The organism is Rhodoferax sp. MLSD5-FHT05B10 (genome assembly GCF_058793415.1).
Genome location: NZ_JBXAFT010000007.1, coordinates 180008 through 225968, shown reverse-complemented (window position 1 = coordinate 225968; position 45961 = coordinate 180008). Strand labels below are relative to the sequence as shown.

39 protein-coding genes and 1 riboswitch (1 of these 40 only partly in view) are annotated in these 45961 nt (G+C 63.9%); of the genes, 14 read left to right on the top strand and 25 right to left on the bottom strand.

Annotation, left to right across the window (positions count from 1 at the left end; all coding sequences use genetic code 11):
* The coding region (locus AC1Q5W_RS13310; protein WP_492704204.1) for a carbonic anhydrase at positions 1–875 on the top strand (875 nt) is incomplete at its 5' end.
* 10 nt (positions 876–885) lie between these two features.
* On the opposite strand, the gene AC1Q5W_RS13305 is transcribed toward AC1Q5W_RS13310, so the two are convergent.
* Positions 886–1446: a CcdC protein domain-containing protein gene (locus tag AC1Q5W_RS13305; RefSeq protein WP_492645088.1), complete on the bottom strand. Its 561-nt coding sequence runs from the start codon at positions 1444–1446 to the stop codon at positions 886–888.
* A gap of 33 nt (positions 1447–1479) precedes the next feature.
* The gene (gene ruvA / locus AC1Q5W_RS13300; RefSeq protein ID WP_492645087.1) at positions 1480–2052 is read right to left on the bottom strand and encodes a Holliday junction branch migration protein RuvA; all 573 of its coding nucleotides are present in this window, start codon (positions 2050–2052) and stop codon (positions 1480–1482) included.
* A 74-nt stretch (positions 2053–2126) separates the two neighbouring features.
* Here ruvA and AC1Q5W_RS13295 point away from each other — a divergent pair, with 74 nt between their 5' ends.
* Both AC1Q5W_RS13295 and ybeY read left to right on the top strand, forming a co-directional pair.
* On the top strand, positions 2127–3140 hold the full coding sequence (locus AC1Q5W_RS13295) for a PhoH family protein (RefSeq protein WP_492645086.1): 1014 nt from the start codon (positions 2127–2129) through the stop codon (positions 3138–3140).
* Positions 3140–3586, top strand: a complete 447-nt coding sequence (gene ybeY, locus AC1Q5W_RS13290; protein ID WP_492645085.1) for an rRNA maturation RNase YbeY — start codon at positions 3140–3142, stop codon at positions 3584–3586. Before AC1Q5W_RS13295 ends, ybeY begins: the two co-directional genes overlap by 1 nt.
* A 54-nt stretch (positions 3587–3640) precedes the next feature.
* Here ybeY and dtd read toward each other — a convergent pair whose 3' ends face one another.
* A complete protein-coding gene (dtd, locus tag AC1Q5W_RS13285; RefSeq protein ID WP_492645084.1) occupies positions 3641–4105 on the bottom strand; it encodes a D-aminoacyl-tRNA deacylase in 465 nt (154 codons plus the stop codon).
* Between the two features lie 4 nt (positions 4106–4109).
* Positions 4110–5354, bottom strand: coding sequence for a tyrosine--tRNA ligase (gene tyrS / locus AC1Q5W_RS13280; RefSeq protein ID WP_492645083.1), 1245 nt, complete (start codon positions 5352–5354; stop codon positions 4110–4112).
* A gap of 156 nt (positions 5355–5510) precedes the next feature.
* Here tyrS and AC1Q5W_RS13275 point away from each other — a divergent pair, with 156 nt between their 5' ends.
* Together AC1Q5W_RS13275 and AC1Q5W_RS13270 are read left to right on the top strand one after the other, a co-directional pair.
* Positions 5511–6896: a peptidoglycan DD-metalloendopeptidase family protein gene (locus tag AC1Q5W_RS13275; protein WP_492645082.1), complete on the top strand. Its 1386-nt coding sequence runs from the start codon at positions 5511–5513 to the stop codon at positions 6894–6896.
* 22 nt (positions 6897–6918) lie between these two features.
* The gene (locus tag AC1Q5W_RS13270) at positions 6919–8031 is read left to right on the top strand and encodes an anhydro-N-acetylmuramic acid kinase (RefSeq protein WP_492645081.1); all 1113 of its coding nucleotides are present in this window, start codon (positions 6919–6921) and stop codon (positions 8029–8031) included.
* Between the two features lie 21 nt (positions 8032–8052).
* Here the strand turns inward: AC1Q5W_RS13270 and erpA are convergent, their stop codons facing one another.
* The 6 genes from erpA to AC1Q5W_RS13240 all read right to left on the bottom strand — a co-directional run bounded on the left by erpA (position 8053) and on the right by AC1Q5W_RS13240 (position 12350).
* Complete coding sequence (erpA, locus tag AC1Q5W_RS13265) at positions 8053–8418, bottom strand: iron-sulfur cluster insertion protein ErpA (RefSeq protein WP_492645080.1); 366 nt, start codon at positions 8416–8418, stop codon at positions 8053–8055.
* A 60-nt stretch (positions 8419–8478) separates the two neighbouring features.
* Entirely contained in the window at positions 8479–8877 is a 399-nt protein-coding gene (locus AC1Q5W_RS13260; RefSeq protein ID WP_492645079.1) for a bactofilin family protein, read from the bottom strand.
* Positions 8878–8896: 19 nt separating this feature from the next.
* The gene (locus AC1Q5W_RS13255) at positions 8897–9625 is read right to left on the bottom strand and encodes a DUF6776 family protein (RefSeq protein WP_492645078.1); all 729 of its coding nucleotides are present in this window, start codon (positions 9623–9625) and stop codon (positions 8897–8899) included.
* A 70-nt stretch (positions 9626–9695) separates the two neighbouring features.
* Positions 9696–10088 carry a 30S ribosomal protein S9 gene (rpsI, locus tag AC1Q5W_RS13250; protein ID WP_492645077.1) on the bottom strand — a complete coding sequence of 131 codons (393 nt, stop codon included), beginning with the start codon at positions 10086–10088 and terminating at the stop codon, positions 9696–9698.
* Between the two features lie 11 nt (positions 10089–10099).
* The gene (gene rplM, locus AC1Q5W_RS13245) at positions 10100–10528 is read right to left on the bottom strand and encodes a 50S ribosomal protein L13 (RefSeq protein WP_492645076.1); all 429 of its coding nucleotides are present in this window, start codon (positions 10526–10528) and stop codon (positions 10100–10102) included.
* A gap of 175 nt (positions 10529–10703) precedes the next feature.
* Positions 10704–12350 (bottom strand): serine/threonine protein kinase, encoded by a 1647-nt coding sequence (locus AC1Q5W_RS13240; RefSeq protein WP_492645075.1) that lies wholly within the window; start codon positions 12348–12350, stop codon positions 10704–10706.
* 110 nt (positions 12351–12460) lie between these two features.
* Between AC1Q5W_RS13240 and AC1Q5W_RS13235 the strand changes: the two genes are divergently transcribed.
* Together AC1Q5W_RS13235 and AC1Q5W_RS13230 are read left to right on the top strand one after the other, a co-directional pair.
* On the top strand, positions 12461–13357 hold the full coding sequence (locus AC1Q5W_RS13235; RefSeq protein WP_492645074.1) for a 23S rRNA (adenine(2030)-N(6))-methyltransferase RlmJ: 897 nt from the start codon (positions 12461–12463) through the stop codon (positions 13355–13357).
* 14 nt (positions 13358–13371) lie between these two features.
* Positions 13372–15303, top strand: coding sequence for a YhgE/Pip domain-containing protein (locus tag AC1Q5W_RS13230; protein WP_492645073.1), 1932 nt, complete (start codon positions 13372–13374; stop codon positions 15301–15303).
* On the opposite strand, the gene metF is transcribed toward AC1Q5W_RS13230, so the two are convergent.
* Genes metF through ahcY form a run of 3 tightly spaced genes read right to left on the bottom strand, consistent with a single transcriptional unit; the run spans position 15300 to position 18421 of the window.
* A complete protein-coding gene (metF, locus tag AC1Q5W_RS13225) occupies positions 15300–16145 on the bottom strand; it encodes a methylenetetrahydrofolate reductase [NAD(P)H] (protein ID WP_492645072.1) in 846 nt (281 codons plus the stop codon). The two genes, AC1Q5W_RS13230 and metF, sit on opposite strands and share 4 nt — an antisense overlap.
* Positions 16142–16951: a TlyA family RNA methyltransferase gene (locus AC1Q5W_RS13220; protein ID WP_492645071.1), complete on the bottom strand. Its 810-nt coding sequence runs from the start codon at positions 16949–16951 to the stop codon at positions 16142–16144. The genes metF and AC1Q5W_RS13220 overlap by 4 nt, the downstream gene beginning before the upstream one ends.
* A 12-nt stretch (positions 16952–16963) precedes the next feature.
* Positions 16964–18421, bottom strand: coding sequence for an adenosylhomocysteinase (gene ahcY, locus AC1Q5W_RS13215; RefSeq protein WP_492645070.1), 1458 nt, complete (start codon positions 18419–18421; stop codon positions 16964–16966).
* A 72-nt stretch (positions 18422–18493) separates the two neighbouring features.
* A riboswitch (S-adenosyl-L-homocysteine riboswitch) is annotated at positions 18494–18587 on the bottom strand.
* Positions 18588–18707: 120 nt separating this feature from the next.
* Between ahcY and AC1Q5W_RS13210 the strand changes: the two genes are divergently transcribed.
* The 4 genes from AC1Q5W_RS13210 to AC1Q5W_RS13195 all read left to right on the top strand — a co-directional run bounded on the left by AC1Q5W_RS13210 (position 18708) and on the right by AC1Q5W_RS13195 (position 24040).
* Entirely contained in the window at positions 18708–19481 is a 774-nt protein-coding gene (locus AC1Q5W_RS13210; RefSeq protein ID WP_492645069.1) for an SDR family oxidoreductase, read from the top strand.
* Between the two features lie 164 nt (positions 19482–19645).
* Positions 19646–21058 (top strand): bacteriohemerythrin, encoded by a 1413-nt coding sequence (locus tag AC1Q5W_RS13205; RefSeq protein ID WP_492645068.1) that lies wholly within the window; start codon positions 19646–19648, stop codon positions 21056–21058.
* Between the two features lie 92 nt (positions 21059–21150).
* Positions 21151–22782, top strand: a complete 1632-nt coding sequence (locus AC1Q5W_RS13200) for a peptide chain release factor 3 (RefSeq protein ID WP_492645067.1) — start codon at positions 21151–21153, stop codon at positions 22780–22782.
* 28 nt (positions 22783–22810) lie between these two features.
* Positions 22811–24040 (top strand): MFS transporter, encoded by a 1230-nt coding sequence (locus tag AC1Q5W_RS13195; protein ID WP_492645066.1) that lies wholly within the window; start codon positions 22811–22813, stop codon positions 24038–24040.
* On the opposite strand, the gene AC1Q5W_RS13190 is transcribed toward AC1Q5W_RS13195, so the two are convergent.
* Positions 24014–25840 carry a glycoside hydrolase family 15 protein gene (locus tag AC1Q5W_RS13190; protein WP_492645065.1) on the bottom strand — a complete coding sequence of 609 codons (1827 nt, stop codon included), beginning with the start codon at positions 25838–25840 and terminating at the stop codon, positions 24014–24016. The genes AC1Q5W_RS13195 and AC1Q5W_RS13190 overlap by 27 nt on opposite strands.
* Positions 25841–25985: 145 nt before the next feature.
* Here AC1Q5W_RS13190 and AC1Q5W_RS13185 point away from each other — a divergent pair, with 145 nt between their 5' ends.
* Both AC1Q5W_RS13185 and otsB read left to right on the top strand, forming a co-directional pair.
* Entirely contained in the window at positions 25986–28223 is a 2238-nt protein-coding gene (locus AC1Q5W_RS13185; RefSeq protein ID WP_492645064.1) for an alpha,alpha-trehalose-phosphate synthase (UDP-forming), read from the top strand.
* Positions 28220–28975, top strand: coding sequence for a trehalose-phosphatase (otsB, locus tag AC1Q5W_RS13180; RefSeq protein ID WP_492645063.1), 756 nt, complete (start codon positions 28220–28222; stop codon positions 28973–28975). Before AC1Q5W_RS13185 ends, otsB begins: the two co-directional genes overlap by 4 nt.
* A gap of 80 nt (positions 28976–29055) precedes the next feature.
* Here the strand turns inward: otsB and xylA are convergent, their stop codons facing one another.
* The 11 genes from xylA to AC1Q5W_RS13125 form a co-directional block, all read right to left on the bottom strand.
* Positions 29056–30369: a xylose isomerase gene (gene xylA, locus AC1Q5W_RS13175; RefSeq protein ID WP_492645062.1), complete on the bottom strand. Its 1314-nt coding sequence runs from the start codon at positions 30367–30369 to the stop codon at positions 29056–29058.
* A gap of 35 nt (positions 30370–30404) precedes the next feature.
* Complete coding sequence (gene xylB, locus AC1Q5W_RS13170) at positions 30405–31859, bottom strand: xylulokinase (RefSeq protein WP_492645061.1); 1455 nt, start codon at positions 31857–31859, stop codon at positions 30405–30407.
* A gap of 4 nt (positions 31860–31863) precedes the next feature.
* Positions 31864–33000, bottom strand: a complete 1137-nt coding sequence (locus AC1Q5W_RS13165) for an ROK family transcriptional regulator (RefSeq protein ID WP_492645060.1) — start codon at positions 32998–33000, stop codon at positions 31864–31866.
* 25 nt (positions 33001–33025) lie between these two features.
* Positions 33026–33799, bottom strand: a complete 774-nt coding sequence (locus tag AC1Q5W_RS13160) for an ATP-binding cassette domain-containing protein (RefSeq protein WP_492645059.1) — start codon at positions 33797–33799, stop codon at positions 33026–33028.
* Positions 33796–34932, bottom strand: a complete 1137-nt coding sequence (locus tag AC1Q5W_RS13155) for a sugar ABC transporter permease (protein WP_492646162.1) — start codon at positions 34930–34932, stop codon at positions 33796–33798. Before AC1Q5W_RS13155 ends, AC1Q5W_RS13160 begins: the two co-directional genes overlap by 4 nt.
* A 141-nt stretch (positions 34933–35073) precedes the next feature.
* Positions 35074–36093 (bottom strand): D-xylose ABC transporter substrate-binding protein, encoded by a 1020-nt coding sequence (xylF, locus tag AC1Q5W_RS13150; RefSeq protein ID WP_492645058.1) that lies wholly within the window; start codon positions 36091–36093, stop codon positions 35074–35076.
* A 333-nt stretch (positions 36094–36426) separates the two neighbouring features.
* Positions 36427–36765 carry a nucleotide pyrophosphohydrolase gene (locus AC1Q5W_RS13145; protein WP_492645057.1) on the bottom strand — a complete coding sequence of 113 codons (339 nt, stop codon included), beginning with the start codon at positions 36763–36765 and terminating at the stop codon, positions 36427–36429.
* Between the two features lie 8 nt (positions 36766–36773).
* Complete coding sequence (gene uvrA / locus AC1Q5W_RS13140) at positions 36774–42836, bottom strand: excinuclease ABC subunit UvrA (RefSeq protein WP_492645056.1); 6063 nt, start codon at positions 42834–42836, stop codon at positions 36774–36776.
* Between the two features lie 47 nt (positions 42837–42883).
* On the bottom strand, positions 42884–43360 hold the full coding sequence (locus AC1Q5W_RS13135) for a hypothetical protein (protein ID WP_492645055.1): 477 nt from the start codon (positions 43358–43360) through the stop codon (positions 42884–42886).
* 81 nt (positions 43361–43441) lie between these two features.
* Positions 43442–43609 (bottom strand): hypothetical protein, encoded by a 168-nt coding sequence (locus AC1Q5W_RS13130; protein WP_492645054.1) that lies wholly within the window; start codon positions 43607–43609, stop codon positions 43442–43444.
* A 67-nt stretch (positions 43610–43676) separates the two neighbouring features.
* Positions 43677–45332 (bottom strand): MFS transporter, encoded by a 1656-nt coding sequence (locus AC1Q5W_RS13125; protein ID WP_492645053.1) that lies wholly within the window; start codon positions 45330–45332, stop codon positions 43677–43679.
* Between the two features lie 342 nt (positions 45333–45674).
* On the opposite strand from AC1Q5W_RS13125, the gene AC1Q5W_RS13120 reads away from it, so the two are divergent.
* On the top strand, positions 45675–45961 hold the 5' portion of the coding sequence (locus tag AC1Q5W_RS13120; protein ID WP_492645052.1) for a DUF485 domain-containing protein. It continues 22 nt past the right edge of the window; only the first 287 of its 309 coding nucleotides appear in the window; the start codon lies at positions 45675–45677; its stop codon lies off the right edge, out of view.

Below are 45961 nucleotides of genomic sequence, written 5' to 3'. Positions count from 1 at the left end.
ACGAGGGCAAGCCCGGGGCCACGGCACCCAGCGCCGAAGCGCCCAGCCCGCGCCCGACCGCCAGTGGCGCCACGCGGCAGAGCGCCCAGTACCTGCGCGCCCGTGCGGCGGCGCTGGGCGAGCATCCTGCGGCGCCCGCGGAAGCCGAAGAGGTCGTCATCACTGCGGCACCGGGTAGCGCCCACACCGGTGAAGCGCACTGGAGCTACGAAGGCGCAGAGGGACCCCAGGTCTGGGCCCGGCTCAACCCGGCGTTCAAGCTGTGCGCCTACGGCTTGCGCCAGTCGCCCATTGCCATTGAGGACAGCGCCAGCCTGCAGGGCCCTGCCGAAGCGCTGCAGTTTGGCTACACGCCCAGCACCGGCACCGTGGTGAACAACGGCCATACCATTCAGGTCGACGTGCAGGGGGACAACACCCTGCAAGTGCGCGGCTCCAGCTACCAGCTGCGGCAGTTCCACTTCCACGCCCCGGCAGAAGAAGTGGTCAACGGCCGGCGTGCGGACATGGTCGTCCACCTGGTGCACCAGAACGCCGAGGGCCAGCTGGCCGTGGTGGCGGTGCAGCTGGTAGCCGGCGAACCCAACACACTGGTGGACACGGTCTGGACCTACATGCCGCTGGACACCGGCGACCGCGTGCGCATACCGGCGGGCCTGCTGAACCTGAGCGAGCTGCTGCCGACCGACCAGCGCTACTACCAGTACATGGGCTCGCTGACCACGCCACCCTGCACGGAAGGCGTGCTGTGGATGGTGCTCAAGCAGCCCATGACCGTCAGCCCGGCACAGTTACGACTCTTCACGCAGCTCTACGCCAACAACGCCCGTCCGGTGCAGCCGGTCAACGGGCGCCCCGTGCGTGACGCGCAATAGGAATCCACCGCTAGCGCTCGGCCCGCTCCCCGGGCGCGGCAAGGGCCTCGCGTGCACGCTTGGCGCGCAGAACGCGGGCCCGCCACCGGACCAGGCCCAAGGCGTAAGCGATGTAATAGCCCGCCAGAACGCCAAAGACAACCAGCGTCAGGGGGCTGCGTACAAAACCGCTCCACTCCCAGGTTGGCGCGGCCGCCAGCACGTAAACCTCCACCAGCCGGTACAGGATGCGCCCCACGAACAGCAGCGACAGCGCAATTCCAAGGTGCGCGTTGGGCGTATAGAACAGGCCCTGTCGGGTAGGTTCAAACTGCGTCCGGTGCAGGCCGTACCGCGCCAGCACCGCCCCCGCCAGCAGGCCCCCGGCCAGCCACGCCAGCAGCACCGGTTGGGTCCGGGCGGCCAGCGCATACAGCCCCACCAGCAACGGGAACAGCACCAGGGTGATCCAGGGGCGGATGCGGGACAGCCGCTGGCGCCCCACCATCCGGCGAAACCGCGCCTGCACGCGCCACACCAGCAGGGGCAGCAAAACCATCAGGGTGACGGTGGATAACGAGGGTGCGGGCATGGCTCAGGCCTTCACGCAAACGGGTGGTGCGCCTTATTTGGCCAGGGCGCGCAGGGCCAGCTTGATGCCGTCGCTCACCCCCACGTCGGCCGGCAGGGCCTTGAGCGCGGCAGCGGCTTCCTTGTCGCTGTAACCCAGCGCCAGCAGGGCCTGCAGGATGTCGGCCTGGGCGTCGTTGGCCACGGCCGCCGACGGCCCGATGTCGGCCCCCAGCTTGCCCTTGAGCTCCAGCAACAAGCGTTCGGCCGTCTTCTTGCCAATACCCGGCACCTTGACCAGCCGCCCGGCTTCCTGCAGCGTGACGGCCTGCGCCAGCTCCCCCACGCTCATGCCCGAGAGCACCGACAGGGCCGTGCGCGGCCCCACACCCGAGATCTTGATGAGTTCGCGAAAGGCGTCCCGCTCCCCCGCCGTAGCAAAGCCGTACAGAATCTGCGCGTCCTCGCGCACCACGAAATGGGTGAGCAGCGACACTTTCTCGCCGCTGGCCGGCAGGTTGTAGAAAGTGCTCATGGGCACCTGCACCTCGTAGCCCACGCCGCCACAGTCCACGATGATCTGGGGGGGATTTTTGTCGCTCAAAGTGCCTGTGAGTTTGCCGATCATCGTGTGCCCTGGGTTAATTGCCGTTTGTTGCCTATCATTGGGGGCCGTATGGCCTGCCCACTGGAATTATCAGCTTGATCCTCCGACACCTTTTTTCTCCGCTCAACAACACCCGCCTGTCGCACCTGTGCGGCCCCACCGACGAGCATTTGCGCACCATTGAGGCCGCACTGGAGGTGCGCATTGCCCACCGGCACGAGCAGTTCAAGGTGGAAGGCCCCAAGGCCCGGGCCCAGCGCGGCATGGACATGCTGCAAGCCCTGTACGAGATGGCGGCCAAGCCCATCAGCCCGGCCACGGTGCAGCTCATGCTCGCGGGGGACGGATCGGCCGACGACAGCGGGGGCCCCAGCCTGGCCACACGCCGCGCCGACCTGAAACCGCGCAGCAAGAACCAGGCACGCTACCTGGACAACATCGCCGAGCACGACATCACCTTCGGCATCGGCCCGGCCGGCACCGGCAAGACCTACCTGGCGGTGGCCGCCGCCGTGGACGCTCTGCAGCGTAGCGCGGTGCAGCGCATCATCCTGACCCGCCCGGCGGTGGAGGCCGGCGAACGCCTGGGCTTTCTGCCCGGCGACCTGAACCAGAAGGTGGACCCCTACCTGCGCCCGCTGTACGACGCGCTCTACGACCTGATGGGCTTCGACCAGGTGCACAAGGCCTTCGAGCGCCAGCAACTCGAAATCGCCCCACTGGGTTTCATGCGCGGGCGCACATTGAACAACGCCTTTGTCATCCTGGACGAAGCGCAGAACACCACGCCCGAGCAGATGAAGATGTTCCTCACTCGCATCGGCTTTGGCGCCAAGGCGGTGATCACCGGCGACCTGACCCAGATCGACCTGCCCAAGGCCCAGCTCAGTGGGCTGGTGGATGCCGAGCGCGTGCTGCGCCGGGTGAGCGGCATTGCCATCACCCACCTCACCAGCGCCGACATCGTGCGCCACCCGCTGGTGGCGCGCGTGGTGGACGCCTATGACGCCGCCCGCGTCAGCGACCTGCCCGCCATCGCCATCCCCGAAACGGAGCCCGAGCTGCCCCGCGTCAACCTGCCCAAAACCCGCACACCCAAGGCCCGCTGATGCTGCCAGAACTCACCCTCTCCCTGCAATTCGGCAAATTCAAGGACGCTGAAAAACACCGCGCCGCACTGCCGCGCCACAAGGTGGCGCGCTGGATTCGCCACACGCTGGAAGTCGATGGCGAAATCACGGTGCGCATCGTGGACGCCGAAGAAGGCCAGACGCTGAACCGCGACTACCGCCAGAAGGACTACGCCACCAACGTGCTGACCTTCGATTACACCCAGGAGCCTGTGATCACCGCCGACCTGGTACTGTGCGCCCCCGTGGTGGCCAAGGAAGCCAAGGAACAGAAGAAAACGCTGGAAGAGCACTACGCCCACCTGATCGTGCACGGCGCGCTGCACGCGCAAGGCTGGGACCACGACCTGGACGAAGATGCCCAGGTGATGGAGCTGCGCGAGACCGAGATCATGGCGCGCCTGGGATACAAAAATCCCTATTAAAATTGCCAGCAGGCCTTATGCGACCTGCGCAAACAGCTCCTGTATTGATAGCAATCAGGCCGTCGGCGCCACCCGCATCGGGATCGTCACCGGGCCGTCATTGACCAGCTCCACCTGCATGTCAGCCGCAAACACGCCGGTCTGCACCACGGGGTGCGCCGCACGCGCCCGGGCCACGCAGTAGTCGTACAGACGCCGGCCTTCGTCAGGTGCCGCGGCGTTCTTGAAGCTGGGGCGGTTGCCGCCGGTGGTGTCGGCCGCCAGGGTGAATTGGCTGACGATGAGCAGGCCGCCCGGCGTGCCCTGGCCATCCAGGTCCTGCACGCTGAGGTTCATCTTGCCCTGGGCGTCACTGAAGATGCGCAGCTTGAGCAGCTTGGCCAGCAGCTTGTCGGCCTGCGCTTCGGTGTCGCCCTGTTCGGCGCACAACAGCACCAAGAGGCCCTGCCCGATCTCGCCCACGGTCTGGCCGTCGACAACGACCCGGGCCCGGCGCACCCGCTGCAGCAGCGCCTGCATGGGCTCAGGCCAGGGTCACGCGGGCGAACTTGCGCTTGCCCACCTGCAGCACATAGGTGCCGGCGCCCAGCTTGAGGCCCTTGTCGCTGACCACGCTGCTGTCCACGCGCACACCGCCACCGTCGATCAGGCGGTTGCCCTCGCCGCTGGAGGCGGCCAGTCCGGCCGACTTCAGCAGAGCCCCGATGCCCACCGCCGCGCCGCCCTCGCCCAGCGGCAGGCTCAACTCGGCAATCTCGTCGGGCACACCGCCCTTGCTGCGGTTGATGAAGTCCTGCTCGGCCGCATCGGCTGCGGCGGCGGAATGGAACCGCGCCGTGATTTCCTTGGCCAGCGCCACCTTGGCGTCCTTGGGGTTGCGCCCGCCCTCCACCTCAGCCTTCAGCGCGGCAATGCCGGCCTCAGACTGGAAACTCAGCAGCGTGTACCACTTCCACATCAGCACGTCGGAAATGCTCAGCACCTTGGCAAACATGGTGTTGGCATCCTCGGAGATGCCGATGTAGTTGTTCTTGCTCTTGGACATCTTCTCCACGCCGTCCAGACCTTCGAGCAGGGGCATGGTCAGGATGCACTGCGGCTCCTGGCCGTATTCCACCTGCAACTGGCGCCCCACCAGCAGGTTGAACTTCTGGTCGGTGCCGCCCAGCTCCAGGTCGCTGTGCAGCGCCACGCTGTCGTAGCCCTGCATCAGGGGGTAGAGAAATTCGTGCACGCTGATGCTTTGCCCGGCCTTGAACCGGTCGTGGAAATCGTTGCGCTCCATCATCCGGGCCACGGTGTAGCGGCTGGCCAGCTGGATCATGCCGCGCGCACCCAGCGGGTCGCACCACTCGCTGTTGTAGCGGATTTCGGTCTTGGCGGGGTCCAGTACCAGGCTGGCCTGCTTGTAATAGGTCTTGGCGTTGGCCTCGATCTGCTCCCGGTTGAGCGGCGGCCGGGTGCTGTTGCGCCCCGAGGGGTCGCCGATCATGGTGGTGAAGTCGCCGATCAGGAAGATCACCGTATGCCCCAGATCCTGCAGCTGGCGCATCTTGTTGAGCACCACGGTGTGTCCGATGTGGATGTCCGGCGCCGTGGGGTCCAGCCCCAGCTTGATGCGCAAGGGCTTGCCAGTGGCCTCGGATCGGGCCAGTTTTTTGATCCATTCGTCCTGCGGAATGAGTTCATCGCAGCCGCGCAGGGACACGGCCAGCGCTTCACGAACACGATCTGTTACAACAAACGGAGAGCTTGAGGCTTGATTCATAAGGGTTTTTCTCGATGCCGGGGTGCAGGAGGCAGTTATACTGCCTGACCTCTTCTGCGACGTTTGGAAGCCAGCGGCTGAATTTTAGTCGGCCCCGATCGCAGTCCGGGGCCTTGCGCCTTCAGGCGCCGCCCCACCCCCAACGGAGCCCCTATTTTGAAACACGAACTGATGCAGGCCGCCGACGCACTTGTTGCCTCCGCCGCCCAGCTCGTCAAGCGCTACCCCCGCCACCTGATTGCTGTCTCCACCGCCCTGCTGCTGGGTGGCACGGGCGCCACGTTTGCCGTGGCTTCCCTGGCCCCCGATGCGTCCGACCTGCCCGTGCACGCCGTGGTGGAAAACGTCGACCCCCTGCCGCTGCAGCCCCAGAACGATGCCCTGCAGACCCAGGCCATGCGGCTGTACCGCTCGGATGTGACCCGCTCCACCGACACGGCCGACACCCTGCTCAAGCGCCTGGGGGTGTTTGATGCCCAGGCCGCCGCGTTTCTCCGCTCCGACGCCAACGTGCAGCGCGCGCTGCTGGGCCGTGGCGGGCGCAACGTCACCGCAGAAGCCAGCGAAACCCACGGCCTGCTGACCCTCAGCGCCCGCTGGAGCCCGGAAGACGACGGCATGTTCAAGCGCCTGACCGTGGAGAAGACCGCCCAGGGATTCGTTTCGCGCGTGGAAACGTTGCCCATGACGGTTTCGTCCCGTCTGGCCAGCGGCATCATCACGTCCTCGCTGTTTGCCGCAACGGACGATGCCCGCATTCCGGACGCCATTGCCATCCAGCTGGCCGAAATTTTCTCGGGTGACATCGATTTCCGCCGCTCCCTGCGCAAGGGTGACCGTTTTTCCGTGGTGTACGAGACCCTGGAAGGCGACGGTGAACCCTTGCGTGCCGGACGGGTCCTGAGCGCCGAGTTCGTCAACGCCGGCAAGGCCCACCAGGCCATGTGGTTCCAGGAGCCCGCAACCAGCGTGGCATCCGGCGCCACCCACTCCCTCACCAAGGGCAGCTACTACAACTTGGACGGGCAAAGCCTGCGCCGCGCCTACCTGAGCTCGCCGGTGGAGTTCTCCCGCGTCAGCAGCGGTTTCGCCATGCGCTTTCACCCCATCCTGAAACAGTGGCGCGCCCACCTGGGAACCGATTTCGCCGCCACCACCGGCACCCCGGCACGCACCGTCGGCGATGGCGTGGTGGAATTTGCCGGCGTGCAGAATGGCTATGGCAACGTGGTGTTCATCAAGCACCGCAACAACCATGAAACGGTGTACGCCCACCTGAGCAAGATCAACGTGAAACGGGGCCAGAACGTCAGCCAGGGCCAGACCATCGGGCTGGTGGGCTCCTCCGGCTGGGCCACCGGCCCCCACCTGCACTTTGAGTTCCGGGTGGACGGCAAGCAGCAAGACCCCATGGTCATCGCCCGCCAGAGCGAGTCGGTGCCGGTCTCCGCCTCCGCCAAGCCCCTGTTTAACAAGGCCGCAGCACTGGTGCGCGAACAACTGGTCGCCGCCGCGCAGATGCTGCCAGGCAACGCGCAGTAATCCGCGCCCGCCGGGCCTCCCCATGACCGATTTGTACATCGGCCTCATGTCCGGCACGTCGCTGGACGGCGTGGATGCGGTGCTGGCCGATTTCTCCAGCCAATACCCAACGGTACTGGGCCATTGCAGCGCCCCCTTGCCAGCCGACCTCAAGGCTGAACTGCTGGCCCTGAACACCCCCACCACCAACGAGTTGCACCGCGCGGCCCTGGCCGCCAATGGCCTGGCGCGGGTCTATGCCGAGCAGGTTCGCCAGCTGCTGCTGCAATGCGGCGTGGCGGCCTCTGCGGTACGCGCCGTGGGCGCCCACGGGCAAACGGTGCGCCACCGGCCCCAGGAGTTTGACGGCACCGGCTACACCCTGCAGCTCAACAACCCGGCCCTGCTGGCCGAACAGTGCGGCATTGACGTGGTGGCCGACTTCCGCAGCCGCGACGTCGCCGCAGGCGGTCAGGGAGCCCCCCTGGTGCCCCCGTTCCACCAGGCCTTCTTCGGGCGCACCGACCAGATCCGGGCCGTGCTCAACGTGGGTGGCATTTCCAACATCACGATCCTGGACCCCCACGCAGGCCCGCTGGCCGGTTTCGACTGCGGCCCGGGCAACGCGCTGATGGACGCCTGGTGCCTGGCCCATACCGGCCAGCCATTTGATTCCGAAGGCCGCTGGGCGGCGCAGGGACAGGTCCATGGAGCATTGCTCAACCGCCTGCTGCAGGAACCCTTCTTTGCCAAGCCGCCGCCCAAGAGCACTGGCCGGGACCTGTTCAACATGCCCTGGCTGACCGAGAAACGGGCGGGGCTGGAAGATGTGCCGCCCCAGGACGTGCAGGCCACCCTGACGGAATTGACCGCGCTGACCTGCGCCCGCAGCCTGCTGCAGGCCAGCCCGGCCTGCACCGAACTCATTGTCTGTGGTGGTGGTGCCCTGAACCGGCACCTGATGAGCCGCTTGCAGGCGGCGGTGCCGGCATGCCCGGTGGTGTCGTCCGCCACGGCTGGCCTGCCGCCCCTGCAGGTCGAGGCCACGGCCTTTGCCTGGCTGGCACGCCAGGCCATCGCGCGCCAAGCCGCCAGCGTCCCAAGCGTCACGGGCGCCCGAGGCGCCCGTGTTCTTGGTGCAATCTACCCTGCGTAAGGCCGCAGGGCCCACGCACGGTCAGGTCGAGAACGACGACCCGCAACCGCAGGTGCTGGACGCACCGGGGTTCTTGATGACGAACTGCGCACCCTGCAGGTCTTCCTTGTAGTCAATCTCCGCGCCGACCAGGTACTGGAAGCTCATGGCGTCGATCAGCAAGGACACGCCGTTCTTGGTCATCGTGGTGTCGTCGTCGTTGGTGATTTCATCAAACGTGAATCCGTACTGGAAACCGGAGCAGCCCCCGCCCTGCACGAACACGCGCAACTTGAGATCCGGGTTGCCCTCTTCCGCGATCAGGTCCGCCACCTTGGCCGCCGCACTGTCGGTAAACAGGATCGGATCGGGCATTTCGGTAGGGACATTTTCAGCTACGGCACTCATGGATGACTCCAACAAATCAATAAGGAAAACAATACTACAGCAATTCGCTCGGGAATTCTGTTACTGGTTATTTGCCGCCAGTTTCAGTGTGGGCTTTTCCTCTTCCACATCCAGAATGGGCAGCAACCGACCTGTTATGAGGGCGCCCTGGTGCATTTCAATGGCGGCATACTGCACATCGCCCTCAATGCGCGCCTTGGGCTGCAACTCCAGCATCCGGCGGGCATGGACCGGCCCCGTGATGCTGCCGTTGATGATGATGTGGTCCGCAACGACTTCCCCCACAATGCTGGCCGTTTCCGAGATCACCAGCAGGCTGGGAGCGTCGTACGCAGCCTGAATGTTCCCTCCCACGTTGCCGTCAACCCGTAGGCCATCGGTAAAGGCAATGTTTCCGGTAATCTGGCTGCCGTCGGCAATCAGGCTGCGGATGGGGGGCTGCTTTTTCTTGTTGAACATCATGAACCTCGTCGAGTTATTACAACTTGATGGATTGGGTGGTTTTCACAACCGAACCATCCAACACCTTGGCGGAAACACCCTTCACCACCGCCTGGGCGGGTAATTCAAATACCCCCTCCACGCGGCCATACTGCTTGACTTTGAGGGTCAGTGCGCCCTCAGGTAGCGTTGCTGCCCAGGGTTTGCCGTTGACGGTACCCGAAAACGACAACTCCAGCCGCCCATTGAACTCCGGCGCGTTCTTATTGGACTGGATCACCAGCACCTGCCATTTTACCTGGGTGCCGTTCTGCAGTTCGGCCTGAAGACCGCGGATGGCGATGCCCCCGCCACCGACGGCCGGGATCAGTTTCTCGAAAAATCCGAGGTCATCCCGCAGGGAGCGGTTGTCGGCCTCCAGCTGCTTGGCCTGCGCCAACAGCCGCTCGTGCGAAGCGCGCTCGGCCGTCACCAGGGTGTCCGCGGTATTGGCAACGGACTGCGCCTTGTCCCGCTCGTCCTTCACGCTGGCCAGTTCGGCCTGCGCTGCCGCCAGCTCGACGTGCAAACGGGTCAGCTCCTCCCGGGAGCCCTTCTCCAGCCCGGCAATGTTCTTGCCAAACTCGAAGGCCCACAAGCCGATGGCGGAGCAAAACCCCAGCACAACGGCCAGGATGATCCAGCGGAAAGGCCAGGGCAAGGCGCTGCGCACGGCCATGCGCGGAGCGCTAATGGTGAGGCGGCGGCGTAACAGCCGGAAACGCATGAATTGCTCCTCCAATAAAAAAACCGCCCAAGCATAGCCGGGGCGGTCTTGATTCGGTGTACGAACCCGATTAGCGCTTGGAGAACTGCTTGCGGCGACGGGCGCCGTGGAAGCCGACCTTCTTGCGCTCGACTTCGCGCGCATCACGCGTCACAAAGCCGGCTTTGCTCAACTCGGACTTGAGTGTCGCATCGTAATCGATCAGGGCACGGGTGATGCCGTGGCGCACGGCACCAGCCTGACCCGACTCGCCGCCACCGGCCACATTGACCATGATGTCAAAGGTTTCGGCGTGGTTGGTCAGCACCAGGGGCTGCTTGCAGATCATGATCGAGGTTTCGCGGCCGAAGAACTTCTGGATGTCCTTGCCGTTCACCACGATTTGGCCGGAGCCTTTTTTCAGAAACACACGGGCGACGCTGGATTTGCGACGGCCGGTGCCATTGTTCCATTCACCAATCATCAGATAGCTCCTTAGATTTCCAACACTTTGGGTTGCTGGGCAGTGTGCGGGTGCTCGGCACCACCGTACACCTTGAGCTTCTTGATCATGGCGTAGCCCAGGGGACCCTTGGGCAGCATGCCCTTGACGGCCTTTTCCAAGGCGCGGCCAGGATGCTTGGATTGCATGTCGCGGAAGTTCGTGGCTGTGATACCGCCGGGATAACCGGAGTGGCGGTAGTACACCTTGTCCAGGGACTTGGCCCCTGTGACGCGCAGCTGGGCTGCGTTGATGATGACGATGAAGTCACCGGTATCGACGTGAGGCGTGTAAATGGCCTTGTGTTTGCCGCGCAAACGGAGAGCAACTTCGCTGGCTACTCGTCCGAGGACCTTGTCGGTCGCGTCAATCACAAACCACTCGTGCACGACCTCAGCGGGTTTTGCGCTGAAAGTTGTCATGAGTTTTCTCTTGAAAAGAAGGTTTGCTGGGCTCTTTTCCACGGTCGGCGTTCCTCTGATGGGAATCTCTTAGGTGGGGAAATAAACTCCGCCGCGGAGCCACAAAATCGCTGCGGAGCCTGCCATTATACAAAACCCGGTGCTTTTTGGCCACCCCCGCGGTTTTGCCGCCCGTTCACTTGGTGAGGTTGTCCCAGCGCTGGCGGTCTTCCACGCACACCGGCCGGTTCGCCAGCTCGGGTTTCTGGCATTCGCGGTGAACACAGAGGCTGCGGGTCAGCAGGTTGCTGTCCGCGCACAACTCCGCTCCATCCGGGTGCACCGGCTGCTTCACCGCTGGCGCCGGCCGGTCCGGCCTGGCGGGGGCCGCTGCCAGCTTGTGTTCCCCTTTTTCCGGCACGGCGTGCCCGGGTTCCCGGGACACCGGCGCAGGCGGCCGGGGCGTGGTGGCCACGGGAGCCGGCACGGGCTCGGGCGCGGCCGGTGGGGGCGCCTCTACCGGCGAAGGCGCCGGTAAAAGCCCCTGCGCAGGGATCTCCACGGGCGACGCCGCGGCTTTTTGGGTCCATTGCCACCCCATGTACCCTACGGTCGTCAGCACCAGTGCCGCAACCAGCCAGCCCCAGCCCCCCACGGAAGCCCGGGGGGCCTGGCGCCGGTCCGGGCCGGCCACCACGGGCTCCGGTGCGCGCATCCCGGGAACCCGCTGCGGCGGCAGTGTCACCGCGGTATGCGCTTGCGTGCGGGGGTCGGGCCGCGTTTTCTCGGCCGACGATGCGTGGAGCTGGGTCGGTGCATACGCCTGCGCCTGCGCCACCTCCACCAGTTCGACGGCATGGCCCAGCTGCAGGCGCCAATCAAACTGGTTCAGGTCCTCGGGGGCGTGCAGCTGCAGCTCGTCGGCAAAGGCCTTCACACTTTGCGGCCGCTTGGATGGCTGGATGACCAGCGCATGGTCCATGGCCTGCACGAACTCGGGCGAATACGACTGGCCAAAATGCGTTTCCACCGTCTGGGTGATGCGGGCAAAGGACGGCATGCGGTCACGCAGGACGCGGAACGTTGCCGGAAGCGGGGGCTCATTGCACAGGCAGCCGTGCACGACGGCCGCCACCGCATACAGGTCCGTCCACGGACCTTCCCGCAGATCCTCTGCATCGGCATACTGCTCGATCGGTGCGTAATTGACCTTCAAAATCGCCGTGTGCTTGTGGGTGCTGTCCACGATGGCACGCCGGGCAGCCCCCAGGTCCAGCAGCACCGGCGGGCCGACGTCCTGCAGGAAGATGTTGTCGGGTGAAACATCGCGGTGCAGCGTCCCGTTGCCATGCAGCACCTTGAGCGCTTCCAGCACCGACCACAGCACCGTGCGCAACCAGGATTCGGGCGGCGGACTGCTCATGCGGCTGCGCGCCTGCTTGAGCGTGATGCCGCTGTACAGCGGCATGGCCATGTACGCCGTGCTGTTGGCCTCCCAGAAACGGTAGACCTTGACCAGCGAGGGGTGGTCGAATTGCGCCAGCAAGCGCGCCTCGGCAATGAAAGACGCCAGACCAGTCTGGAACGGCTGGGCATCGGAGGTGGAACGCGCGGATACCTGCAGCCCTGGGGCGCGTGCCACCAAAGCCGACGGCATGTACTCCTTGATGGCCACGGCGCGCTGCAGCGAATGGTCGTAGCCGCGGTACACCATGCCAAAACCGCCTACCCCCAGCAAACCCTGGAGTTCGAATTCACCCAGCATGGTGCCGGCTGGCAATGCATCCATATGGCCCAGCGGCACCTCGGTGGGTGCGCCGGCCCCGCTAGCGGGATCACTCATGTTTTTTATCGTCTTTTTGGCGACGGCCAACACCGCCACACACCATCCAACGCGCCCGGCGCTTCTTCGGGCTGCCTGCGCTGCAGGGCCCTGTGCCGGTATCATAGGGCATGTTCAGTTACCGCCACGCATTCCACGCCGGCAACCACGCCGACGTGCTCAAACACACCGTCCTGCTGGCTGTCCTGCGACATTTGACGCAAAAAGACACCGCCCTGACGGTCTTCGACACCCATGCCGGCGCCGGCCTGTACCGGCTCGACGGCGACTACGCCCAGACCAGCGCGGAAGCGGCCGAGGGCTTTCTCAAACTGGTGGCCAGCGACCTGCCCAAGCCGGTGGCTCCGGCCCTGCAGGACTACCTCGATCTGGTGGCCAGCTTCAACAGCAAGGGCAGCCACAAGGTCTACCCCGGCTCACCCTTCATCATCCACCGGGTGCTGCAGGCGCGCGACCGCGACAAGCTCAAGCTGTTCGAGATCCACCCCACCGACGTCAAGACCCTGACCGCCAACATTGCCCAGCTGGAAGCCGGACGGCAGGTGGCCATCCTGCGCGAAGACGGCTTTGAAGGCATCAAGAAGTTCCTGCCCCCCCCTTCACGGCGGGCCCTGGTGTTCTGCGACCCCAGCTACGAAATGAAGCAGGACTACGGCCGCGTGGCCGACATGGTGGGCGACGCCCTGCACCGTTTTGCCACCGGAACCTACACCGTCTGGTACCCCATCATCCCCCGCCCAGAGGCCCATGACCTGCCCAAAAAGCTGAAGACGCTGGCCAACAAGGCGGGCAAAAGCTGGCTGGGCGCCACGCTGACCGTCAAGTCCAGCAAGCTGTTGCAGGACAGCGAGGGAGAAGTTATTCGCCCTGGCCTGCCCGCCAGCGGCATGTTCATCATCAATCCACCGCACACTCTCAAGGCGGCCCTGCAGCTGGCGCTGCCGCAGATGGTGACGCTACTCAAACAAGACCAAAACGCCGCATTCACACTGGAATCAGGCGGCTGAAGCGGGAGATCGCCATGGTTTTTCTTCGTGATGCGCTAGCCATCTTCCGGATGGAAATGACGCTGTTTCAGCGCTTTCCCAAGTTGCGCATCTCCGCCATCGGCGTCACCGTCATTCCCGCGCTGTACGCCCTGATTTACCTGGCGAGCGTGCAGGACCCCAGCGCGCGCACCGGCGAACTCAAGGCCGCCATCGTCAACCTGGACCAGGGCCTGAACTACCGCGACCAGCCCGTCAACCTGGGGGGCGCCGTCGTCGCCTCGCTCAAGGCCAAGCCCACCTTCGGCTTTGTCGACTACGCCGTGGAGGAAGAGGCCAAGCTGGCCGTGCGGCAGGGCCACCTGGCCTTCGCCCTGATCATTCCCAAGGACTTCAGCGCCAATGCCGTGCCCGGCAACGAGGCCGCTGGCGGCCGCCTGGTCATGTACATCTCGGAAGGCAACAACTACAACGGCGCCAACCTGGCCAAACGGTTTGCGTCCGAGCTGGGCCACCAGGTCAACATCAACCTCAATGAACAGCGCTGGTCGCTGGTGCTGAGCACCGCCGCCGGCTCACTGGACAAGCTGACCCAGTTGCGCCGGGGCGTGGAGGCCCTGACGGACGGCGCCCACCGGCTCGATGACAGCCTGACCCAAGCCGAAACCGGTGCCAAGACCCTGGCAACGGGCGCAGACAGCCTCGGCAAGGGCGTGGGGCAGCTGACCGACGGCGTCAAGCAACTCGGCGCCGGCCTGCACACCATGGACCAGCAGCGCCCTGCGGCGCAGGACTTGGCGGCATTGAAAACCGGCGGTGCTGACCTGGTCTCCGGGCATGCCGCACTGGCCCATGGGCTGCAGGACCTGCAAGCCGGCGCACAGAAACTGGCCGAGGGTGGCACCAAGCTGCACGACGAAACCAAGGACATTCCGATTGTGGGCGGGCGCATCTCCGAGGGCGCCGCCCAGTTGGCCACAGGCGCTTCCCAGTTGGGAGGCGGCTTGCAGACGGCACGCACCGGCCAGGCACAGCTGGCCGATGGCACGCAAAAGCTGGTCGCAGGCGTCGGCAAACTGGCCGACGGCATGACCGCGCTGGGTGATGGCATCCATACCGCCGCCAGCAAGGTGCCGCCCGATGCCAAACTGGACGAACTGAGCCAGGGCGGACATCGGGTGGCAGGCGGCGCCCAGGAATTGCGCAACGGGCTCAGCCAGATCAAGGCCGGCTCCCGCGAACTGAGCGGCGGCCTGGATTTGCTCAACCGGTCCCTGCCCGCCGACAGCCAGGCGCCCGAGGGCAGCGCGCGCGGCCTGGCCGATTCGGTCGAGCCGGCGCTGGAGATCGTGGCGCCGGTGCCCAACAACGGCGCCGGCTTTGCCCCCAATTTCCTGGCCACATCCCTGTGGATGGGCGCGGTCATGACGGCTTTTCTGTTTCACCTGCGCAGCCTGCCCAGCGCGGCCGCTTCAGCCTCCCGGCCGGCCCGCCTGCTGGGCAAGCTGGGCATCCTGGGGGGCATCGTGACCGCACAGTCCATGGTCATCCTGCTGATGACGCTGTTCGCCCTGAACCTGCACATTGCCAGCCTGGCGCCGTACATCCTGACGCTGGTACTGACTTCGCTGTCCTTCCTGATGATCATCGTGGCCCTGACGCGCGCCTTTGGCGACGCCGGCAAGGCGGCGTCCCTCATCCTGCTGATCTTGCAGCTGTCATCCGCCGGCGGCGTGCTCCCGGTGGAGCTCAGCGGCGGCATTTACCAGGCCCTGAGCCCGTGGCTACCGTTCACCTGGGTGATCAAGGCCCTGCGCGCCAGCATGTTCGGCGCCTTTGACGGCAGTTGGTTCACTTCCTGGCTGGCGATCGGGCTGGCCGGCACGCTGGCCTGGCTGGTGGCCTGCTTTGTCGGCAACTGGAAACTGGTCAGCGCGGAAGAGCACCGACCGGCCATCGATATCTAGGCCGTCAGCCCCAGGCGTTCACACAGAGCCAGCGTCGCGGCGCTCTGGTTCATGGTGTAGAAATGCAGGGCCGGTGCGCCACCGGCACGCAGCTGCTCGCACAGGCGGGTCACCACGTCCAGGCCAAACGCCTTGATGGAGGCGGTGTCGTCGCCAAAACTTTGCAGACGCAGGCGGATCCAGCGCGGAATCTCGGCGCCGCTGGCGTCCGAAAAGCGCATGAGCTGGGTGGAACTCGTGATGGGCATGATGCCCGGCACCACGGGCACGTTCAGGCCCAGCGCGGCCACCTCGTCCACAAAGCGGAAGTAGGCATCGGCGTTGTAGAAATACTGGGTGATGGCGGAGTTGGCCCCCGCGCGCACCTTGGTGGCAAAGGCCTGCAGGTCGCTGACCGGCGACTTGGCCTGGGGATGGACCTCGGGGTAGGCCGCGACTTCGATATGGAACGCATCGCCGGTCTCGGCGCGGATGAACGCCACCAGGTCGCTGGCGTAATGGAACTCGCCGCCGGCGCCATAGCCGCTGGGCAGGTCCCCGCGCAAGGCCACCAGACGCTTAACACCCATGGCCTGCAGGGTGGCCAGTTGCGCGCGCACCGTGGCCTGGGTGGCGCCAATGCAGGAGAAGTGCGAGGCGGCACTCACGCCCTCGCCCAGGATTTCGCGCACCGTGGCGAATGTTCCCTCCTGGGTGGAGCCGCCAGCCCCGAAGGTGACCGAGCAGAACTCGGGCTGCAGCGCGTACAACTGCTGGCGCGCCGCGCGCAGCTTGTCCGCCCCTTCCGGGGTCTTGGGCGGGAAAAACTCCAGGCTGACAGGAATGCGGGGCGTTGGTTTCATGGTTTTTGGGCGCAAATGAAAAATTCGTGGTTGCCGTCGCCACCGGCAATGGGCGAGTCGAACCACGCGGTCACGGTCAGATCCAGCGCGGCGCAGGCCTCGCGCAGGCGCTGCTCCACAATGGGGTACATGGCCGCATCCTTGACGATGCCGCCCTTGCCCACCTGGCCGGGCTGCAACTCGAACTGGGGTTTGACCAGCATCAGCAGCGTGCCCCCAGATTTCAGGAACGGCACGACAGCCGGCAGCACCAGGGTCTGCGAGATGAAGGACAAATCGCCCACCACCACGTCAAACGCGGGCTCAAACGGTTCTGCCTCCTTGTTTTCGGGGTCAAACAGGCCGCCAGCCCCCGTGTAATTTGCGCAGGCCGCTATCAAATCATTAGCATCCAGCGCGCGGGCATTGACGCCTTCCACGCACAGCACCCGCCCGTCCTCGCGGATGCTGGGGTGCAGCTGGGCACTGCCCACATCCACCCCCACCACCAGGCGCGCACCGTGCTGCAACAGGCAGTCGGTAAAACCGCCTGTCGATTGCCCCACGTCCAGGCAGGCCAGCCCGTCCACCGACAGGCCCACCTGCTTCAGGGCCGCCTCCAGCTTCAGCCCACCGCGTGAGACGTAGCGGGCTTCGGAGTCGTCCAGCAGCTGCAGAGGGGCGTCGTCCGGAACCTCGTCGCCATTCTTGGCTACGGTCTTCCATTCGTCGCCCTTCTTCCACTGCACGCCGTCGGCAATCAGGCGCTGGGCCTGCGAGCGGGTGCTCGCCAGGCCCCGCTGCACCAGCAGTTGGTCAATGCGCATGCTGTTGCGGGCTCAGTAGCGGTAGGTTTCTTTTTTGTACGGACCGTTCTTGCTGACGCCGATGTAGGCGGCCTGCTCGTCGGTCAGTTCGGACAGCATGGCGCCGACCTTCTTCAGGTGCAGGCGCGCCACCTTCTCGTCCAGGTGCTTGGGCAGCACGTACACCTTGCCGTTCTTGTATTCCTTGGGCTTGGTGAACAGCTCGATCTGCGCAATGGTCTGGTTGGCAAAGCTCGACGACATGACGAAGCTGGGGTGGCCGGTGCCGCAGCCCAGATTCACCAGACGGCCCTTGGCCAGCAGGATGATGCGCTTCTCGGGCTTGCCGTTCTTGCCCTTGGTGGCGGGGAAGATGACATGGTCCACCTGGGGCTTGATCTCTTCCCACTGCAGCTTCTCCAGCGAAGCGACATCGATTTCGTTGTCGAAGTGGCCGATGTTGCTGACGATGGCCTGGTCCTTCATGGCTGCCATGTGCTTGTAGGTGATGACGTTCTTGTTGCCGGTGCAGGTCACAAAAATGTCGGCCTTGTCGGCGGCGTATTCCATGGTCACGACCTTGTAGCCTTCCATGGCGGCCTGCAGGGCGTTGATGGGGTCGATCTCGGTCACCCACACCTGGGCGGACAGGGCGCGCAGCGCCTGGGCCGAGCCCTTGCCCACGTCGCCGTAGCCGGCCACCACGGCCACCTTGCCTGCGATCATGACATCGGTGGCGCGCTTGATGGCATCCACCAGCGATTCACGGCAGCCGTACAGGTTGTCGAACTTGCTCTTGGTCACCGAGTCGTTGACGTTGATGGCGCGGAACGCCAGCGTGCCCTTGGCAGCCATTTCTTCCAGACGCATCACGCCGGTGGTGGTTTCCTCGGTCACGCCGATGATGTTCTTCAGGCGGCGGCTGTACCAAGTGGGGTCCAGCTTGAGCTTGGCCTTGATGGCCTTGAACAGGCAGATCTCCTCTTCGCTGCCGGGCTTGGCCAGCACCTTGATGTCCTTCTCGGCGCGGGCGCCCAGGTGCATCAGCAGCGTGGCATCGCCGCCGTCGTCCAGGATCATGTTGGGGCCTTCGGCCGCCGTGCCCTTCTTGCCGCCGAATTCAAAGATGCGGTGGGTGTAGTCCCAGTAGTCTTCCAGCGTCTCGCCCTTGTAGGCAAACACCGGCGTGCCCTTGGCCACCAGAGCGGCAGCAGCGTGGTCCTGCGTGGAGAAAATGTTGCACGACGCCCAGCGCACTTCGGCGCCCAGGGCCTGCAGGGTTTCGACCAGCACGCCGGTCTGGATGGTCATGTGCAGCGAGCCGGTGATGCGCGCGCCCTTCAGAGGCTGGCTCTTGGCGAACTCTTCGCGGATGGCCATCAGGCCGGGCATTTCGGTCTCGGCAATGGTGAGTTCCTTGCGGCCCCAGGGCGCCAGGCTCAGGTCGGCAATTTTGTAGTCTTCGGTCTTGGCAGGTTTGATCACGCTCATGGCTGGCTCCAGAAAAATGGGTAAGCCACCGTGCTGCGGGAGTAACCAGGGAAAGGGCTCACCACACAGAACAGTGGGTGAGCGTCGTTGAGTGGCAGGGACGAACCTGCCGTTGGCGTTTCCGAGCCTCGTCCACTGCGCGTGAACTGCAACGCTCCTCGGAATGCACGGATTATACGGAGCAACGCCCCCGCCCCCCACTGCCTGTGCCCGGGTGTCGCCTCGGTGGCTGACCGGGACAGGCCCGGCCGCCACACTGGCGGCTTCCCCAACAGGAGCATTCTTCATGGACATTCGAAACAAAGTCGCCATCGTCACCGGGGGCGCCAGTGGCATTGGCCGCAGCATTGCCCGGCGCTTCGCCGCCGAGGGCGCCCGCGCCGTGGTCGTGGCCGACATCAATCTGGCGCGCGCCCAGGAAGTGGCCGACGAATTTGGCGGCCTGGCCGTGCGTTGCGACGTGAGCCAGGAGGCCGACATCCAGGCCTTGGTGGCCACAACCCGCCAGCACTTTGGCCAGGTGGACGCCTATATCTCCAACGCCGGCATTCTGGGCCGCATGGGCGGCCTGGACCTGGACGACGCCCTGTGGAATGCGATGTGGAACATCCACGGCATGGCCCACGTCTGGGCGGCGCGCGCCGTGGTGCCCGAGATGGTGGCGCGCGGCGACGGTTTCTTCCTGGTGACCGCATCGGCCGCCGGATTGCTGACCATTGTCGAATCCGCCCCCTACGCCGTGACCAAGCACGCCGCCGTGGCCTTTGCCGAATGGCTGCGCATTGCCTACGGCCGCCAGGGCGTGCAGGTGGCCTGCCTGTGCCCGCAATCGGTGCAGACCGACATGGTGGGCGACAGCGATGGCGGCTCGGCCGCGGTCAACGGCATTCTGGCCCCCGAGGTAGTGGCGCAGGAGGTGGTGACGGTCATGGACAACGGGAAATTCCTGGTGCTGCCCCACCCCGAGGTGGCGCAGTATTTCCGCAACAAGGGGCAGGACTACGAGCGCTGGATCGGTGGCATGCAGAAGATGTACGCCCGCCACGCCGAAGGCGGATAGCGCGAGGGGGGGGGGATATCCCAGATTTGATCTGGGTCAACACGCGGTGAGAATCCGGAATTTGCGGGTGTACCCACATTAGGATCACCCCACTTCGGCCATCCAGCGACCTGCTAGTGGGTATTGCCCGGCCGTCAAACGACGACGCAACGCAGTCTTTCGCCATGGCCCAAGTCACCCTGCAGTCCCGAGACGACCCCATCAACCACGCCCTGGACGCCATGGACCAGGGCTTCCTGTGGCTGGACCCCGACCTGCGGGTGCGCCAGCACAACCGCGCCTACCGCCGCCTGCTGGACCTGGAACAGGCCGACCAGTTCATTGGCCAGCCCTACAGCGCGCTGCTGCAGTATTTCCTGGAGCGTGGCGAGTTTGCCGACATGGGCGTGCGCGAAGACTTCGTCGCCCGCCGGCTGCGGGCCATGCAGGCCAGCGAGCCATACCGCCTGGAGCGTGCCCGGCCCAATGGCATGCTGCTGCGCGTGGCCGCCGTGCCGCTGGCGGCGGGAGGCTATGTCTTCACCTACCTGGACATCACCCGCGAGAGCCGCGCCCTGGAAGAGGTGCAGCGCACCGCCAAGGCCGCGGTGGTGGCCATGGCCAACTTCGCCGAGCACCGCGACACCGATACCGGTGTACACGTCCTGCGGGTGGCCCGCCTCGTGGGCCAGATTGCCCGCCAGCTGCATGCCAACGGGCATTTCCCCGACACCGTGGACGAGGCATTCATCGAGCAGGTGCGCATCGCCAGCATCCTGCACGACGTGGGCAAGATCTCCGCGCCCGACCGCATCCTGCTCAAGCCCGGACCGCTGACCGACGACGAACGCAAAACCATGATGCTGCACCCCACCAAGGGGGCCCAGTTGCTGCGTCAGGCCCACCTGATGATGGGCGAGAGCGCCTACCTGCGCATGGGCGCCGACATCGCCCAGACCCACCACGAGTGGTTCGACGGCAGCGGCTACCCCGCAGGCCTGGCCGGTGACGCCATTCCCCTGGCCGGACGCATCTGCGCCATTGCCGACGTGTTCGACGCCCTCACCTCCCGGCGCCCCTACAAGGCCCCCTGGAGCACCGAGCGCGCCGTGGCGCAGATCGCGCAGCAACGGGGCACGCAGTTCGATCCGTCCGTGACGGACGCCTTCGTCGCCGTCATCCGCAACCGCGAGGCAGTGTCCGTGGTGCAGTGGACCGACGCCATGAGCGTGGGCGACCAGCACATCGACGAGCAGCACATGATCCTGATGGACACCATCAACCAGCTCGCCACGGCCGAAAGCCAGAACGACCGCCCGGTGGTGGCCATGATCATCGACGAGCTGGTGAGCTACGCGTCCTTCCATTTCGACTACGAAGAACAGCTGATAGCCGACGCGGGCTACCCCGACCTGGCCAAGCACCAGCGCATCCACCAGGGCTTCAGCAAATGGATCGCCGAAGTACGGGACGACTTCATCCACCGCCGCCGCACCCAGGTGGGCGCGCGCATCCTGCACTTCCTGCGCGACTGGCTGCGCAACCACATCCTCGATGAGGACCAAGCGTACCGCCCGTACCTGGGCCCGCAGAAGTAGGCGGCCCGCCCGCCTCCGGTAAAATCGGCCGCTTCCGGGCACACGCCCGCGGGGGTGCACGCGCACTCTTTGCCCCACCTTCTGGAATCCCTGTGTCTTTCCTTGCCGAAACCCGCCGCCGCCGCACGTTTGCCATCATTTCCCACCCCGACGCGGGCAAGACCACGCTGACAGAGAAGCTGCTGCTGTTCTCGGGCGCCATCCAGATTGCCGGCTCAGTGAAAGCGCGCAAGGCGTCCCGCCACGCCACCTCCGACTGGATGGAAATCGAGAAGCAGCGTGGCATCTCGGTGGCCTCCAGCGTGATGCAGATGGTCTACCGCGACCACGTCATCAACCTGCTCGACACCCCCGGCCACAAGGACTTCAGCGAGGACACCTACCGCGTGCTCACCGCCGTGGACTCGGCCCTGATGGTGATCGACGCCGCCAACGGTGTGGAGGCACAGACCCGCCGCCTGATCGAGGTCTGCCGCCAGCGCGATACCCCCATCATCACCTTCGTTAACAAGATGGACCGCGAGGTGCGCGAGCCACTGGACATCCTCGACGAGATCGAGCGCGAGCTGGGCATGCCCTGCGTGCCCATGACCTGGCCAGTGGGCCAGGGCAAGCTGTTTGGCGGCATCGTCAACCTGCGCACGCAGGCCATGACCGTGTTCGAGTCGGGCAGCGAGCGCCGCCCGCAGGACTTTGACACCGTGCCCCTGTCCGATGCCGCCACACTGGCGCAGCGCTTCGGCCACGAGTGGACCACCGCCATGGAAAGCATGGAACTGGCCACCGGCGCCTCCCCGGCGTGGGACATTGAGGCCTTCCTGGCCGGCAAGCAGACGCCCGTGTTCTTTGGCTCCGGCGTGAACAATTTTGGCGTGATGGAAGTGCTCGACGCCCTGGTTGACCTCGCCCCCAGCCCACGCAGCCGCACCAGCACCACCCTGGTCAACCGCCAGCCGGTGGTGAAGGAAGTGCAGCCCGAAGACGACGCCTTCAGCGGCGTGGTCTTCAAGGTACAGGCCAACATGGACGCCAACCACCGCGACCGCATCGCCTTCGTGCGCATGGCCAGCGGCAAGTACACGCCGGGCATGAAGCTCAAGGTCATGCGCACCGGCAAGGAACTGCGCCCCACCAGCGTGGTGACCTTCATGAGCCAGCGCCGCGAGGCGGTGGAAGAGGCTTACGCCGGCGACATCGTGGGCTTTACCACCCACGGCGGCGTGCAGCTGGGCGACACCATCACCGACGGTTCGGTCAACCTGCTCTACACCGGCCTGCCCTTCTTCGCCCCGGAAATGTTCATGACCGTGGTGCTGAAGAACCCGCTGCGTACCAAGCAGCTGCAGCAGGGCCTGGCCCAGCTGGGCGAGGAAGGCGCCATCCAGGTGTTCCGCCCCGAGATGGGCGGCAACATGCTGCTGGGCGCCGTGGGCCAGCTGCAGTTTGAAGTGGTGCAGCACCGCCTGAAGGCCGAGTACGACGCCGACATCCGCCTGGAAAGCTGCCAGTACACCGGCGCGCGCTGGATCACCGCCGACACGCCGGCCGAGCTGAAAACTTTTTGCGACGCCTACCCCATGCGCATGGCACGCGACGCGGCAGACACCCTGGCCTACCTGTGCACCAGCCCGTACGACGTGCGCCTGGCGCAGGAACGCTTCCCCAAGATCCATTTCCACCCGCTGCGCGAACATGCCGGTTTGGCCCTGCAGACCGCAGGTTGATTGCGCAGAGCGCTACTAAAACCGTAGCATGACCGTGCCCGTCGAGTCCTCCTCTTCCGCGCCAGTTCCCGGCGCGCGGCTGGGCCTGGCCAGCATTTTCGGCTCCACCTTCCTGGAGCTGGTGAGCCACTTCATGCTCATGCCGCTGCTCCTGCTGCGCATGAAGGGGGCTGACGTGTCCAGCACGGTGGCCGGGCTGTTTGCCTCCACCGGCTGGCTGGGCATTTTCCTGATGACGCCGTTCGCCTCGGCCGTGGCCCACAAGCTGGGCCGCCGCCCGGCGCTGTGGATGGCCGGTGGCGTGCTCACCCTGTCGGCGGTGCTGTTCGCCACCTCGGACCAGCTGTGGGTCTGGTTTGCGCTGAACCTGGCCTCCGGCCTGGCCATGGCCCTGCGCTGGGTGCTGGCCGAGGCCCTCATCGCCGAATTTTCTCCCCCCGGCCAGCGCGGGCGCTACGTGGGCTTCTTCCAGACGCTGGTCAGCGCCACCTTCATCGTCGGCCCCGCGGCCCTGGTATGGGTGGGCGCGGACAACCCGCGCACGCTGGCCATTGTGGTGGCGTTCTCGGTGCTGGGCTTGCTGTGGACCGCCTTCATTCCCCCTGTGCCCGATGCGGCAGACACCGCCACGGCCCGCGTCGGCGTGCACGGCCTGTGGCTGGCGCTGCGCGCCCACCCCATCATCATGCTGGCAGGCTTTGTGGGCGGCTTCTTTGAAACCGGCGTCACCTCCATCCTGCCGCTGTACGGGCTGGCGCTGGGCCTGGGCGCTGCCAGCGCGGCCCTGCTGGTGTCAGTGAGCGGTCTGGGCGGCGTGGCCCTGATGATGCCCGCCGGGCTGGTGGCCGACCGCTTCCAGGACCAGGCGCAAGGCCGGCGCACGCTGATGGTGGGGTTTGCCGGCATCACGCTGGTGGCCAGCTGCGTCATGCCTTTCGTCGCTGCCATCACCTGGCTGTCGTGGCCCATCGTGTTCCTCTGGGGCGGTGCCGGCGGCAGCCTGTACACCCTGTGCATGATCGACATCGGCGCGCGTGAGAAAGGCATCACGCTGGTCAACAGCACCGCCGTGCTGGTGCTGACCTACACGCTAGGCGGGTTGGTGGCGTCCGCCGCCTCCGGCGCGCTGATCGACTGGTCGCCCACGCGGGGCTTCCCGGCCGTGCTGGTCAGCGTGGCGCTGGTGGGGCTGGTGACCTTGCTGGTTGCGCAGCGAAGACCCGCACAGCCATCAGACAAAGCTCTCCCACGGTTCTGAAAGGCGGACAGCTCCGTTGATCAGGCCCACCATGGAGTAGGTCTGCGGAAAGTTTCCCCAGGCCTCCCCCGTCGCCGGCAAGGTGTCTTCGGACAAGAGCCCCACCGGATTGCGGCAGGCCAGCAACTGCCCAAAGATGTCCCGGGCCTCCTGTTCACGCCCCATCCGCGACAGGGCGTCAATACGCCAGAACGAACACACGTTGAACGCGGTTTCCGGCCGGCCAAAATCGTCTGCAGCCTCATAGCGGCGCATGAAGGGCCCATCACACAGGGCCAGCTCCAACGCCTTCAGGGTGCTGACGAAGCGTGGGTCGCGCGCGTCGATAAAACCCACTTCACACATGAGCAGCACACTGGCATCCAGACTGGAACCACCAAAGCTTTCCACGAAAGCCTGCCGTTTATCGCTCCACGCCTGCTGCAATATCTTGTCGCGGATGTGCTGCGCGCGCTCGACCCAGTGCGCAGCCCGCGGCGCCAGACCCAGCACCCTGGCAATTTTCCCTAACCGGTCGCAAGCGGCCCAGCACATCAGCGATGACGAGGTGTGTACCCGTGAACGCGTGCGCAACTCCCACATGCCGGCGTCCGGCTGGTCGTGCAGACGCCAGGCTTGCTCACCGGCGCGCTCCAGTTGCGCAAAGGCCCGCGACATGGCGGGACGAAACAGGCGCTGGTCGTGAAAGGATTGGGCCGCACCCAGCACGATGTTGCCGTACACGTCATGCTGGAAATGCTCGAACGCCTGGTTGCCCACACGCACTGGGCCCATGCCCCGGTAGCCACTGATGGCCTGGATCTCCTGCTCCACCAGATGGTGTTCCAGTCCAATGCCATACAGGGGTTGGACATGGCCGTCATCACTGCTGCTGACGATATTCTGCAGCCACTGGAGGTAGCTCTCCATGGTGCCCACCTCCGACAAACTGTTGAGGGCCCGCACCACAAAAAAGGCATCGCGCAACCAGCAATAACGGTAGTCCCAGTTGCGCCCGCTGTCTGCGGCCTCCGGAATGCTGGTGGTCATAGCCGCCACAATCGCACCGGTTTCCTCGAACTGGCACAGCTTGAGGGTGATGGCCGAGCGGATCACCACATCCTGCCATTCGTAAGGCAGCGCCAGCCGCCGGGTCCACCCGCGCCAATAAAAAGCCGTATGTTCCTCAAACTCGCGCGCCGTATCTTCAATCGAACCAACCAGGGTTTCGTCCGGTCCCAGCAACAGGCTCACGGGAGCGGTCAACAGGAACCAGCGCTCATCCACCACATAGGTCGGCGGAACGGAGGTATTGAGCCGCACGGTCTGCTCGGGCAGCACGTAACGCAGGTGATGGCTGCCACGGGTAATGACCGGCTCGGCAGCGCCCCACTCGCCCTTGGGGCGTACGATGAAGCGCACGCGCGGGTGACCTTGCAGCGGCCGAACCCTGCGCACCAGCTGCGCCGGGCGAAACATGCGGTCATGGTGCAGGAAGCGCGGCGCAAAATCCGTCACCTCGACCACATCGCCTTTGTCCCCGATCAGACGGGTGCGCAATATGGCCGTGCCCGCGTCGTACGACTGCTCGGTACGCACCAAGCCCTCCAGCTCAACCCCCATGAAACCTTCGCGCGCTGCATCCGGCGCACCGCACAACAGCGATTGGAATACCGGCGTACTATCGAAACGGGGGCTGCAGTACCAAACGATGCGGGCCATGTGATCGATCAAGGCGCTGATGGCGCAGTTGCCCACCACGGCCAGACTCAGTGTGGCCCCTCCACGGGAGGGCGTGGTAACCGTATCTTCACTTTGCATGGGAAGCCTTAAAATACATTTGTAGCAATATATTAAACGCGTTCGATTTGGACCTGAGAAACAAAGCGTTCATTGCCACTTTACACACAAGTGCATTCAAGTCACGTTCGTGGTATTTACCTAACAGGAGAATTTCAGCGACATGATGAAAACTTTCAGACTACAACTGCGCTTTCTCGCCCCCCTGATCGTGACGCTGGTGGCAACCGCTTATCTGGCGCTCCCCTTGGTCGATGGCTTGACCTTGCGCTGGTTTTCCCGGGATTTGAACCTGCGCGGCAATCTGGTAACCAATGCCCTGTCCGACTCCATCGCAGAAGCGCTGAAAAATGACAGCGTCAAGCGCCTGCAAACCGTCTTCAATCGCTCGGTTCTGGATGAACGTCTGGTGGGCATCGGGCTGTGCTCCGACACGGGCACCTTGCTACTGAAAACCTCTGGCTTTCCCGCGTCACTGACCTGCGCCAAGGCGCTGGAATATTCACAAAATACCGACTCGGTTCTGCACCTGGACAGCGGCACGGTCCAGGTGGGACTGCACGCGGTCAACGGTGAGGCCGGACGTGTGGCCGACCTGATCGTTCTACATGACCTGAGCTTCATTGAACGGCGCAGCCAGGATACGCGCAAATACCTCATCCTGCTGATTGCCGCACTGGGCATCACCATCGCATTCATCACCATGGTGGTGGCCCAATTGAGTTGGCGTGGCTGGGTTTCGGGAGCCCGAGCACTGTTGCGCGGCGAAGGTTTGATCAAGCCGATGGGCGCGCCGGCGCCCGAACTGGCGTCGTTTGCCGCCGACTTGCGTACCCGCTTGCGCGACCTGGACGACGAATACCGGCGTGCCGCCGGACCCGACGCCGAATGGAGCCCCGAGCGACTGCGCTCCCTGCTGCGCACGCAACTGCGCGGCGACCAACTGATCGTGGTATCCAACCGCGAGCCCTACATCCACGACCACATCGATGGCAAGATAACCGTCAAACGCCCAGCCAGCGGGCTCATCACTGCAGTGGAACCCGTCATGCGCGCCTGCTCGGGAACCTGGATTGCCCATGGCAGCGGCAGTGCCGACCGTGACGCAGTCGACTCGAAAGACCGCGTACGGGTCCCTCCAGGCAAAGATGACTACACCCTGCGCCGCATCTGGATGAGCAAGGAGGAGGAAGACGGCTACTACTACGGCTTTGCCAATGAGGGGCTGTGGCCGCTTTGCCATGTGGCGCATGTGCGCCCGGTTTTCCGCGAGTCGGATTGGCAGCACTACCGCACGATCAACCAGCGCTTTGCCGACGCGGTTGTGGCGGAGGCTCTCAGCGACGACCCGGTGATTCTGGTGCAGGACTACCACTTTGCCCTGCTCCCGGCCATGGTCCGCCAGAAACTGCCCAACGCAACCATCCTCACCTTCTGGCACATCCCGTGGCCCAACCCGGAATCTTTCGGCATTTGTCCCTGGCGGAGCGAAATCCTCGAAGGTCTCCTGGGCAGCACCATTCTGGGTTTCCACACCAAATACCACTGCAAGAACTTCATGGAAACGGCGGACCGGAACCTGGAAGCCCGCATCGAGCACGAGCACTCCACCATCACCTACCGGGGTGAGGAAACGTTCATCGAGAGTTACCCCATCTCCATTGCCTGGCCCAGCCCAGCCGAGACCCAGGGCTGGCCCACCGTCGAAGAGTGCCGTCGTGAGGTTTTTGCCGCCCACGGTCTGGCGCCCGACCACCGTCTGGCTGTGGGGGTGGACCGCTTTGACTACACCAAGGGGATCATCGAACGTCTGCATGCGGTCGAACGCATGCTGGAAAAATACCCGCAGTGGGTGGGGCGGTTTACCTTTATCCAGGTAGCGGCCCCCTCGCGAAGCGCCCTGGACGAATACCGTTTCTTCCAGGAACGGGTGCAGCACCTCACCGAGCGCATCAACACCCGCTTTGGGACGCCCGGCTACCAGCCGGTGCACCTGCTGGCCCAGCACCACGAGTCCGAAGCCCTGACCGTGCTCTACCGGGCGGCGGACGTCTGCCTGGTCACCAGCCTGCATGACGGCATGAATCTGGTGTGCAAGGAATTTGTTGCGGCACGCGATGACATGCAAGGCGTCCTCATTCTGAGCCGATTTGCCGGCGCGGCACGCGAGTTGCAGGAGGCGCTGATTGTCAACCCGTACCACGTGGAAGAAACAGCAGATGCACTGTTCCGCGCCATCACCATGCCCACCGCAGAGCAGCGCGAACGCATGGCCAGCCTGCGCATGACGGTGCGCGAATTCAACGTCTTCCGCTGGGCGGGACGCATGCTCGCCGACGCTGGCCGCTGGCGGCTGCGCAAGCGCATCGAGGCACGTGTCATCAGCCACCAATCCATCCCGTGAAGCATTTGTTTTCCAACGAAGGCCAGCGTGCGCTGGCCGCCGTACTGGCCCGCAGGCCCCTGCTGGCGTTCGACTTCGATGGCACGCTGGCACCCATCGTGGCGCGCCCGGACGACGCCCGGGTGTCTGCTGCCGTGTCGCATCGACTCTCCCAGTTGGCGCACTGGCGACCCGTGGCCATTGTCACAGGCCGCAAGGTGGCTGATGTGGCACCGCGTCTGGGGTTTGACCCCGCCTACATCGTGGGCAGCCATGGCGCAGAAGACCCCGAACTGGCCCCCTCGGTCGCCCATGAAGCCGCAATGGCTTCAGCGCGAACGTACATTGCCGCACATGCTGCGGCGCTGGAGGACGCTGGCGTCACGATCGAAGACAAGGGGAACTCGATGGCCCTGCACTACCGCCTGGCGCGCGATCGCGAAAAAGCCCAGCAATGCATTGCCTCCACGATTGCCCACATGGGCCCCGGCCTGCACACCTTTGGCGGCAAGTTCGTCGTCAACCTGGTGGCGGAACACGCCCCCAACAAGGGCGATGCCGTGCAACGCCTGGTCGCCCGTTCACAATCCGGTGCGGCGCTGTTCGTGGGGGATGACGTCAACGACGAAGCGGTCTTTGAGATTGCTCCAGACCACTGGCTCACCGTACGCATCGGGAGGGATACCCCCGGGTCGCACGCCCAATTCTTTCTGGATTCCCATGCAGAAATGGCCCACATGCTGCAGCTGCTGATCGACTTGCGCCCCAGCTAGTCCCAGCGCAGGGCAATGCTCTTCATGGGTGCCTTCAATGCATGGCAAATCTAAAATTTCACACCCGACCAGTACCTACATCACAGGTACCGGTTAAGCAAATTTTCCAGCAATTCTTGTTGACCCGAGCGAGGAGAGATGTCCACGTTGGCTTGCAATACGCGCTCTGCGACCACCTCCAGACTGCTCTGCCCTTTCAATGCTTGCTGCGCCCACGCGGCATTCCACCCGGCGTAGCGTTGCTCCACTTTTTGTTCCAGCGCACCGTCCGTCAACATTTTTTCGGCTACCAACAAGGCGCGGGCCGACACATCCATTCCGCCGATGTGGCCATGGAACAAGTCTTCAGGGTCGATGGACTGGCGACGCACCTTGGCGTCGAAGTTCAGCCCGCCGGTGGTAAAGCCCCCGCTCTTGAGGATCAGGTACAGCGCCAGCGCGGTTTCGGGAATATTGTTGGGGAACTGGTCGGTGTCCCAACCGCATTGCATATCGCCACGGTTCATGTCGATGGAGCCGAAGATACCCAGGTCTAAGGCGGTAGAAATCTCGTGCTCAAAGCTGTGCCCCGACAACGTTGCGTGATTGGCTTCGATGTTGACCTTGATCTCCTTGTCCAGACCGTAGCGGGTCAGAAAACCGTACACCGTGGCAGTATCAAAATCATATTGGTGTTTGGAAGGCTCACGCGGTTTGGGTTCGATCAGGATGGTGCCCTTAAAGCCGATCTTGTGCTTGTACTCCACCACCATATTCAGGAAGCGGCCCATCTGGTCCAACTCCTGGCCTATGCGCGTGTTGAGCAGGGTCTCGTAACCCTCCCGGCCACCCCACAACACGTAGTTCTCTCCCCCAAGCTTGAGCGTGGCATCCATAGCCTCCTTCACTTGCAGGGCGCCCATCGCAAAGATTTCAGGGTTGGGGTTGGTCGCTGCGCCCGACATATAGCGACGGTGGCTAAACAGGTTGGCCGTACCCCACAGCAGCTTCATGCCGGTCTCGGCCTGCTTGGCGGCCAGCACATCCACCATCTCGCGCAGGTTGTTTACGCTGTCGCGGTGGGTAGCACCTTCCGGGGCCACATCACGGTCATGAAAGCAGTAATAAGGGGCGCCGAGTTTGGCAAAAAACTCGAACGCCGCGTCCGCCTTGGACCGGGCTCCGGCCATGGGATCGGCCATGGTCTGCCAGGGCCGCTGAAACGTGTCGCCGCCAAACGGGTCCAGTCCGTTCCAACAGAAGCTGTGCCAATAGCACACGGCGAATCGCAGGTGGTCTTCCATGCGTTTCCCCAGCACCACGCGGTCTTTGTCATACCACTTGAAGGCCAGTGGATTGGAAGATGCTGGCCCCTCAAAGGCCACGGGAGAGATCTTGGAAAAGTAGGAGCTCATGATTGTTATCCGTTGGTGATGAAAAAACCGTGCAATCAAGCCCCGGAGGGCGCATACAAGGCACGAAACTGGGCGTAGCGCGCAGCAAGTAACGCTTGCTCGCTGGCATCGGGCTGGTAGCTGGCGTCTACCTCCGGTACTTGGCACACGGCACCGACCGGCGCACCAGTGGCCAACCAGGCCAGGCGCGCCGCTCCAAGGGCGCCGCCCACGGCGTAACTGCCATGGGTAACGATTTCAATATTCAATGCGGATGCGAGTTGCTGCGCCCAGAGCGCGCTGCGCGCACCACCCCCCACCAATGACAGACGGGGCACGTTGCTGCCCGCAGCGTTCAACGCGGCCAGCCCGTCTTGCAGGCCAAATGTCACCCCTTCGATAACGGCGTATCCCAACCGGGCGGCATCCGTATCAAAACTCAAACCATGAAAACTACCGCGCACGTGCGCATCGTTGTGCGGGGTGCGTTCTCCACTCAGGTACGGCAAGAACAAGGGCGCTGTGGCACGCTCAGTTAGCGAAAGTGCAGTCGCTTTCCCGGCCACCACACCCGGGTTTTCCGCGCCCAGCAGTTCCGTTACCCATTGCAAGGCACTAGCCGCCGAGAGCATCACGCTCATCTGGTGCCAACGCTGTGGCAAGGCGTGGCAAAACGCATGCGTGGCACTGGCCGCATTGGGCTGGTAGCTGGGTGTAACAACAAACAGCACACCACTGGTGCCCAGCGACAGTAACCCCTGACCGCTCTCCGTGGCCCCCATGCCGATGGCACTGGCTGCGTTGTCACCCGCCCCACCGGCCACCACAATACCCGGAAGCAGGCCCAAGTCGTGCGCTACCTCGGCTTTCAGATAGCCCCCTGGCGCGCTACCTTCTACCAGGTGCGGCATATGGGCCTGGGTGAGACCGGTCAACGCCAGTGACGCATCTGACCACGCACGCTTTTGCACATCTAGCCACAAGGTACCGCTGGCGTCAGACATGTCGGTCACGTACTCACCGGTGAGCATCAAGCGCACGTAGTCTTTGGGCAGCAGTACCTTGGCTACTTGCGAAAAAATGGCGGGTTCGTGCCCGGACACCCAGCGCAGTTTGGGCGCAGTAAGACCCGGCATGACCAGGCTACCGGCCAAGTCACTCAGGCTGGGCATCTCGGCCATCATCTCCGCGCACTCCGCCACACTGCGCGTGTCATTCCACAAGATGGCCGGACGCAGCACCCGGTCTCGCGCATCCAGAAGAACGGCACCGTGCATCTGGCCGGAAAGACCCATGCCACGCACTGCCGCGTACTCCTTTGGGAAACTTGCACGCAACTGCGCCAGGGCCGACTGGGTTGCACTCCACCAGTCTTGCGGCGCCTGTTCGCTGTAGCCCGGGCCCGGGCGTGAAACGGTCAGCGCGGTGCCTGCCGTTGCAAGCACATGGTGCTGATCGTTAAGCAAAAGCGCCTTGACCTCGGAGGTGCCGATATCGATACCGATGAACATGGAATTAGATGGTTATTGTGTTGGTCGCGGCTGTACGGGAATGCATGGGCCGTAACTCGTGGTGCAGCACCAGCGCAGCGGCCCCCACGGCCGAGGCCAGCAGGCCGTAACGCGCAGCGCGCACGGCTGGTGCAGGCATTCCGGCGCTGGTTGCATAGGCCTGCAACGTGTTCTGCGCCACCTGCACGATGGCGGGGTAACGATGACACGAAGGCCCCCCCACCACCAGCATGCTGGGGTTGAACGTAGTCCACAGGTTTTGCAGCACTACTCCCAAATAGTGCCCTCCTTGCCCAGGGTCGGCCAGCTTGTCCAACACGCGTGTCCCAAAAAATGTTTCGGCGCACCCCTTGCGTCCGCATGAACACAAAGGCCCGTCAATCTGCAGAATGCTGTGGCCAATTTCACCGGCCATGCCCTGCGCCCCGGTGAACAACCGGTCATTGAGCACAATGCCGGCCCCCACCCCCACGCCACACGAGACGAAGATGAGAGAGTTATTGGCATCGCTCTCAGAAAACTCGTATTCGCTGAGCGCAGCGGTGTCTGCTTCGTTTTGCACATGCACCGGCACTTCCGGCACCCCCGCCTTAGCCAGAGCCCGGGTAATCTGCGGTACAAAATCTACATTGCGCCAACCCAGATTGGGCGCAAAGCGCAGCATGCCGGTAGCCTCATCAAAGGCCCCTGGCAGGCTAATACCCACCCCACACAGCTGCATGCCGCGCTGAATCAGCGTTGCGTGGCTGCCCGCTACCAGACCAGCCGCTTGTTTGCACACCTCTGCCGGTTTGGTGCCGCTCAGCGGCACTTCGAGAGAATTCAGCACCTCGCCCAACAACGAGACGCACACCACCCGCAGGGTCTCCACGGCCACTTCGACGCCAATCAGCCCACGGACGCGGCCATCAATTTGCAGCGGTGTCGAGGGACGCCCCAGACCCGGTGCTGCAGTGACATCGGTTTCGGTCAGCCAACCTTCGTCCAACAATTCGCGCACCAGCAGACTGACCGTGGATTTGGTCAAGCCACTGATTTGCGCCAACTGCGCCCGGGACAGGCTCGGCTGGCTGCGGAGCAGACGTACCAGCACACTGCGGTTAATGCGTTTGACAAGTTGTTGATCGCCGGTAGTTTTCATGGTGTTGCTGGTTATGCGCTAGGCCTCAAAGAGAGAGGGTTTGCGCTATATCGTGAGGCTGTTTTCCTGCGATGATCATGCCAAGAACGTCATCTTCCACAACGTCTGTTGTGCGGTAGGTTCCCACCAATTTTCCGTTCTTCATTACCGCCAGACGGTCACTGAGACCAAACACATCGGGCATGTCGTGGGTGATCAGGAAAATACCCACGCCATCTGCCTTGAGCTGGCGGACCAGACTACCCACCATGGCGGTTTCTTCGGGGCCCAGGGCCGCCGTGGGTTCGTCCATGATCAATATCTTGGCGTTGAAATAGATGGCACGCGAAATGGCTACCACCTGGCGCTGTCCGCCCGAGAGGCGGCGCACCGGTGTGCGCACATTTTTGAAATTTTTGTTCAACCGGTGGAAAACCTTGCGGGCGTGCGCATCCATACGATGGTCGTCCAGCGTTCTCCAGCGGGTCAGCAGCTCGCGCCCCAAGAACAGGTTGGCTACCGCGTCCAGGTTGTCGGCAAGCGCCAGCGTCTGGTAAATCGATTCAATGCCGCAGCGCTGCGCATCCACAGGCGTGCGAATGTGCGCCTTCTCCCCACTGATAACGATCTCGCCGTTATCAAGTGGATAAGCCCCGGCCAGCATTTTCATGAGCGTAGACTTGCCCGCTCCGTTGTGACCCAGCAGCGCAACCACCTCGCCGGGGTACAGATTGATGCTCACATCATCCACCGCCTGTACGCCGCCAAACGCCTTGCCGATGTGGCGCATTTCCACCAAGGGGGTTGGGGTCTGGCTCATACGGTGTCTCCTGTCATGCGGCGGTAAACCACATCAAACACCACGGCTGCGATAAGTACCTGGCCGATGATGACGTAGCGCACGCCAATTGAGACATCGAGCAGCAACATGCCGCTATCAATGGATTGCATGATGAGCGCCCCCAGCACCGAGCCAAAAATCGATCCACTGCCACCGGCCAGAGCGGTTCCGCCGATCACGGCGGCTGCAATCACATACAGCTCCATGCCGCTGCCCAGCGAGTTGGTGCCGGCATTCAGGCGCGCAATGGAAACGATGGCGGCGATGGTGATGAGCACCCCCATAAGCGCGAACAACATCAGCGTAACGCGTCGCACCGGAATACCCACCAGTGCGGCCGCCTCGGGGTTGCCGCCCATGGCAAACACATACCGGCCAAAGCGTGTGCGGCGCACGATAAACGACAAGATCAATGTCACTGCGGCCCAGATCAGCACTGGAATCGGAATACCCTGTGGGCCATCCTTGCCGGGTATCTCATAGCCATTCATGGCCGCCACAAAACCCACCACGATTAGTGCGGGAACCAGGACCAACGCCATATCCAGCCACAAGGGGCTATTTGGGACTTCGTACGCAGTACGGGCCTGGCGCTTGATACACATTTGTACGAACAAGGCCAGAATGAACACCGCCGCCAGCGCCCAACTGGCTTGTACGCCGATTGCGCCGTCATAGCCACCGCCCAGGCGTTGGAAAAACTCATCGCTAACCGGCTGTGTCTTGCCATCTGCCACCAGAAAGGCCGCGCCGCGAAAGGACATTAATCCACCCAGTGTGACAACGAAGGAAGGCACACCCAGTACAGCAGTCAGTGCCCCCTGGTACAGCGACACGACGATTGCCACGGCCATTCCAGCCAGGCTCGCCGGCACCCAATGCCACCCAGCGGTATACATCAGGGTGGCAATCAACACACCGACAAAACCCATAACCGAGCCCACCGACAGATCAATGTGACGCGCCACGATGACCAGTACCACGACGGTGGCAATCACGCCGACAACGGCTGTCTGCTGTGCAATGTTGTAAAGGTTCTCGGGGGACAAAAACAGTCCGCCGGACATGACGTTGAACACGATGGCAATCGTTGCCAGCACCGTGCCCATCATCACCAGACGCCAGTCGATGGCGGCCTGCTTGAGCGAGTTCAAAACGGGATTCACATGCGTTCTCCGCAAGACATCAAAAAACTGCGGGCTGAGCCCAGCCCGCAGTTGGAGGGCATTACGCTCTCGCAAGGAAATAACGCACTATTTGCAGGCGGCGGGGCCCTTGGCAACATCTACGCCCTTGCACAGGTCGTCCTTCGTGATCCAGCCCGCCTTCACTACCAAATCCAGATTTTTAGCCGTTATGGCAACAGGCTTGAGAAACTGGGCTTGCAAGGCAATCTTTTTCTCACCACCGTTCCAAGTTTTGGCAGCATCCACCTTGTGCCCTTTGGCCAACACCACGGCGGCGGCGGCGGCATCACGGCCCAGGTCACGCGCGTCTTTCCAGACCGACACGGTCTGGCTGCCCAAAGCCACGCGGTTCAGCGCAGCGTGGTCACCATCCTGTCCTGATACGGGTATGCCCTTGATACCTTTTGCATTCAATGCAGCGACCACACCGCCAGCGGTGCCATCGTTGGAGGCCACCACTGCGTCAACCTTGCCGCCGGTCTTGGTGAGGATTTGCTCCATGTTCTTCTGTGCCACTTCCGGCTTCCAGCCTTCGGTGTACTCCTCGCCCACAATCTTGATGTCGCCCTTCTTGACGGCTGCAGCAATGATTTCTTGCTGGCCACCGCGCAGGAAGTCGGCGTTGGGGTCGGTTGGCGAGCCTTTAATCATCACGTAGTTGCCCTTGGGCTTGACTGCAAAGATGGCTCGGGCTTGCATGCGCCCCACTTCCACGTTGTCAAACGTGATGTAGTACACGCCAGGCGCTTCGATCAAACGGTCATAGGCCACCACGGGAATTTTTTGCTGCTTGGCCTTGTTGACGGCAGGCAGAATCGCATCCTTGTCCATGGCCAGAATGATCAGCGCTTTTGCACCCTTGGCGATCAGGCTATCAATGTCTGCCAGCTGTTTCTCGGGGGAACCCGCAGCATCGGCACTGATGTACGTTGCGCCGTCCTTGGCCAATTGGGCCTTGATGGCGGTTTCATCGGTCTTCCAGCGCTCTTCCTGGAAATTGGACCAGCTCACACCCACAACTTGGGCGAATGCACCAGCGGCGGCCAAGCTCAGGGCCAGGGCTGTTAGGGATGTCTTCAGTTTCATCTATGTCTCCAGTAAGTTGGCCCGTGACAGGCCATTGGTTTTGGAAAGACTCATCCGAGCCATCGTGCTGCGTTAAATGCAACACGATGCATTTAGTACGAACGATGAACTAATTATGTAAACGCTGAAAATTAAACCCATAGGGACAAACCCGATATAGTTTAATAATCAAACTAATGTCGCGTGGGCGGGTCCACACCGCAAAAGAGAACGTCATTTCTACTGTGTCCCAGTAGGGCCGCAATCGTTTGGATGACGTTGTTTTTTGCGATTAAACCAGTTGAAAGCTACGTATTCATTGCGCAGCCAGCTACTTTTTTTATAGCAAATACATCACAACTCGGGGTGCTTCCTGGCGTTGCCGCGTGCGGTGGCCACCGGGTATTTTTTGCGGTTGACCTCCACCTTGTCCCGTGCGGCGGCCAGCAGGTCGATATCCAGCTGGTCGCACAGCTGCAGCAGGTAAAGGAACACGTCCGCCGCCTCGGCGGCTACCTCTTGCGTCTTCTCTTGGCCAAGGGCGCGGCTCTGCGCTTCGGTGAGCCACTGGAAGTGCTCCAGCAACTCGGCCGCCTCCACCGACAGCGCGCAGGCCAGGTTCTTGGGGGAGTGGAACTGCGCCCAGTCGCGCTCGGCGGCAAAGGCGCGCAGGGCTTCGGTGAGCGCTTGCATTTCCTGGCTCATCGCGACAGCACCGCCTGCAATGCCTTGCCGGTGTGGGTGCCCAGCCGCACCACTGCCTCCGGTGTGTCCGCGGCCACGACCTGGCCGCCGGCGTTGCCGCCGTCCGGCCCCAGGTCGATGACCCAGTCGGCCTCGGCGATCACATCCAGGTCGTGCTCGATGACGACCACGCTGTGCCCGCCGTTCACCAGGCGGTGCAGCACTTGGATGAGTTTTTCTACATCGCTCATGTGCAGGCCCACGGTGGGCTCGTCCAGCACGTACAGCGTGTGCGGGGCCTTCTGGCCGCGCTTGCCAATGTCGTCGCGCACCTTGGACAGCTCCGTCACCAGCTTGATGCGCTGCGCCTCGCCGCCGCTGAGCGTGGGCGAGGGCTGGCCCAGCGTCAGATACCCCAGCCCCACGTCTTTCAGCAGCTGCAGCGGGTGGGCAATGGAGGGCATGGCGGCGAAGAATTCCACCGCCTCGTCCACCTCCATCTGCAGCACGTCGCCAATGTTCTTGCCGCGCCAGGTGACGGCCTGGGTCTCGGGATTGAAGCGCGCGCCCTTGCAGGTTTCGCACAGCACCTTCACGTCCGGCAAAAAGCTCATCCCGATGGTGCGAATGCCCTGCCCCTCGCAGCCGGGGCAGCGGCCCTCACCGGTGTTGAAGCTGAAGCGGTTGGCAGCGTAGCCCCGGGCCTTGGCTTCCAGCGTGTCGGCAAAGAGCTTGCGGATGGTGTCCCAGAAGCCGATGTAGGTGGCCGGGCAACTGCGGGGCGTCTTGCCGATGGGGGTCTGGTCCACTTCCAGCACGCGGTCCACGGTCTCGAAGCCGGTCACGCCCGCGCAGCCGGTCCAGGGGATGGACTCCCCGGCGTCGAGCGCATCCCGCCCCGCCTTGGTGCTGCGTTTCTGCACGGCGGCCTGCACGTTGGTCAGCAGCACATCGCGCGCCAGGGTGGACTTGCCGGAGCCGGAGACCCCGGTGATGGCGACCAGCCGCTTGAGCGGAACATGGGCCGTGACGGCTTGCAGGTTGTGCAGGTTGGCGCCCTGCACCGTGATCCATTGCAGTGGCGCGCTGGCGTCCACCACACCGCGGCTGGCGTACTCCGCATTGGCCGCCGCGCTGGCCGCTGCATTGGCAGCCGCCACCTCCGCGGCCTTGGCGGCTTTGCCCCGTGGCTTCTTGCCCGCTGCCCCCCCCACGGCCGACGCCGGCACGCCAAGTGCCGATTTGGCGGCCGCGGCGCGCGCCACCGATTCCGCATACGACACCACCGACCGCCGCGGCATCAACGGATGCTGCATCGCATGCAGCAGATACCGCCCGGTCTGGGAGTCTGCGGCGTTCTGCACATCGGCCACCGAACCCTCTGCCACCAGCCGCCCGCCGCGTTTGCCCGCGCTGGGACCGATGTCGATGATGTGGTCCGCATGGCGGATGGTGTCCTCGTCGTGCTCCACCACCACCAGGGTGTTGCCCTTGTCACTCAACGATCGCAAGGCGCCCAGCAGGATTGCGTTGTCCCGCGCATGCAGGCCGATGGTGGGCTCGTCCAGCACGTAGCACACGCCCTGGAGGTTGCTGCCCAGTTGCGCGGCCAAGCGGATGCGCTGCGCCTCACCGCCGCTGAGCGTGGGTGCGCCCCGGTCCAGCGTGAGGTAGCCCAGACCCACCTGCTCCAGAAACTCCAGCCGGCTCCTGATTTCCGGCACCAGGTCGCGGGCGATGTCGGCCTCGCGGGCGCTCATGCCGCCCGCCACCTGCAGCGTCTGCACCCACTGGCGCACATCGCTCACGCTCAGGCGCGCTATGTCGGCAATGCCGACACCGGCAAACTGCACGGCCCGCGCTGTAGCGTTCAGCCGCGTGCCCTGGCAGGTGGGGCAGGTGGCATCGTGGAGGTCCTCAATGTCCACCTCGGCGAAGGTCTGCTCGCGGCCCTTGTTGTCGTCGTCCTTCACGGAGTCGTCAAACACCTTGCGCTGCTCTTTGGTCAGGGCCACGCCGGTACCCACGCAATCGGGGCACCAACCGTGCTTGCTGTTGTAGCTGAAGAGGCGCGGGTCCAGCTCCACGTAGGAGGTGGAACACACCGGGCAGGCCCGCTTGGTGGAGAACACCTGCACGCGGCCAATGCCGGCAGCCGATGTACCAGCCAGCAGCGCCTCCTTCAGGCCGTCCATGCCCGAGAGCACATGCACCACGCCCTTGCCGTGCGTGAGCGCCGTGGCCAGGGCCTCACGCAAGGCGGCTTCCTGCGCCGGGTTCACGTCCAGGCTGGCCACGGGCAGCTCAATGGTGTGTTCCTTGAAGCGGTCGATGCGCGGGAAATTGGTGGTGGGCAGGAAGTTGCCATCCACCCGCAGGTGCGTGAAGCCGCGCGGGCGCGCCCAGTCGGCCAGCTCGGTGTACACGCCCTTGCGCCCGGACACCAGCGGCGCCAGCAGCCCGATGTGCTGGCCGCGGAAGTTCTTGAGCAACTGCGCGGCAATGCTGTCGGCCGACTGCGGCTGCACCGCCGCGCCGTCATGAATGCAGTGCTGCGTGCCCAGCTTCACATACAAAAGACGCAGGAAGTGCCAGACCTCGGTCGTGGTGCCCACCGTGGACTTGCGCCCGCCACGCGACAGCCGCTGCTCGATGGCCACCGTGGGCGGAATGCCATACACCGCATCCACCTCCGGCCGGCCCGCCGGCTGCACGATGGAGCGCGCATAGGCATTGAGCGACTCCAGGTAGCGGCGCTGCCCTTCGTTGAACAGGATGTCAAACGCCAGCGTGGACTTGCCCGAACCCGACACGCCGGTCACCACGTTAAACTTGCCGCGCGGAATGTCCACCGACAGCGACTTGAGGTTGTGCTCCTTGGCATTGACGATACGAATGGAGTCCGATGCGTCCGCGTGCCGACCACCCGTCGAGGTGGGCACTGCGCCGAGTGCCGATTTTCCGGCGGCGAAGCCGACGTATGAGGCTCCCGGCGCAGCGCCAACCCCGGCAGCGCGTTCCAGGGAATAGGCAGCACGCGGTTCCGCAACCGAATGCACCACCCCCATGGCCGCCGCATACTCCCTAAGTGCCCGCCCGGTGTGCGAGGTGGCGTGCAACATCACATCCTCGGGCGTGCCCAACGCCACCACCTCACCGCCGGCATCGCCCCCTTCCGGGCCCAGGTCGATCAACCAGTCGGAGGCGCGGATCACATCCAGGTTGTGCTCGATCACCAGCAGCGAATGCCCCGCCTCCAGCAGCTTGCGCAGCGCGCGCATCAGCTTGGCGATGTCGTCAAAGTGCAGGCCCGTGGTCGGCTCGTCCAGCATGAACAGCGTGCCCCGGCGCGCCACGGCCTGGCGGCTGGCGGTGCTGGCCTTGGCGGCTTCGGCCAGAAAGCCCGCCACCTTCAGGCGCTGGGCCTCGCCGCCCGACAGCGTGGGCACAGGCTGGCCCAGCTTCACATATTCCAGGCCCACATCCACGATGGGCTGCAGGGCACGGATCACGTCGCGGTCGGCGCTGAACAGGTCGGCGGCTTCGCTCACCGTCAGCTCCAGCACGTCAGACACATTGACGCGCCGGCCCTTGCGCTCAATCGTCACCTCCAGAATCTCCGGCCGGTAACGCTTGCCGTCGCAGTCGGGGCAGCGCAGGTACACGTCGCTCAGGAACTGCATCTCGATGTGCTCAAAGCCCGAGCCACCGCAGGTGGGGCAGCGGCCGTCGCCGCCGTTGAAGCTGAACTTGCTGGCCGTGTAGCCGCGCTCGCGGGCCAGGTCGGCACCGGCAAAGATCTCGCGCACGGCGTCCCAGGCGCCCACATAGCTCACCGGGTTGGAACGCGCCGTCTTGCCGATGGGCGACTGGTCCACAAAAACCACCTCGCTCAGCTGCTCGGCGCCCAGCAGGCGCTCATGCGCGCCGGGCGTCTCGGTGGCCTTGCCGAAGTGGCGCAACAGCGCCGGCGCCAGCACGTCCTGCACCAGGGTGGACTTGCCCGAGCCGCTGACGCCGGTGATGCACACCAGGCGCTGCAGCGGGATTTCGACGTGCACGTTTTTCAGGTTGTGCTCAGTGGCGCCTTCCAGCACCAGGCGCGGTGTGCTGGGCGCGACCATGCGCTTGAAGCCCATGCCCACCTGCTTACGCCCGCCCAGGTAGGCGCCAGTCAGCGTGTCGGCGCCGCGCAGGTCGGCCGTGGAGCCGTCGAACACGATGCGGCCGCCCTTCTCGCCCGGGCCCGGACCCATGTCGATCATGCGGTCAGCCGCCAGCATGACGGCCGGATCGTGCTCCACCACCACCAGGGTGTTGCCGGCGTCGCGCAGGCGCTGCATGGCGACGATGATGCGGTCCATGTCGCGCGGGTGCAGGCCGATGCTGGGTTCGTCCAGCACGAACAGGGTGTTGACCAGCGAGGTGCCCAGCGCGGTGGTGAGGTTGATGCGCTGCACCTCACCGCCACTCAGGGTGCGGCTCTGGCGGTCCAGCGTGAGGTAGCCGATGCCGACGTCGCACAGGTACTTCAGCCGGGTGCAGACTTCTTCAAGCAGCAGCTTCAATGTCTTGGCTTCCGCTTCCGTCGTAGCCGACGCCGGGTTGGGCACGCCTGCCACGCCTACCCCCGCCTGCAAGGCATCAAAGAAGCGCCGCAGCTTGTCCAGCGGCAGCAGCATCAGGTCATGCAGACACAGCCCCGGCAAGGCTTCCAGCTGCGCACGGGTCCATTGAACCCCCTGCGGCATGAAGCGCTTGGCAGGCGTCAACACTGCGTCGGCCTGCTCCTTGGTTCCAATGCGCCACAGCAGGCTCTCGGTCTTCAGCCGCGCCCCGCCACAGGTACCGCACGGCGTGTAGCTGCGGTACTTGGACAGCAGCACGCGGATGTGCATCTTGTAGGCCTTGCTCTCCAGGTACTCGAAGAAGCGCCGGATGCCGAACCAATGCTGGTTCCACTTGCCATTCCAGTTGGGCGAACCGTTGATGACCCAGCCCTGTTGCTCGGGGGTGAGCTTGTACCAGGGCGTGTCGCGCGGGATGCCGGCCCCTTCGGCGTGGCGCATCAGATCGTCCTGGCACTCCTGCCAGGCGGGGGTCTGCATGGGCTTGACGGCGCCGGCGCGCAGCGTGAGCTTGTCGTTGGGAATGACCAGCCCCATATCCACGCCCACCACGCGGCCAAAGCCGCGGCAGGCCTCGCAGGCCCCCACGGCCGAGTTGAAGGAAAACAGCGAGGCAATCGGGTCCTGGTAGCGGATGTCGCTCTGCGGGCAGTGCAGGCCGGTGGAGAAACGCCAGGTCGGAGCCGCCACATCCGCTATCAATTCTGCAGCTGGTTGCGCAGATTCCACGGGTGCTGGGGCCTCATTCAGCACATAAACATTGAGCCGGCCGCTGCCACGCTTGAGGGCAACCTCTATCGCCTCCAAGGCACGCGCCTTCTCCACATGGGCCATGCGAAAGCGGTCGGCGACCACGTCCAGCACCTTGCGCGAGCCTGCGATGGTGGACACCTCGCGCTCAGCCTGCACGCGGGTGAAGCCGCTGGCGGACAACCACTGGGTCACTTCCTCGGCGGTCGTCGATGCTGGCAGCTCCACCGGAAAAGTCAGCACCAGGCGGGGGTCGCCCTCGGCCTGGGCGCGGCGCAGCAGTTCGGCGTAGATGGTCTCGGGCGTGTCGTGCTGCACCGGCAGCGCGGTTTGGCGGTCGAACAGGGCGCCAGCGCGGGAATACAGCAGCTTGATGTGGTCGTTGAGCTCCGTCATGGTGCCCACGGTGGAGCGGCTGGAGCGCACCGGGTTGGTCTGGTCGATGGCAATGGCGGGCGGCACGCCTTCCACCTTGTCCACCGCCGGTTTGTCCATGCGGTCCAGAAACTGGCGGGCGTAGGCCGAGAACGTTTCCACGTAGCGCCGCTGCCCTTCGGCATACAGCGTGTCAAACACCAGGCTGGATTTGCCGGACCCGCTGGGCCCGGTGACGACCGTCAATTCACCCGTGCGGATGTCGAGGTCAATGTTCTTGAGATTGTGCTGCCGCGCTCCGCGAATGCGGATGGTGCCCTGGGACATGGTGAATGCTCTTTCCTGATAGGGAAAGACATTCTAGGCAGTTGCCCTCAACCTGTGAGGGCGCGTTCCAATTCCTGACAGGCTTTGGGGCCGACTGCATCCTTGATCTTGGGCAGCAGGGCCAGCAGGTCGTCATAGCCGCTGGCGGCCTCCACCGACATGTTCAGCCGGAACCCGCGCAGACCCAGGCCTGCCGTGAGTTGCGTGGCCAGCGGCTTGGCATCCTTGTACCGGTCCTGAGGCGAGCGCGCGCTGAAAGTTTCCGCCGCAGCCTCCTTGGCCGAGGCCTGTGCGGCATCGGCTTGCGCCAGGGCGGCCTGGCCGGGTGCCGGGGTCAGGAAACCCTGCGCCACCATGTGCTCCACATCCTCCTGCGTCAGCCCCATGCCGGACATGGCGGCAAGCACCTGCGCCACGTCCTTGTTGCCATCGAACATGATGAATGCGGTGCGCTGCCGCGAGGAAAACAGCACCGACCGCTCCTTGAACGCCAGCTGCCCCGCTTCTGTCTTGATGTATTTCATGGCTGCGCTCCAGATTGAGATAAACGGCTCCCTCGACTAAGCCTGTCCCCCATGCCGGTCTTGTCGCCGGCCGGAGGCTGCTTACTTGCTGGCACTGGCGGCCGCTACGGGTGCCGATGCGGCGGCAGTCGGCGCGTGCTCGGTCTCAATGCCGTGCTTCTCTCCACTCATGTCAATATCGCCGCCCTTGCTCAGGATGAACATGGCCAAACCGGCAAACACCACAAAACCCACTGCAATTTTCCACATACCCATTCCTAAATGAAATAAAAAGGCCCCGGGCCTGTAGGTCCGGGGCCGTTAACTCAACTCATACTCAATCGTTGGCGTAGATGTCCACGTCCTTGGTTTCACGGACGAACAACATGCCGACCACGAAGGTCATGCCAGCAATGATGACGGGGTACCACAAACCGTTGTACATGTTACCGGTTTGCGCCACGATGGCAAACGCCGTGGTGGGCAACAGACCACCGAACCAGCCGTTACCGATGTGGTAGGGCAAGCTCATGGAGGTGTAGCGGATACGGGTCGGGAACAGTTCCACCAGCATGGCGGCAATGGGGCCGTACACCATGGTCACCAGGATCACGAGGTAGGTCAGGATGGCGATGACCATGACCTTGTCCACCTTGGCCATGTCAGCCTTGGCGGGGTAGCCGGCGGCCTTCAGGTCGTCTGCCACAGCCTTCTTGAACGCAGCGTCCTTGGCCTTGGCTTCGTCGGCGGGCAGGCCCTTGGACGTGTAGCTGGAGATGGCGGTTTCACCGATCTTGATGGTTGCCACCGAGCCGGGGGCACCCACCACGTTGTCGTAGCTCACCGAAGCGCCGGCCAGAACCTGCTTGGCGATATCGCACGAGCTGGTGAACTTGGCGGTACCGGTGGGGTTGAACTGGAACGAGCACTCGCTCGGATCAGCGGTAACGATCACCTTGTTCTTTTGCTGGGCAGCGTACAGGTCGGGGTTGCCGGCCTTGGTCAGCGCCTCGAACACCGGGAAGTACGTCACCACTGCCAACAGGCAGCCGGCCATGATGATGGGCTTGCGGCCAATCTTGTCGGACCAGGCACCGAAGATCACGAAGAACGGTGTGCCAATGACCAGGGAGATGGCCACATAGATGTTGGCGGAAGCGCCGTCCACCTTCAGGGCTTGGGTCAGGAAGAACAGGGCGTAGAACTGGCCGGAGTACCAGACCACGGCCTGGCCGGCGGTCAGGCCGATCAGGGCCAGGATCACGATCTTCAGGTTCTTCCACTGGCCGAAGGATTCGGACAGAGGCGCCTTGGAGGTCTTGCCTTCGGCCTTCATCTTGGTGAAGGCGGGCGACTCATTCATGCTCAAGCGGATGTAGACCGACACGGCCAACAGCAGGATGGACACGATGAACGGCACGCGCCAGCCCCAGTCGGCAAAGGCAGCCTCACCGACGATGGTGCGGGTACCCAGAATCACCATCAGGCTCAGGAACAGGCCCAGGGTGGCCGTGGTCTGGATCCAGGAGGTGTAGGCGCCGCGCTTGCCGTGGGGCGAGTGCTCGGCCACGTAGGTGGCAGCACCGCCGTACTCACCGCCCAGTGCCAGGCCTTGCAGCATGCGCAGGGCAATCAGGATCACGGGGGCGGCCACGCCGATGGTGGCGTAGTTGGGCAGGATACCCACGACAAAGGTCGACAGACCCATGATCAGGATGGTCACCAGGAAGGTGTACTTGCGCCCGATCATGTCGCCCAGACGACCGAACACCAGCGCGCCGAAGGGGCGCACGATGAAACCGGCCGCGAACGCCAGCAAGGCGAAGATGAAGGCGGAGCCAGCGTCCAGTCCACTGAAGAACTGTTTGGCAATGATGGCCGCCAACGAACCGTACAGGTAGAAGTCGTACCACTCAAAAACCGTACCGAGTGAGGAAGCGAAGATGACTTTCTTCTCTTCCGCAGACATCGGCCGTGGGGCTGCTGTTGCCATAGTTGGGTCTCCTTTTTTAAATAATTTCAACCACCCGGCACGGGTGGATGAGGCGAACTATGTTGAGCAGTTCTGACCTAGTTCTGACAGCTTTCCAACGCAAGCTGACTCCAAGCTGAACGTTACCTTACGCACTAGGAACTAACCCTGACGCCCGTTTTTCCATGGTGAAAAATATTGGAGCAATGCCGCTTTCGGCGGATTTTTCAGCCTCCTTCGCCCTAGGGAAAGTCCTCGTATTTCCTAGTAATCCGTAAGGACTTAGTCAGACCATCCGACCAATATCCGCCCCGGCAACGGCCGCACCGCGCTGTTGTAGAACTAGTAAATCGTAGGAGATATATGACCGACCCTGTCGTGGCCAAGATCGAGGCCAACCCGAAGTACCACGAACTTCGCAAGAAACGCAACAGCTTCGGCTGGCTGCTGACCGCCATCATGATGGTGGTGTATTACGGCTACATCGCGCTGATTGCGTTCGACAAGCCCTTCCTGGCCCAGCCCATTGGCGCTGGCGTCACCTCCCTGGGCGTTCCCATCGGTTTTGGCGTCATCGTCTTCACCATCATCATCACGGGCATCTATGTGCGTCGCGCCAATGGCGAATTCGACCGTCTGACCGCCGAAAT

Coding starts and splice junctions, on each gene's coding strand:
- uvrA (WP_492645056.1), bottom strand. CDS start 42,836: ATGTCCCAGGGCACCATCCGCATTCGCGGAGCGCGGCAGCACAATCTC.
- AC1Q5W_RS13130 (WP_492645054.1), bottom strand. CDS start 43,609: ATGTGGAAAATTGCAGTGGGTTTTGTGGTGTTTGCCGGTTTGGCCATG.
- AC1Q5W_RS13185 (WP_492645064.1), top strand. CDS start 25,986: ATGAAAACTTTCAGACTACAACTGCGCTTTCTCGCCCCCCTGATCGTG.
- AC1Q5W_RS13165 (WP_492645060.1), bottom strand. CDS start 33,000: ATGAAAACTACCGGCGATCAACAACTTGTCAAACGCATTAACCGCAGT.
- AC1Q5W_RS13270 (WP_492645081.1), top strand. CDS start 6,919: ATGACCGATTTGTACATCGGCCTCATGTCCGGCACGTCGCTGGACGGC.
- xylB (WP_492645061.1), bottom strand. CDS start 31,859: ATGTTCATCGGTATCGATATCGGCACCTCCGAGGTCAAGGCGCTTTTG.
- AC1Q5W_RS13155 (WP_492646162.1), bottom strand. CDS start 34,932: ATGATGGGCACGGTGCTGGCAACGATTGCCATCGTGTTCAACGTCATG.
- AC1Q5W_RS13190 (WP_492645065.1), bottom strand. CDS start 25,840: ATGCAAAGTGAAGATACGGTTACCACGCCCTCCCGTGGAGGGGCCACA.
- ruvA (WP_492645087.1), bottom strand. CDS start 2,052: ATGATCGGCAAACTCACAGGCACTTTGAGCGACAAAAATCCCCCCCAG.
- AC1Q5W_RS13210 (WP_492645069.1), top strand. CDS start 18,708: ATGGACATTCGAAACAAAGTCGCCATCGTCACCGGGGGCGCCAGTGGC.
- xylF (WP_492645058.1), bottom strand. CDS start 36,093: ATGAAACTGAAGACATCCCTAACAGCCCTGGCCCTGAGCTTGGCCGCC.
- AC1Q5W_RS13205 (WP_492645068.1), top strand. CDS start 19,646: ATGGCCCAAGTCACCCTGCAGTCCCGAGACGACCCCATCAACCACGCC.
- metF (WP_492645072.1), bottom strand. CDS start 16,145: ATGAAACCAACGCCCCGCATTCCTGTCAGCCTGGAGTTTTTCCCGCCC.
- AC1Q5W_RS13235 (WP_492645074.1), top strand. CDS start 12,461: ATGTTCAGTTACCGCCACGCATTCCACGCCGGCAACCACGCCGACGTG.
- AC1Q5W_RS13305 (WP_492645088.1), bottom strand. CDS start 1,446: ATGCCCGCACCCTCGTTATCCACCGTCACCCTGATGGTTTTGCTGCCC.
- AC1Q5W_RS13145 (WP_492645057.1), bottom strand. CDS start 36,765: ATGCAAGCGCTCACCGAAGCCCTGCGCGCCTTTGCCGCCGAGCGCGAC.
- ahcY (WP_492645070.1), bottom strand. CDS start 18,421: ATGAGCGTGATCAAACCTGCCAAGACCGAAGACTACAAAATTGCCGAC.
- xylA (WP_492645062.1), bottom strand. CDS start 30,369: ATGAGCTCCTACTTTTCCAAGATCTCTCCCGTGGCCTTTGAGGGGCCA.
- tyrS (WP_492645083.1), bottom strand. CDS start 5,354: ATGAATCAAGCCTCAAGCTCTCCGTTTGTTGTAACAGATCGTGTTCGT.
- rplM (WP_492645076.1), bottom strand. CDS start 10,528: ATGACAACTTTCAGCGCAAAACCCGCTGAGGTCGTGCACGAGTGGTTT.
- AC1Q5W_RS13135 (WP_492645055.1), bottom strand. CDS start 43,360: ATGAAATACATCAAGACAGAAGCGGGGCAGCTGGCGTTCAAGGAGCGG.
- AC1Q5W_RS13160 (WP_492645059.1), bottom strand. CDS start 33,799: ATGAGCCAGACCCCAACCCCCTTGGTGGAAATGCGCCACATCGGCAAG.
- erpA (WP_492645080.1), bottom strand. CDS start 8,418: ATGAGTGCCGTAGCTGAAAATGTCCCTACCGAAATGCCCGATCCGATC.
- rpsI (WP_492645077.1), bottom strand. CDS start 10,088: ATGATTGGTGAATGGAACAATGGCACCGGCCGTCGCAAATCCAGCGTC.
- AC1Q5W_RS13260 (WP_492645079.1), bottom strand. CDS start 8,877: ATGTTCAACAAGAAAAAGCAGCCCCCCATCCGCAGCCTGATTGCCGAC.
- AC1Q5W_RS13230 (WP_492645073.1), top strand. CDS start 13,372: ATGGTTTTTCTTCGTGATGCGCTAGCCATCTTCCGGATGGAAATGACG.
- AC1Q5W_RS13220 (WP_492645071.1), bottom strand. CDS start 16,951: ATGCGCATTGACCAACTGCTGGTGCAGCGGGGCCTGGCGAGCACCCGC.
- AC1Q5W_RS13240 (WP_492645075.1), bottom strand. CDS start 12,350: ATGAGTGATCCCGCTAGCGGGGCCGGCGCACCCACCGAGGTGCCGCTG.
- ybeY (WP_492645085.1), top strand. CDS start 3,140: ATGCTGCCAGAACTCACCCTCTCCCTGCAATTCGGCAAATTCAAGGAC.
- AC1Q5W_RS13195 (WP_492645066.1), top strand. CDS start 22,811: ATGACCGTGCCCGTCGAGTCCTCCTCTTCCGCGCCAGTTCCCGGCGCG.
- dtd (WP_492645084.1), bottom strand. CDS start 4,105: ATGCAGGCGCTGCTGCAGCGGGTGCGCCGGGCCCGGGTCGTTGTCGAC.
- AC1Q5W_RS13125 (WP_492645053.1), bottom strand. CDS start 45,332: ATGGCAACAGCAGCCCCACGGCCGATGTCTGCGGAAGAGAAGAAAGTC.
- AC1Q5W_RS13255 (WP_492645078.1), bottom strand. CDS start 9,625: ATGCGTTTCCGGCTGTTACGCCGCCGCCTCACCATTAGCGCTCCGCGC.